General features: G+C 72.0%; 46 protein-coding genes and 1 riboswitch (2 of these 47 running past the window's edge). Of the genes, 22 read left to right on the top strand and 24 right to left on the bottom strand.

Annotated features, from left to right (window positions below):
* Together BLW85_RS36830 and BLW85_RS36825 are read right to left on the bottom strand one after the other, a co-directional pair.
* Positions 1–506, bottom strand: the 5' portion of a protein-coding gene (locus tag BLW85_RS36830) for a sugar ABC transporter ATP-binding protein (RefSeq protein ID WP_074995792.1). The gene continues 1,150 nt to the left of window position 1, outside the view; 506 of the gene's 1,656 nt are visible here — the first part of the coding sequence; it begins with the start codon at positions 504–506; the stop codon falls past the left edge of the window.
* Between the two features lie 115 nt (positions 507–621).
* Positions 622–1,737 carry an ABC transporter substrate-binding protein gene (locus tag BLW85_RS36825; protein WP_074995791.1) on the bottom strand — a complete coding sequence of 372 codons (1,116 nt, stop codon included), beginning with the start codon at positions 1,735–1,737 and terminating at the stop codon, positions 622–624.
* Positions 1,738–2,308: 571 nt separating this feature from the next.
* On the opposite strand from BLW85_RS36825, the gene BLW85_RS36820 reads away from it, so the two are divergent.
* Both BLW85_RS36820 and BLW85_RS36815 read left to right on the top strand, forming a co-directional pair.
* Positions 2,309–4,567: a glutaminase family protein gene (locus tag BLW85_RS36820; RefSeq protein ID WP_074995790.1), complete on the top strand. Its 2,259-nt coding sequence runs from the start codon at positions 2,309–2,311 to the stop codon at positions 4,565–4,567.
* A 122-nt stretch (positions 4,568–4,689) separates the two neighbouring features.
* Complete coding sequence (locus tag BLW85_RS36815; protein WP_074995789.1) at positions 4,690–5,013, top strand: putative quinol monooxygenase; 324 nt, start codon at positions 4,690–4,692, stop codon at positions 5,011–5,013.
* Positions 5,014–5,055: 42 nt separating this feature from the next.
* Here the strand turns inward: BLW85_RS36815 and BLW85_RS36810 are convergent, their stop codons facing one another.
* Together BLW85_RS36810 and BLW85_RS36805 are read right to left on the bottom strand one after the other, a co-directional pair.
* Positions 5,056–5,934, bottom strand: coding sequence for an alpha/beta fold hydrolase (locus BLW85_RS36810; protein ID WP_074995788.1), 879 nt, complete (start codon positions 5,932–5,934; stop codon positions 5,056–5,058).
* 74 nt (positions 5,935–6,008) lie between these two features.
* On the bottom strand, positions 6,009–6,587 hold the full coding sequence (locus BLW85_RS36805) for a TetR/AcrR family transcriptional regulator (protein ID WP_074995787.1): 579 nt from the start codon (positions 6,585–6,587) through the stop codon (positions 6,009–6,011).
* Positions 6,588–6,746: 159 nt separating this feature from the next.
* Between BLW85_RS36805 and BLW85_RS36800 the strand changes: the two genes are divergently transcribed.
* Positions 6,747–7,394: a hypothetical protein gene (locus BLW85_RS36800; RefSeq protein WP_143060495.1), complete on the top strand. Its 648-nt coding sequence runs from the start codon at positions 6,747–6,749 to the stop codon at positions 7,392–7,394.
* 81 nt (positions 7,395–7,475) lie between these two features.
* Here the strand turns inward: BLW85_RS36800 and BLW85_RS36795 are convergent, their stop codons facing one another.
* Positions 7,476–8,327, bottom strand: a complete 852-nt coding sequence (locus tag BLW85_RS36795; protein WP_244174991.1) for a LysR family transcriptional regulator — start codon at positions 8,325–8,327, stop codon at positions 7,476–7,478.
* Between the two features lie 81 nt (positions 8,328–8,408).
* Between BLW85_RS36795 and BLW85_RS36790 the strand changes: the two genes are divergently transcribed.
* Positions 8,409–8,903 (top strand): cupin domain-containing protein, encoded by a 495-nt coding sequence (locus tag BLW85_RS36790; protein ID WP_208624938.1) that lies wholly within the window; start codon positions 8,409–8,411, stop codon positions 8,901–8,903.
* Between the two features lie 324 nt (positions 8,904–9,227).
* On the opposite strand, the gene BLW85_RS36785 is transcribed toward BLW85_RS36790, so the two are convergent.
* A complete protein-coding gene (locus BLW85_RS36785; RefSeq protein ID WP_074995784.1) occupies positions 9,228–10,217 on the bottom strand; it encodes a bacteriocin fulvocin C-related protein in 990 nt (329 codons plus the stop codon).
* Positions 10,218–10,738: 521 nt separating this feature from the next.
* On the opposite strand from BLW85_RS36785, the gene BLW85_RS36780 reads away from it, so the two are divergent.
* From BLW85_RS36780 to nicT, 3 genes are all read left to right on the top strand, one after another.
* Positions 10,739–13,354 (top strand): WD40 repeat domain-containing protein, encoded by a 2,616-nt coding sequence (locus tag BLW85_RS36780; RefSeq protein ID WP_244174990.1) that lies wholly within the window; start codon positions 10,739–10,741, stop codon positions 13,352–13,354.
* Between the two features lie 169 nt (positions 13,355–13,523).
* On the top strand, positions 13,524–15,122 hold the full coding sequence (locus tag BLW85_RS36775; protein WP_244174989.1) for an alpha/beta hydrolase: 1,599 nt from the start codon (positions 13,524–13,526) through the stop codon (positions 15,120–15,122).
* Positions 15,123–15,433: 311 nt separating this feature from the next.
* Positions 15,434–15,622, top strand: a riboswitch (cobalamin riboswitch).
* 27 nt (positions 15,623–15,649) lie between these two features.
* Positions 15,650–16,759, top strand: a complete 1,110-nt coding sequence (gene nicT / locus BLW85_RS36770; protein WP_070025889.1) for a Nickel transporter NicT — start codon at positions 15,650–15,652, stop codon at positions 16,757–16,759.
* Positions 16,760–16,907: 148 nt separating this feature from the next.
* On the opposite strand, the gene BLW85_RS36765 is transcribed toward nicT, so the two are convergent.
* Positions 16,908–17,687, bottom strand: coding sequence for a D-Ala-D-Ala carboxypeptidase family metallohydrolase (locus BLW85_RS36765; protein WP_071828699.1), 780 nt, complete (start codon positions 17,685–17,687; stop codon positions 16,908–16,910).
* A gap of 34 nt (positions 17,688–17,721) precedes the next feature.
* Positions 17,722–19,020: a GH25 family lysozyme gene (locus BLW85_RS36760; RefSeq protein ID WP_074995782.1), complete on the bottom strand. Its 1,299-nt coding sequence runs from the start codon at positions 19,018–19,020 to the stop codon at positions 17,722–17,724.
* A gap of 372 nt (positions 19,021–19,392) precedes the next feature.
* On the opposite strand from BLW85_RS36760, the gene BLW85_RS40680 reads away from it, so the two are divergent.
* The gene (locus tag BLW85_RS40680) at positions 19,393–19,521 is read left to right on the top strand and encodes a hypothetical protein (protein WP_279628626.1); all 129 of its coding nucleotides are present in this window, start codon (positions 19,393–19,395) and stop codon (positions 19,519–19,521) included.
* Here the strand turns inward: BLW85_RS40680 and BLW85_RS36750 are convergent, their stop codons facing one another.
* Positions 19,522–21,258, bottom strand: coding sequence for a hypothetical protein (locus BLW85_RS36750; protein ID WP_074995780.1), 1,737 nt, complete (start codon positions 21,256–21,258; stop codon positions 19,522–19,524). It abuts the gene before it with no gap.
* A gap of 154 nt (positions 21,259–21,412) precedes the next feature.
* Between BLW85_RS36750 and BLW85_RS36745 the strand changes: the two genes are divergently transcribed.
* Positions 21,413–22,615: a serine/threonine-protein kinase gene (locus tag BLW85_RS36745; protein WP_074995779.1), complete on the top strand. Its 1,203-nt coding sequence runs from the start codon at positions 21,413–21,415 to the stop codon at positions 22,613–22,615.
* 182 nt (positions 22,616–22,797) lie between these two features.
* Complete coding sequence (locus BLW85_RS36735; RefSeq protein WP_074995778.1) at positions 22,798–23,547, top strand: SDR family oxidoreductase; 750 nt, start codon at positions 22,798–22,800, stop codon at positions 23,545–23,547.
* 83 nt (positions 23,548–23,630) lie between these two features.
* Here BLW85_RS36735 and BLW85_RS36730 read toward each other — a convergent pair whose 3' ends face one another.
* From BLW85_RS36730 to BLW85_RS36715, 4 genes are all read right to left on the bottom strand, one after another.
* Positions 23,631–24,389 carry an SDR family NAD(P)-dependent oxidoreductase gene (locus tag BLW85_RS36730; RefSeq protein WP_074996357.1) on the bottom strand — a complete coding sequence of 253 codons (759 nt, stop codon included), beginning with the start codon at positions 24,387–24,389 and terminating at the stop codon, positions 23,631–23,633.
* Between the two features lie 25 nt (positions 24,390–24,414).
* Positions 24,415–25,761, bottom strand: a complete 1,347-nt coding sequence (locus BLW85_RS36725; RefSeq protein WP_074995777.1) for an MFS transporter — start codon at positions 25,759–25,761, stop codon at positions 24,415–24,417.
* 31 nt (positions 25,762–25,792) lie between these two features.
* Positions 25,793–26,431, bottom strand: a complete 639-nt coding sequence (locus BLW85_RS36720; protein WP_074995776.1) for a TetR/AcrR family transcriptional regulator — start codon at positions 26,429–26,431, stop codon at positions 25,793–25,795.
* 63 nt (positions 26,432–26,494) lie between these two features.
* On the bottom strand, positions 26,495–27,376 hold the full coding sequence (locus BLW85_RS36715; RefSeq protein ID WP_074995775.1) for a LysR family transcriptional regulator: 882 nt from the start codon (positions 27,374–27,376) through the stop codon (positions 26,495–26,497).
* A gap of 60 nt (positions 27,377–27,436) precedes the next feature.
* On the opposite strand from BLW85_RS36715, the gene BLW85_RS36710 reads away from it, so the two are divergent.
* Both BLW85_RS36710 and BLW85_RS36705 read left to right on the top strand, forming a co-directional pair.
* Positions 27,437–27,799: a DoxX family protein gene (locus BLW85_RS36710; protein ID WP_074995774.1), complete on the top strand. Its 363-nt coding sequence runs from the start codon at positions 27,437–27,439 to the stop codon at positions 27,797–27,799.
* 137 nt (positions 27,800–27,936) lie between these two features.
* Entirely contained in the window at positions 27,937–29,172 is a 1,236-nt protein-coding gene (locus tag BLW85_RS36705) for a cysteine desulfurase family protein (RefSeq protein WP_244174988.1), read from the top strand.
* Positions 29,173–29,353: 181 nt separating this feature from the next.
* On the opposite strand, the gene BLW85_RS36700 is transcribed toward BLW85_RS36705, so the two are convergent.
* From BLW85_RS36700 to BLW85_RS36685, 4 genes are all read right to left on the bottom strand, one after another.
* Positions 29,354–30,253, bottom strand: coding sequence for a Vgb family protein (locus BLW85_RS36700; protein ID WP_074995772.1), 900 nt, complete (start codon positions 30,251–30,253; stop codon positions 29,354–29,356).
* Between the two features lie 208 nt (positions 30,254–30,461).
* Complete coding sequence (locus BLW85_RS36695; protein ID WP_074995771.1) at positions 30,462–32,405, bottom strand: pentapeptide repeat-containing protein; 1,944 nt, start codon at positions 32,403–32,405, stop codon at positions 30,462–30,464.
* 13 nt (positions 32,406–32,418) lie between these two features.
* The gene (locus BLW85_RS36690) at positions 32,419–33,783 is read right to left on the bottom strand and encodes an esterase/lipase family protein (protein WP_244174987.1); all 1,365 of its coding nucleotides are present in this window, start codon (positions 33,781–33,783) and stop codon (positions 32,419–32,421) included.
* Between the two features lie 15 nt (positions 33,784–33,798).
* Positions 33,799–38,304 (bottom strand): ATP-binding protein, encoded by a 4,506-nt coding sequence (locus BLW85_RS36685; protein ID WP_074995769.1) that lies wholly within the window; start codon positions 38,302–38,304, stop codon positions 33,799–33,801.
* A 58-nt stretch (positions 38,305–38,362) separates the two neighbouring features.
* Here BLW85_RS36685 and BLW85_RS36680 point away from each other — a divergent pair, with 58 nt between their 5' ends.
* Complete coding sequence (locus BLW85_RS36680; protein WP_074995768.1) at positions 38,363–39,352, top strand: nuclear FMR1 interacting 1 family protein; 990 nt, start codon at positions 38,363–38,365, stop codon at positions 39,350–39,352.
* A gap of 71 nt (positions 39,353–39,423) precedes the next feature.
* Here BLW85_RS36680 and BLW85_RS36675 read toward each other — a convergent pair whose 3' ends face one another.
* On the bottom strand, positions 39,424–39,609 hold the full coding sequence (locus BLW85_RS36675) for a peroxiredoxin family protein (RefSeq protein WP_074995767.1): 186 nt from the start codon (positions 39,607–39,609) through the stop codon (positions 39,424–39,426).
* Positions 39,610–39,749: 140 nt separating this feature from the next.
* Here BLW85_RS36675 and BLW85_RS36670 point away from each other — a divergent pair, with 140 nt between their 5' ends.
* Positions 39,750–43,370, top strand: a complete 3,621-nt coding sequence (locus tag BLW85_RS36670; protein ID WP_143060494.1) for a hypothetical protein — start codon at positions 39,750–39,752, stop codon at positions 43,368–43,370.
* Between the two features lie 87 nt (positions 43,371–43,457).
* On the opposite strand, the gene BLW85_RS36665 is transcribed toward BLW85_RS36670, so the two are convergent.
* Together BLW85_RS36665 and BLW85_RS36660 are read right to left on the bottom strand one after the other, a co-directional pair.
* Positions 43,458–44,165 carry a maleylpyruvate isomerase family mycothiol-dependent enzyme gene (locus tag BLW85_RS36665; protein WP_074995765.1) on the bottom strand — a complete coding sequence of 236 codons (708 nt, stop codon included), beginning with the start codon at positions 44,163–44,165 and terminating at the stop codon, positions 43,458–43,460.
* 106 nt (positions 44,166–44,271) lie between these two features.
* Positions 44,272–44,859 carry a TetR/AcrR family transcriptional regulator gene (locus BLW85_RS36660; protein ID WP_070025855.1) on the bottom strand — a complete coding sequence of 196 codons (588 nt, stop codon included), beginning with the start codon at positions 44,857–44,859 and terminating at the stop codon, positions 44,272–44,274.
* A 213-nt stretch (positions 44,860–45,072) separates the two neighbouring features.
* On the opposite strand from BLW85_RS36660, the gene BLW85_RS36655 reads away from it, so the two are divergent.
* Together BLW85_RS36655 and BLW85_RS36650 are read left to right on the top strand one after the other, a co-directional pair.
* Positions 45,073–46,011, top strand: coding sequence for an alpha/beta fold hydrolase (locus BLW85_RS36655; RefSeq protein ID WP_074995764.1), 939 nt, complete (start codon positions 45,073–45,075; stop codon positions 46,009–46,011).
* 283 nt (positions 46,012–46,294) lie between these two features.
* Positions 46,295–46,735: a hypothetical protein gene (locus BLW85_RS36650; RefSeq protein ID WP_079172555.1), complete on the top strand. Its 441-nt coding sequence runs from the start codon at positions 46,295–46,297 to the stop codon at positions 46,733–46,735.
* Positions 46,736–46,809: 74 nt separating this feature from the next.
* Here the strand turns inward: BLW85_RS36650 and BLW85_RS36645 are convergent, their stop codons facing one another.
* The 3 genes from BLW85_RS36645 to BLW85_RS36635 all read right to left on the bottom strand — a co-directional run bounded on the left by BLW85_RS36645 (position 46,810) and on the right by BLW85_RS36635 (position 49,778).
* Complete coding sequence (locus tag BLW85_RS36645) at positions 46,810–47,217, bottom strand: TraR/DksA family transcriptional regulator (RefSeq protein WP_070025858.1); 408 nt, start codon at positions 47,215–47,217, stop codon at positions 46,810–46,812.
* 118 nt (positions 47,218–47,335) lie between these two features.
* A complete protein-coding gene (locus BLW85_RS36640; RefSeq protein ID WP_070025859.1) occupies positions 47,336–48,466 on the bottom strand; it encodes an MFS transporter in 1,131 nt (376 codons plus the stop codon).
* Between the two features lie 418 nt (positions 48,467–48,884).
* A complete protein-coding gene (locus BLW85_RS36635; RefSeq protein ID WP_074995762.1) occupies positions 48,885–49,778 on the bottom strand; it encodes an NADP-dependent oxidoreductase in 894 nt (297 codons plus the stop codon).
* Between the two features lie 70 nt (positions 49,779–49,848).
* On the opposite strand from BLW85_RS36635, the gene BLW85_RS36630 reads away from it, so the two are divergent.
* A complete protein-coding gene (locus BLW85_RS36630) occupies positions 49,849–50,454 on the top strand; it encodes a TetR/AcrR family transcriptional regulator (protein WP_074995761.1) in 606 nt (201 codons plus the stop codon).
* A 30-nt stretch (positions 50,455–50,484) separates the two neighbouring features.
* Here BLW85_RS36630 and BLW85_RS36625 read toward each other — a convergent pair whose 3' ends face one another.
* On the bottom strand, positions 50,485–51,531 hold the full coding sequence (locus BLW85_RS36625; RefSeq protein WP_074995760.1) for a LacI family DNA-binding transcriptional regulator: 1,047 nt from the start codon (positions 51,529–51,531) through the stop codon (positions 50,485–50,487).
* A 217-nt stretch (positions 51,532–51,748) separates the two neighbouring features.
* Here BLW85_RS36625 and BLW85_RS36620 point away from each other — a divergent pair, with 217 nt between their 5' ends.
* The 5 genes from BLW85_RS36620 to BLW85_RS36600 form a co-directional block, all read left to right on the top strand.
* Positions 51,749–53,038 carry an ABC transporter substrate-binding protein gene (locus tag BLW85_RS36620; RefSeq protein ID WP_074995759.1) on the top strand — a complete coding sequence of 430 codons (1,290 nt, stop codon included), beginning with the start codon at positions 51,749–51,751 and terminating at the stop codon, positions 53,036–53,038.
* Positions 53,039–53,044: 6 nt separating this feature from the next.
* On the top strand, positions 53,045–53,989 hold the full coding sequence (locus tag BLW85_RS36615; RefSeq protein ID WP_070025864.1) for a carbohydrate ABC transporter permease: 945 nt from the start codon (positions 53,045–53,047) through the stop codon (positions 53,987–53,989).
* A complete protein-coding gene (locus tag BLW85_RS36610) occupies positions 53,986–54,894 on the top strand; it encodes a carbohydrate ABC transporter permease (RefSeq protein WP_070025865.1) in 909 nt (302 codons plus the stop codon). The genes BLW85_RS36615 and BLW85_RS36610 overlap by 4 nt, the downstream gene beginning before the upstream one ends.
* Positions 54,895–54,961: 67 nt before the next feature.
* Positions 54,962–56,218 (top strand): glycoside hydrolase 5 family protein, encoded by a 1,257-nt coding sequence (locus tag BLW85_RS36605; RefSeq protein WP_107409246.1) that lies wholly within the window; start codon positions 54,962–54,964, stop codon positions 56,216–56,218.
* Positions 56,215–57,671 carry the 5' portion of an endo-beta-N-acetylglucosaminidase gene (locus BLW85_RS36600; RefSeq protein ID WP_074995758.1) on the top strand. Its footprint extends 562 nt past the window's final position, so only the first 1,457 of its 2,019 coding nucleotides appear in the window; it begins with the start codon at positions 56,215–56,217; the stop codon falls past the right edge of the window. Before BLW85_RS36605 ends, BLW85_RS36600 begins: the two co-directional genes overlap by 4 nt.

Below are 57,671 nucleotides of genomic sequence, written 5' to 3'. Positions count from 1 at the left end.
CGTGCGTCGATCTGCACCGCACGGGCCAGCGCCACCATCTGCTGTGCGCCCAGCCCCAGGTCGCGCAGCGGGCGGGTGACGTCGACGTGCACGCCGTAGCGGCCGAGCACCTCGGCGGCCTCGCGGTTCATCCGGGCGACGTCGACGAGCCCGAAGCGGCGCGGTTCGCGGCCGAGGTGGAGGTTGCGCGCGACCGACATCAGGGGGACGAGGTTGACCTCCTGGTAGATGGTGGAGATTCCGGCCGCCTGCGCCTCCAGCGGGTTGCGGAAGTCGCGTGCGCGGCCGGTCAGCCGCACCGTGCCGGAGTCCGGTCGGTACACCCCGGTCATCACTTTGATCAGAGTGGACTTGCCCGCGCCGTTCTCGCCGATGAGCGCGTGCACCTCGGCGGGGCGCAGGGCGAACTCCACGTCGCGCAGCGCGTGCACGCCGGCGAAGCTCTTGTTCACCCCGGCGACTTCCAGGACGAAGTCGCCATGGGGGTCGAGGTCCTGCTGGACCACGTCTGCCTCCTCGTACGGGACTGCCGGGTGCGGTGAGGGCGGCGCGGCAGCCGCTGCGGCGGGTCCGGTGGCCGCGGAAGCCGAGCCTCCGCGGCCACCGGAGCCGGCGGGCCGGTCAGTACACCAGGCCCTGGGACAGAGCCTGCTTGGCGTTGTCGGGCGTGAAGTGGCCGTCCTTGATGATCACCCTGCGCTGTACGCCGGTGGTGCCGTAGAAGTCCTGCAACGACTTGAACGCCAGCGGACCGAACCGCGGGTTGGTCTCGATGTCGGCGACGGCCTGGCCGGCGGCTACGTTCTGGACCATCTGCGAGATGCCGTCGATGGTGACGATCTTGACGTCCTTGCCGGGTGTCTTGCCCGCTGACTTGATCGCCTGGATGGCACCGAGGGCCATCTCGTCGTTCTCGGCGTAGACCGCGTTGATGTCGGAGTGCGCCTGGAGCAGCTGCTCCATCACCTTCTGGCCGTCGGTCTGGGCGAAGTTGCCGGTCTGGGAGGCCACGATCTTCATGTTCGGGTATGTGGCCTTGACCTGGTCCTCGAAGCCCTTGGTCCGGTCGGTGGTGACGTTGTTGCCGGGGCTGCCGGTCAGGATCGCCACGTGCGCGCTGCCGTCGGTGGCCTTCGCCAGGTCGTCGGCTGCGATCCGGGCCTGGCCGTAGAAGTCGGAGCCGGCGAAGGCGATGAAGTCGGCGCAGGCGGTGCCGGTGACGGACCGGTCGATGGTGAGCACCGGAATCTTCTTGGCCTTGGCCTTGGCCAGCGCGGGGCCGAGGCCGTCGGAGTTCTCCGGGGCGACGATCAGGACCTTGGCGCCCTGGGCGATCATGTCTTCGATCTGCGAGTTCTGCGCGTTGACGTCGGCGTTGGCGTTGCGCTCGATGAGCTTGACGCCCAACTGCTTCGCCTGCGCCTCGATGCTCTTGGTCTCGGTGGCTCTGAAGGGGTTGCTGGTCGACTCCGACTGCGAGAAGCCGACGACGGTCTTTCCGTCGGTGATGTCGAGCTTGGGAACTCCGCCGCCGTACCTCTGGTACGTGCAGCCCGGGCCGTCGGCGGAGTCGGTGGGTGTCGCGAGCTGCTGGGCGGCCGCGGTGTCGGCGGCGCTCGCACCGGCGTCGGACTTGGGCGAGTCGTCGCCGGTCTTCGTGCAGGCGGTGGCGGCCAGGCACAGGCCGGCGGCCAGTACGGCGGCGGAAACGGCCTTGGACCGGAGGGAGGCGTACATGCGCCGATCACATCCTCGTCGAATAAGTCTGGGCATGCGGGCTCTGGCTGAAGAGCGAAGAGGAATCCGGCCGGGCGGGCTTGCGGATGACCTGGCCTGACGGTTCGTACAACGATGCAGAGGAACAGTGGACGACGGCGCCGAAAGCTGTCAAGACATCAGACCGCGTTGACATCAGTCGACTTGCGCCACCGACCCGTAGGTCCGGTGGCGAGGGAGTCGGTTACGGCTGCCAGGTCTCCCCCAGCCACTCGGCAAGACGCTCCGCCCGTCACATATATGCAGGTCAACGCAGGTATTCACCGAGTCGAACTCAGCTGTGAGGGGACCCAAACACCCGGGATTTACGTCGAGTCCGGAGGGTGGACATGACATCAGGGCTGTGCTGTCATCGTCCTGCTTCAGTTTTCCATCGTTGTAGGAACAGTCTGCGATTCCTGCCGTGTGGTCGATGCCGGACCGCCACGCGTTCCCATGGCTTCTTCCGGCGGACCGGCGCGCCCTTCCAGCTCTCGCGCGTTTTCCCTGCCCTTTCATCGCTTTCCCGAGCGGGTTCCTCCAGGAGAACCGAATGACCCCGAGACACGACAACGCCGGCCTGCCCGCCAACGAGTCGAGCACTCCCGAGTCCGGTACCGGCTCCTGCGCCTCAGCCGGCGGGCTCAGCCGACGCGGCCTGATGCGGTGGACCGGCGCGGCCGGCCTCGGCGCGGCCGGCGCCGGTCTGCTGCCGGGCTTCACACAGGACGCGCAGGCCGCTTCCGCGACGGCGCAGGAGACCGCTGCCCGCGCTTCCTCCGGTGGTCGCTCCCCCGGCCCGGCCGCCCCGTCCTTCGATCCGATCCGCCCCCCGGCCGTGCCGCTGGCCGTCCGCTCGCCCTACCTGAGCACGTGGCTGAACGCCGATCTGCCGGCCGGCCACTGGCCCGCGTTCTGGACCGGCCGCACCACGGCGATGACCGGTGTCATCCGGGTCGACGGCACCAACTACCTGTTCCTGGGCGCACCCAACGTCCCCGGCCACCCGCTCTCCCGCGGCGCCGTGCAGCGCTCGCTGACCCTCACCGCGACCCGCTCGCGGTTCGTCTTCGAGGCCGGCGGCACGGAACTGATCCTGACGTTCCTGTCCCCCGTCGAACCGGGCGACCTGCGCCGCCAGTCGATGCCGCTGTCGTACATCGCCGCGGACGTGCGCAGCCTGGACGGCAAGGCGCACGACGTCGCGCTGTACTTCGACATCTCCGGCGAGTGGGCCTCCGGCAACTCCGGCACGAGAATCCGCTGGTCCCAGGAACAGCTGTCCGGCTCGGGCGGTACGACGGCGACCGCGCTGTCCTTCACTCCCGACAGCCCCGGAGTGCTCAAGGAGAACGGCGACATGGCGTCCTGGGGCACCGTCGTGTGGAGCGCGACGAACCGCTCCGGACTGAGCTGGCAGATCGGCTCGGACACCACCGTGCGCGCCACCGCCCTGGACGGCAAGGCGCTGGCCGACTCCGCCGACACCCGCCAGCCGCGCGCCATCAACGACAGCTGGCCGGTCTTCGCCTTCCGGTTCGACCTCGGCAGCGTCCACGGCTCCACCGGCGCGCTGCTGTCCGTCGGCCACGTCCGCGACCCCGCCGTCGGCTACCTCGGCGAGCAGCTGGCACCCCTGTGGAGGTCGTACTGGCAGAGCTGGCAGGCCATGGCCGCCTTCTTCCACTCCGACGCGGCGGCGGCACAGAAGCGCACCGCGGCCCTGGACCACAAGGTGCGGAAGGAGGCGACGGCCGCGGGCGGTGCCAAGTACGCCGCGCTGTGCGCTCTTTCGCTGCGGCAGGCGTACGCGGGCACCGAACTGGCGAGCCGGAAGGGCAAGCCCTGGGCGTTCCTGAAGGAGATCTCCTCCGACGGCAACGTCTCGACCATCGACGTGACCTATCCGGCGATGCCGGTCTTCCTCTACCTGGACCCGCAGTACCTCGGCCTGCTCCTGGAGCCGCTCTTCGACTACGCGGAGAACGGCGGCTGGCCCAAGAAGTTCGCCGAACACGACCTCGGCTCCAGCTACCCCGACGCGACCGGACACAACGACGGCAACGAGGAGGACATGCCGGTCGAGGAGTCCGCCAACATGCTGCTGATGACGGCCGCCTACCTGGCGCGCAGCAGCTCCGCCACGGCCCGCTCCTTCGCGTCCGCCCACTACGCGATCCTCAAGCAGTGGGCCGACTACCTCGTGGACAACACGCTCGACCCGGGCTACCAGAACCAGACCGACGACTTCACCGGCTTCATCGCGCACAGCGCCAACCTCGCCCTGAAGGGCATCCTGGCCATCGGCGCCATGGGGAAGATCGCGACCGCGGCAGGCAACTCCTCGGACGCCGACCACTACACGCGCATCGCCCGCGACTACATCGGCCAGTGGGTGGACAAGGCCCAGGACACCGACGGGGACCACCTCAAGCTGGCCTACGACCAGCCCGGCACCTGGAGCCTGAAGTACAACGGCTACCCCGACGCGCTGCTGGGGCTGAACCTCGTGCCGCGCGAGGTGGCGCAGCGGGAGGGCGACTGGTACCTGTCGCAGGCCAACCAGTTCGGCATCCCGCTGGATGTGCGGCACAGCTACACCAAGGGCGACTGGGAGATGTGGACGGCCGCGTGGCTGCACGACCACCCGGTCAGCGACCTGCTGGTCTCCACGCTCTACCAGTTCGCGAACGCCTCCCCCTCGCGCGTGCCGTTCACCGACTGGTACGACACCACGGCGAACACGCAGAGCGGCTTCCAGGCCCGCCCGGTGGTCGGCGGCGTCTTCGCCCTGCTGAGCCTGCGCTCGTAACGGTCCACCCCTGTGTCCGGCGGTGGTCCGCCATCGCCGGACGCGGGGGTGACGATCCCGGCCGCCGCAGAAACAATGCCCCTGTTTGCGGCAAATAAGCCCGCATGACCTATCATCGGCGGATGATCTTCATCGTAGTCAAGTTCCCCGTAAAGCCCGAACACGTCGAGGAATGGCCGAAGCACGTCGAGGCCTTCACCCAGGCCACCCGCGCCGAACCCGGCAACCTGTGGTTCGAGTGGTCCCGCAGCCTGGAGGACCCCCACACCTACGTCCTCGTCGAGGCCTTCCAGGACGGCACCGGCGAGGCCCACGTCAATTCGGACCACTTCCGCGCCGGCCTGGAAGCGATGCGCCCCCTGCTGCGCCGCACCCCCGACATCGTGAGCACCACGATCGAGGGAGCGAACGGCTGGAACGCGATGGGCGAGCTCACCATCGACTGACAGGCTCACAGCTGACGGGCTCGCTTGGCCCGCCGTCGGCGACTACCGGCGTGCGGCCAGGAACGGCAGGACGACGGCGGCCATCTCGTCGGGTACTTCCTCCGCGAGGTCGTGGCCCGCGTCGAAGACGTGTCCGGTGACGTCGTGGGCCACGAACCGTGCCTGTTCCGCGTTGCGCTCGCCGATGAAGGCCGAGCCGCCGAGCGCCAGCACGGGGATGTCCAGCTTGTTCCGGGCGGCCTCCCGGTTCTGTTCGGCGTCGGTGAGCATCGCCCGGTAGACGGCGAGCATGGCGCGGATGCCGCCGGGCAGGGAGTAGCAGCGCACGTACTCCTCGACGGCGTCGGGGGTGGCGGTGTCGGGATGGCTGCGCTCATTCTTGATCATGTAGGTGATCAGCTCGCGTTCGTGTCCGGAGATCAGCATCTCGGGCACGTCGGGCTGGAAATAGAAGCCAAGGTGCCACAGGTGCATGCCGGCGGCGTTCTCGGGGGTGAGGGCCGTGTGGTCCTCGAAGCCGAAGCCGGGGAGCAGCGCCTCCGCGAAGACGAGGGAGGTGACGTGGTCGCGGTGGCGGGCGGCGAGCTGGTATCCGATCACCGCGCCCCAGTCCTCGCCGATCACGGCGTAGGTCTCGTGGCCGAGGCGGGCCATCAGCTCGGCGATGTCGTCGCTCATCGTCGCGCAGTCGTAGCCGTCCGCGGGGCGGGCGGAGTCGCCGAGACCGCGCAGGTCGGGCACGACGACGGTGTGGTGAGGCGTCAGCTTCGGGGCCAGGTGGCGCCAGTGATAGCCGGTCTTCGGCACTCCGTGCAGCAGCACGACGGCGGGGCCTGAACCGGCCGTCCGGTAGTGGAGGCTGGTTCCGTTGACGGCGGCACGGCCGGTGCGCAGGGGTGCTCCGTCATGGTCGTACATCATGGGACATCCACTTTCTTGAGCGTCCGTTACAGAATTTGGACATGGAAAGGTCCGGCCCTGGCCGGGCGAGCCGGTCAGTCGAGAGTGGTCAGCGCGACGTCGATGAGGGGGTCGAGGGCGCGCGGGTCCGGGGTGATCTTCGAGGAGACCAGCAGGCCGTTCAGGAAGGTGACGAGGAAGGCCGCGATCGTGTGCGGGTCGTGCCGTTCGGCGATCTCGCCCCGGTCCCTGGCGGCCCGCAGCACCTCGGTCAGCGCCTCCCGGGTCGCGTCCTGCATGTCGCGCACGGTGCGCCGCGTCGCCGCGTCCTGGGGCAGCCGCTCGCAGACGGCGTTGACGGCCAGACAGCCCTGACCGTCGCGCTCGACGGCGATGCGGATCCGCTCCGTCAGCAGCGTACGGATCGCCGCGCGAACGTCCGCCCCCTCCTTCAGACCACGCAGGGCGGCGGCCGCCAGGGTGGTGCGGTAGTGCTCCAGCGCGGCCCGGTACAGGCCGTCCTTGTCGCCGAACGCCGCGTACAGGGATCCCTGTCCGATCCCCAGGTGCTGGGTGAGGTCGCGCACCGAGGTCGCCTCGTAGCCGCGCGTCCAGAACAGCTCCATGGCGCGGCTCACCGCCGCCTCGGTGTCGAACTCCCGGGTCCTTGCCATGGCTCCACCGTAAACTATCTGGATCGATCGCTCAAGAAAGGGAGTGCGCGCGGGGCCTAGCGGACCTGGGCACTTCGCCGCCGGCGGTGGCCAGGCGGAACCGAGGCCGATGGATCGTGGATGATCAGGTGTCCGGTCGGGTCGGGGGAGGAGGCAGAGTTGAGCGTCACGGGTGTGTGGGTCATCGGGGCCCTGGCCGACGAGAAGATCAAGGACCTGCTGCGCACCGCGGTGCGGGCGCACCCGCCGAAGCCGGTAGCAGCGCAGGCTGGTGTGCTCGAAGGGTTGGCCTGGTGGCGGAGCAAGGCAGCGGAGTCCTTGTTCGTCATGTCCAGGACCGCTCCGGACAGTTGGGTCGCTGCTGAGGACGCCTCGCGGCTCAGCGAGTTCATCGACGGCTGCTATGACGACTCCGATCCCGTGGAGGCGCTGCGCGACGCGGTCATGGACCAGTTTCCGCCCGAGGGAGACGAGGGCCTGTTCACGGCCGTGGCGCGCAAAGCGAGCCCGTTCTCGGCCTTGGCGTACGCGCTCGGTCCCGATGCGGTGCTGCGGCTGCCGGGCTGGTTCGGGGACTTCCTGCTGGATGCCGAACAGGTCCGGGCGCGGCTCCCCGCGGCCGAGGAGGCCCTCACCCTGACCGGAGCCCGGCGGCAGCACGCCGTCGAGCGGATCCGCGCATGGATGACCGGACTGGGTGACGCTCCCGACCATGACGCGGACGAACTGATCGACGGCCCGCTGCGCGTGCTCCGGCACGCTGCCCGTAGCGGGCAGGGTGCGGCCGGCCAAGTCCGCTGGTACTGAGGCGACCGAACGCTCGGGGCAAGCGCCGCCGCGTCGGGCGGTGGCGGCTGCCGCCGGCGTGCGGGAGCCGCGAAGTCGTGATCAGTGACGGTACGCGGTTGTCGCGATCTCGATGAAGGACCGGATCAACGGGTTGGTGTCACCTTCCTTCCACACCGCCACCACTCGGCTCGGCGGCATGTCGGTCAGCGGCACCACGGCCAGCTCCGCGGGCAGATCGTGCCCGAGCGGGGCCAGGCCGACCGTGCCGTTCCACAGCACGGTCTGCAGGCACTCCTGGACGGCGCGCACCACGGGGCCCTCGCGCGGCCTGCCACCGTTCCAGTACGACTGCCAGACGGGATCGGTGCCCTGCGGGAACTGGAACCAGCGGCGGTCGTTCAGTTCGGCCAGCCGCAGCCCGTCGCGGCGGGCCAGCGGATCGTCGGCGCGCAGGACCACGCCGACCGGATCGTTCCGCAGCGCGCGCACCGTCAGGGCAGTCACGTCGAACGGTGCCCGTGTCAGCGCGACGTCGACCAGTCCGGCGCGCAGCCCGCAGGTGGGGTCGGTCAGGTCGGTGTCGCGGATGCGGATGTCGATGCCGGGGTGGTTTCGGCGGAAGGCGGCGGCCAGCCTGGCCACTCCAGGGTCGGTGCCGTCGCCCAGGATGCCGATGGTGATGGTCGCGAGGCCGGCCGCCGCGGCCACGCGTTCCCGGACGCGGTCGGCGTGGTCGAGCAGGGCCCGCGCCTCGTCGAGCAGCACGGTGCCCGCCGGCGTGAGCGTGACGCCCGCGGGTGAGCGGGCGAAGAGCAGGGCACCGACACCGGCCTCCAACTGCTTGATCGCCCGGCTCAGCGGCGGCTGACTCATGTGCAGCCGGGTGGCGGCCCGGCCGAAGTGGAGTTCCTCGGCGACCGCCACGAAGTAACGCAAGGTCCGTAGCTCCACGCTGCCACGATACCCACCAGGTATCGGCGCTGCGGAACAGGTCTTGGACAGATGCGGGGGCCCGGCGGTGGACTCGTGAGCATGACCGAAGAAGCGAAGACCAGCGAGCCGCAGCCCCGACCCGCCGTATCGGTGATCGGGCCAGGCGACGGCGAGACGATCGTTCTGGGCCCCACGCGCATGCGGGTTCTGGAGGACGGCAGCCACACCGGGCACCGCCTCGCGATCGCCGAGTCCGTTCTCGCCCCGCACACCCAAGGACCGCCGCAGCACCGCCACGCCCGACATGACGAGGGCTTCTACGTCCTGTCCGGCACCGTACGGTTCACCGTCGGGGACGAGAACTACGACGCGGTGACGGGCACGCTCGTGATGGTGCCGCCCGGTACCCCGCACACCTTCGCCAACCCGACGGACCAACCCGCCGTCATGCTCAGCACCTTCACCCCCGACCTGTACGTGCAGTACTTCCGGGACCTCCAGGAAGTACTCGCCGACGGCCGGCCGATGACGCCACAGGCCAACATCGACGCGATGAGCCGCTACGCGACCGAACCCGCCACCGATCCCGCCTGAAGCCGGGTCGAGTCAGCCGGTGTGGCCGGAGTGGCCCTGGGCCAGCAGCGTGTGCCAGGCCAGTGGCCCACGCGACCGTATCGGAGTCGTCGGGCGGGAGGAAACCTGCCCGGCGCCTGCGACGGACCTGTGAGATGCGGCGCCTCGGCTGTCGCCCGCGTGCCGGTTTCGCGGCCTTCTGTGCAGGGCCCGCCCACGCGCGGCACGACAGCGGCGGGCGAGTACCGGCCGGGGCGGGCCATCGGCCCGCCCCTGGAGCGATCCGCAGGTGTCGCGATCACGGATCGGCTCCGCCACCGGCGTCCAAGGTGGCTCGGACGACGCCTAGTTGATGCAGAGTCCGTTGCACACGTACTGCCAGAAGGCTCCGCAGCCGCGATACATCTGGCAGCCACCTTGGCCGTACTGGCAGTGGGTGGCGTTCGTGCACTGGTCGTCCTCGTCCGTGCAGGTGCAGGCCCCGCCCGCGGGGCGCGCAGCGGCCTCCGCGGCCTCGGTCGGGCCGAGGGTGCCGAGCAGTGCGCTGCGGCCGTCCGGACCGAAGGCTTCGGAGGCGGACCGGCTGAGTCGCTTCAGGGCGGGGGTGGCCGCTGTCCTGTCGTCGTCGGCGAAGTGGCTCGGTGCGGAGGCCCAGGCGACTGCCTGGTCGTAGACGGCTCGCTGTTCCGGCGTCATGTCGGGCCGGGTGGCACGGTAGTGCTCCAGGTGTTCGAGCCACATCCGGCTGCGGGTCTTCGCGGACAGTTCGCCGTAGATGGCGCGGCGGTAGACGAGCGGATAGGCCACCAGGTCGCCGTAGCGCTGCGGCAGATTGTTCTTGTTGCGCTGCGCCCAGGCCAGCGCGGTCCGGCAGGAGTCCTCCGCGAACGCCGGTGTCCGGCCGAGGAGGACGATCCCGGCCGCCACCGCCGCACCGGTCCCCAGCCGCAGGAACTGCGAGCGCCCCATGGCGTCGCCGTGTCCGGGTGCCGGCAGGGGGCGTCGGCTCTCCTGCCGGAGCCGGCCCAGTCCGCGCAGCACGGCCGTCGTCGAACGAACACCCAGGTGCCGCACGAGCGGGAGCGCCATGGCCGCCCCGGTCCACAGGCGCGCCTTGCCACCGGTGGCCTTGATCAACGTCGGCGCGGGCGGCGCTTCTTCACCCAGATGGGCCGTACGCCACTGCCGTACCTCGGTGTCGGACAGCGGCAGCACTTCGAGCTTCCCGTCGCCCGCGTGCCGCACGGTGGCGGCGATCTGGCGACACGTCGCGCACGAGGCGTCGAACGCGAGAATCCACCGCACCCGCGGCGGCGTGGCCGTGTTGTCGTTCACATTTCCTCCTTGGCTTTCCGGATTTTCCGAAGGGACTTCTTCGGGACTTCTCCGCGTGACGTCGCGTCCCGTGTGCGTGGCACCCACCCGACGTTTTCGGCGCCCGCGCTTTCGGATTCCTCGAACTCTTCGTGGACGGCCTGTGGCAGTTCCCCGGACATGTCTAGCCCTTGCGGGTTGTTCGGCTTCGGAGGACTGGTGCCGAACAAACGGATACCGAAAAATGTGGTCTTACAGCACACGTGGGGGGAGGTGCGGGCATGCCGCGAGGCGAGCGTCCGCTCGATGCGGGAGACGGTCCGTTACTGCGCTTTGCCGCCAGGCTGCGGGAACTGCGCCACAAGGCGGGCAGCCCGGCATACCGGCAGATGGCCGAACGCGCCCATTACTCGGTTTCGACGCTTTCGGAGGCGGCGGCCGGTCGTCGGCTTCCGACGCTTGCCGTAACACTCGCTTATGTGTGCGCCTGTGGCGGGGACCCGCTGGAGTGGGAGCGCATCTGGCAGGAGACGGCAGCCGATATGGACGTGCCGGAGCTGCCCGCCGCGGAGCCCGGGCAACGAGCGCCCTACGCGGGGCTTGCGGCATTCCGGACGGAGGACGCGGAGTGGTTCTTCGGCCGGGAGCGGCTGGTGGACCAGGTGCTGCGGAGGCTCCGGGGACAGCGGTTCGTCGTGGTGATCGGTGCGTCGGGATCCGGGAAGTCGTCGCTCCTGCGGGCCGGGCTCGTGCCGGCACTGGAGCAGCGGACGGTGGTGTTCACCCCCGGCCCGCGTCCTCTGGAGGAGTGCGCGATCCACATCGCGGCGATGGCGGGCGGCACCCCCGGGCGATGGTACGAGGAACTCTCCGCCGATCCCGCGAACCTGCACCGCGCGCTGCGCCGAACACTCACGGCGGAGCCACCCGGGAGTGAAGTCGTGCTCGTCGTCGACCAGTTCGAGGAGACCTTCACCCAGGGCACCGCGGAGGACGCCGTCTTCATCAGCGCGCTGGTGACCGCCGCACGGGCGCCGAACAGCCGCTGCCGGGTCGTGCTGGGAGTCCGCGCCGACTTCTACGCCCACTGCACCCGCCACCCCGACCTGGTGGAGGTGTTGCGCGACGCACAGGTGCCGGTGGGTCCGATGAGCCTGGAGGAACTGCGCTGCGCGATCGTCCGGCCCGCCGTACGATCCGGGCTCACCGTCGAGGGAGCGCTGCTCGCCACGCTGACCGCCCAGGCCCAGGGCCGGCCGGGCGTCCTTCCTCTGCTGTCGCACGCCCTGCTGGAGACCTGGCGGCGGCGGCGCGGCAACGCCCTCACCCTGGACGGCTTCCGGGCCACCGGCGGGCTGGAAGGTGCCCTGGCCCGTACCGCCGAGACCTTCTACGACGGTCTCACCGCGGCGCAGCGCGACGTGGCCAGGCAGGTCTTCACCCGGCTGACCGCGCTCGGGGAGGGCACCGAAGACACCCGCCGCAGGATGACGAAGACCGAACTCGATCCCACGCCCGACGTCCGCGTCGTCCTCGACCGCGCGGCGGCCGCGCGGCTGCTCCTGCTGGACCACGACCGGATCGAGCTGGCCCACGAGGCCCTGATCCGCTGCTGGCCCCGGCTGCACCAGTGGCTCACCCGGGACCGGGAAGCGCTGCGCATCCAGCGGCGGCTGACCGAGGCGACCGACCTCTGGGAGTCGCTGGACCGGGACCCCGGCGCCCTGTACCGGGGTGCGACCCTCGCCATGGCCCAACACGCCACTCTGACTCCGAGCCGCCGTGAGCAGGCGTTTCTACGGGCCGGCGTCGAGGCCGCGGCCATCGAGGCCGCGCGAGGACAGCGCCGGACCCGCCGTACGCGGCAGCTCGCCACACTGCTCGCCGTACTCCTGGTGGCCGCGGTCGGCGCCGTCACCGTCGCGGTACGGGCCCAGCAGCAGCTCACCCGGCAGCGCGACACGGCGCTGGCCCGGGAGTCGTCGGACCAGGCGGTGGCGCTGCGGACGACCCGGCCCGCGCTGGCGGCGCAGCTCAGCCTCGCAGCCCTGCGGCTGGTGCCGGGGGCGGCGGAGCAGGACGGACTCATCAGCACGATGTCGGTGGCCCTGCCGAACGACCCCGGGCAGGCGGGCCACACACAGGCCGTCAGCTCCGTCGCGTTCCGGCCGAACGGCGGCTGGGTGGCCACCGGCGGCTTCGACCACACGGTACGGCTGTGGGACATCACCGACCCGCTCCACCCGGTCCCGGGACCCGGTGCCCTGCCCCACCCGGACATCGTCACCGGAGTCGCCTTCGGCCCGGACGGGCGTCTCCTGGCCACCGCGGGACGCGACCGCACGGTCCGGCTGTGGGACGTCCGCGACGTACGCCGCCCGGTCCTGGTGCGGACCCTGACCGGGCACCGCGACATCGTCTTCTCGGTGGCCTTCAGTCCCGACGGGCGGATGCTCGCCTCCGGCAGCTACGACCACACCGTGCGGCTGTGGAACGTCGCCGACCCCTCCCGGGCCCGGTTGCTGTCGGCCCTGACCGGCCACCGGCTCAACGTCAAGCCGGTGGTCTTCAGTCCGGACGGCCGACTGCTCGCCTCGGGCAGCGACGACCACACGGTACGGCTGTGGAACATCGCCGACGGCCGGCGCCCCCGCCCCCTCGGTGTGCTGGAGGGCCATCGCGACTTCGTCGACGCCGTCGCGATCAGCCCGGACGGCCGGACACTGGCCTCCGGCAGCGACGACCGCACGATCCGGCTGTGGAACATCGCCGACCCACGACGTCCAGTGCCGCTGAAGGCCCTCACGGGCCACGCCGACGTGGTCACCTCCGTGGCCTTCAGCCCGGACGGACGACTGCTCCTGTCGGGCAGCAACGACCGTACGGCACGCCTGTGGGACATGACCGACCCGCGCGGGGCGCATCCGCGGCACGTCCTGACCGGCCACCTCGGCGCCGTCAACGCCGTGGCCTTCAGCCCGAACGGACGGCTGCTGTTCACCGGCAGCGCCGACCACACCGCCCAGCTCTGGCAACCGGACGTGGCACACGCGGCGGCGCTGGCGTGTTCGTTGCGGGCCCATCCCACCATCACGGAGCAGCAGTGGCGCGCTCACCTGCCAGGCGTCGCCTACCGGCCCCCATGCGAGCACGGCTGACACCGAGCCCCTGCCCTGTTCGCCCGAACGGGCCCTGCTCCGCTCAACGGGACGTGACCATCCGGTTATCGGATTGATAAAGATGGTGGTCGGGCCCTGTTCACAGCCCTCTCACAGCCGGGAGGATCCCCGCCTGACTATTCGCAGCGTTGTTCGGGGAGGGGCCCACTTGAGGGAGAACAGACCGAAGAGCCGCCTGCTGGCGCTCGGTTCGGCCGGAGCACTCGTCACCGCAAGCATGATCGCGGGTGTCGTCTCGGCGCCCGCGGCCGGCGCCGCTGGCCGGCCGAGCCAGGACCGCGCGGCGAAGGGCGTGGAGATCGCCGCCGCCCGCGCCGCCAAGGCCGGCATCGACTGGCAGGACTGCCCGGCCGACTGGGGGTTGGCCAAGCCCATCCAGTGCGGCTGGGTCAGCGTGCCCGTCGACTACGCCCACCCGGACGGCAAGCAGATCAAGCTCGCCGTCGACCGTGTCGGCAGCACCGGCACCCCGGCCGAGCGCCAGGGCGCGCTCGTCTACAACCCGGGCGGCCCCGGCGGCTCCGGGCTGCGCTTCCCGACCCGGGTGACCGGCAAGAAGCCGGTCTGGGCGAACGTCGCCAAGGCCTACGACTTCGTCGGCTTCGACCCGCGCGGCGTCGGCCACTCGGCGCCCATCTCCTGCGCGGACCCGCAGGAGTTCGTGCGGGCACCGAAGGCGGACCCGGTCCCGGACACCGAGGCGGACAAGCTCGCCCAGCGCAAGCTGGCCCGCGCGTACGCCGACGGCTGCCTGGACCGCACCGGCCGCACCATGCTCCAGCAGATGACCACGCCGAACACCGCCCGCGACCTCGACGTCATCCGCGCCGCGCTCGGCGAGCAGAAGCTCAACTACCTCGGTGTCTCCTACGGCACCTACCTCGGCGCCGTCTACGGCACCCTCTTCCCGGGCCACCTGCGCCGCATGATCGTGGACAGCGTGACCAACCCGGCCCGGGACAACATCTGGTACCAGGCGAACCTGAACCAGGACGTCGCCTTCGAGGGCCGCTGGAAGGACTGGGAGGACTGGGTCGCCGCCAACGACGCCGCCTTCCATCTCGGCACCACGCGCGCCGCCGTCCAGGACAAGTGGCTCCAGCTGCGCGCCACCGCCAAGAAGAGCCCCATCGGCGGGGTCGTCGGTCCCGCCGAGCTGATCTCCTTCTTCCAGAGCGCCCCTTACTACGACTCCTCATGGGTGCCGGTCGCCACCGTCTTCGGCAAGTACGTCGCCGGTGACACCCAGGCCCTGGTCGACGCGGCCGCCCCCGACATGTCGGACACCGCGGGCAACACCGCGTCGGAGAACTCCAACGCGGTCTACACGGCCGTCGAGTGCACCGACGCCAAGTGGCCCACCAACTGGCGCACTTGGGACCGGGACAACACCCGGCTCAACCAGGACTACCCGTTCATGACCTGGGCCAACGCCTGGATGAACCTGCCCTGCGCCACCTGGCCCGTCAAGCAGCAGAACCCGGTCGACGTCACGACCCACAAGGGTCTGCCGCGGGTGCTGATCGTGCAGTCGACCCGCGACGCCGCGACCCCCTACGAGGGGGCGGTCGAGCTGCACAAGCGCTTCGCCGGCTCCCGTCTGATCACCGAGAGGGACGCGGGTTCCCACGGGGTGACCAGCCTGGAGAACCCCTGCATCAACCAGCGCGTCGACGCCTATCTGATCGACGGCGAACTGGACGGTTCCGACGTGACCTGCGCCCCGCACGCCACGCCCAAGCCGTGACCTCGTTCACACGGTGAGGAGGGGCGGCCGCACCCCCCGGCCGCCCCTCACTCGTCCCCGGGCCCGACCGCGAGGTCAATCGAGTCGCACCCCGGCCACCCTGCGCTTCCTCTCCGCGGCCTGCTCCGCCCTCGCCACGGCCGTGTACCGGTCGCCTGGGCCGGCCGCTCCTCCCTGCTCCCCGGCCACCGATGGTGCGCCGCCCGGCGCGTTCCGCGGGGCGGGACGCATGGCCCTGCCATCGCGATGAGCGACATCCCGCCTCATCGCCTGCGCGTCCACGCTGCCTTGCAACCTCGACGTCCGGCCTTCTAGGGTGAGCGGGCCGTGGTGTTCGGGAAGACCGGTGACAGCCCTCAGGGGCTCAGTCCGGAGCGGCCCTCGCCACTGTGATCGGGAAGTTCCCGCCCCACGCATTGCCACTGGTCTCGCGGCCGGGAAGGCAGGGGCGGGCGCGATGACCCGTCAGCCAGGAGACCGGCCACGGCACCACGAATCTGATCCACGAGGTGCTGGAGCGTGACCGTATGACCATGCCCGAAGGCGTGCCCGAAACCGCCGCCTCCCCTTCCTTCCGCTGGCGGCGCGCGGACACCGTCCGAACCGCCGGCCTCTTGACCGTGATCGTCGTCCTGCACGTGATCGCCTTCGGGATCCTCTTCCTGCTCGTCACCCCACATCACTACGAGGTAGGCACCAAGGCGTTCGGGGTCGGCCTGGGCATCACGGCGTACACCCTCGGGATGCGGCACGCGTTCGACGCCGACCACATCGCCGCGATCGACAACACCACCCGCAAGCTGATGGCCGACGGGCAGCGGCCGGTCTCGGTCGGCTTCTGGTTCGCGCTCGGCCACTCCAGCGTGGTGATCGCCATGGCCGCGCTGGTCGCCGGAGGCGCACAGCTCGCCGGCACCCTGATGAACGACGGCTCGCGCACCCACCAGGTGCTCGGCACCGTCGGCACCACGGTCTCCGGCGGCTTCCTGTACCTCATCGCCGCGCTCAACCTCGTCGCCTTGGTCGGCATCGCCCGTGTCTTCAAGGCCATGCGGGCCGGACGTTACGACGAGGCCGAGTTGGAGGCGCACCTCGACTCACGCGGCTTCATGAACCGCATCCTGGGACGGCTCACGAAGTCCATCCGCCGCCCCGGCCAGATGTTCCCCCTCGGCTTCCTGTTCGGCATCGGCTTCGACACCACCACCGAGGTCCTGCTCCTCGCCCTCGCCGGCAACGGCGCCGCCGCCGGCCTCCCCTGGTACGCGATACTCTGCCTGCCCCTCCTCTTCGCCGCCGGCATGAGCCTCTTCGACACCCTCGACGGCACCTTCATGAACTTCGCCTACCAGTGGGCCTTCTCCAACCCCGTCCGCAAGGTGTTCTACAACCTCACCATCACCGGGCTGTCCATCGCCGTCGCCTTCTTCGTCGGCACCATCGAACTGGTCGGCGTCCTGCACGACAAGCTCGGCCTGAGCGACGGCGTGTCCGGCTGGATCGCGGGCCTGGACCTCGACCACGTCGGCTACGTCATCGTCGGCCTCTTCGTGGTCGTCTGGGCCCTGGCCATCGGTTACTGGCGCGTGGCCAAGGTCGAGGAGCGCTGGAACGCCCGTACCGCAGACGCGGGTTGACCCGGCGCGCCCGAGAACCGAGGCCCTGCGGCCCGGGTGAGGGCGGTCGGCCGGCCGCCCCGCTCAGCCACCTCGCGGGCCGGATCGACGGCGGGCCCGTCCGCGCCGACGACGACGCGGACGGGCCCGGTGCACCGGAGCGGGCGGATCAGGCCACGCCGCTCTCCCACCACCACGAGCCGGAGCCGTACGAGGGGTACTGGACACGGCTGTCGACGTGCTGCCACGAGTGCGTGTACGCCTCGAGGCCGGAGAAGCCGCACGTCTCGGCGATCCGGTAGGTCTGCAGGGTGCTGTAGCCGGAGACGACGATGTCCGCGGCGACGCCGTAGACGTGCATGCTGTTGGACGCGCCGCCCACCGCGGCGTTGTGCGCGATGCTGCGGAAGCCGGAGTTGACCGTGATCGGGCTGTTTCCGGCCTTCTTGCGCACGGCCTCCAGCTTGTACATCAGGCGGCGCAGGTTCTCCTTGACCGTCGCGGCGTCGACCTTTCCACCGCTGAAACCGGAGCCGTCCTGCGAGGAGAACTCGCTCCAGTCGAAGTGGGCGGTGGATCCGTCGCCGGCCTCGAGGCTGTTGAGCACGCTCTGCGTCTGCGGCCCGACGACGCCGTCCGCGCTCAACCCGTAGGCGGACTGGAAGCGTTGGACGGCAGCGGTCGTGGCCGGGCCGAAGGCGCCGTCCCAGGCGACATAGGTCTGCTGGGCGCCGGAGGCGGCCCACCCGCCGACGCGGATCTGGAGTTCGACCACGTCGGAGCCGGAGGCGCCCTGCTGGAGGGTGCGGGACCAGCCGTAGGCCGAGGCCTGGCCCGCTGCCTGGAGGCCGATGGTTGCCGCCAGGCCGAGCGTGGCCGTCAGCCCTGCCGCGCCCCGGAGCAGGGCGCGGCGGTCGATGCCGTCGGCGGAGCGTCGTACGGGTGTCATGGAAGTCCCCTCATCTGTGATGGCGTGCCGATGCTCAGGAAACGAGGCTCTGCCAGGTGTTCGAACCGACGATGCCGTCCACGGTGAGGCCGTGCGCGGACTGGAACGAGCGCACCGCCGAGTCGGTCGCGGGCCCGAACGAACCGTCCACCGTCAGCGCGGAACCGCGGGCGTCGAGCTGGCTCTGCACCGCCTGGACCGCGGGTCCCGACGATCCCTGCTGCACGGTGAGGACGAGGGCCTGCCAGGTGGCGGGGCCGACAACGCCGTCGGCGCCGAGGCCGTGCGCGGACTGGAACGAGCGCACCGCCGAGTCGGTGGCCGGCCCGAACGAACCGTCCACCGTCAGCGCGGAACCGTGGGCGTCGAGCAGGTACTGGACGGTCTTGACCCGCTCGCCGGTTGCCCCTTGCTGCACGGTGGGCCAACTCGCGGTGGGCGGCGGCGTGTAGCCGCTTCCCTTGGCGAAGGCCTGGAGGTCCGTGAGCGTGCCGTTGAAGGTGTCCTGGTCGCCGGGGAAGGTGCCCGAGTCGGCGTACTGCCAGATCGTCTGGGTGGACCAGCCGGCGGGCAGCATGCCGGGGCTGCTGGAGTAGCGGGCTATCCACAGCGGGTTGGTGCTTGCGAAGCTGCTGTTGTTGCCGGTGCAGGTGGTCCACCAGTCGGTGGTGGTGTAGATCGCCGGGTAGCGCCCGACCTTGGCCCGCACTTCGTTGCTGAAGTCCCGGATCCAGGAGACCATCGCGCTCTGGCTCAGCCCGTAGCAGGTGGCCCCGTAGGGGTTGTACTCGATGTCCAGGGCGGGCGGCAGCGTCCTGCCGTCGGCGGTCCAGCCGCCGCCGTGGGCGACGAACCAGTCGGCCTGGACGGTACCGGTCGAGTTGCCGGGGAGCGCGAAGTGGTAGGCGCCGCGGATCAGTCCGGCGTTGTACGCGCCGTTGTACTGCTGGGAGAAGGACGGGTCCGTGTAATCGGTGCCTTCGGTGGCCTTGACGTAGGCGAAGGCGGCGCCGTTGTTCTTGACGGACGTCCAGTCGACGTTGGTCTGGTAGTGGCTGACGTCGAGGCCGGCCGGTCCCGTGCCGACGGCGGCCGACGCGGTCATCGCCGAAGACGCCGCGCCCAGACGCTGGAGCCCGGATCCGGCATGGTCCTGGTCCGGGTGCGTCATGCGCACGCGAATCCCGTGGTCCCCGGCGGCCGCCGAGGCGGTGCCGGGCAGGACCGGCACGCTGAGGACCGCGGCCAGCAGCCCGCCCGCTCGGAGGAGGGCCCGGCGAGGACCGCGACCGCTGTTGCCGGATCTGAACCGCGAGAGGGCGGCTGCGAACATGGTGCTCCTAGGAGTGTGCAGGGATACCGCGAAGTGCTCGGGCCGGGGCGGCCGTGGTGCCGTCGGCGGTCGGTGGTGGAGCTGGCGGGACGTGAACGCTTGCGATGGGATCGGCAGGGTGTGCCATCAATGCCCCGTGACCGAGGCCGAGTTGACGCGCGTAAAGGTAAGCGCAGTATTGACATGCACGCAACACATTCCTGGGCGCATCGCCGCCCGCGGCCGTCGACGAGCGGTGTGGCCGCCGCGTCCGGCCGAGCACGTCGACTCCGACGGGGGCAGGCCGGGCCCTCGGATGTGCTGCGCACGTGGGCGTTCCCCAGGCGCACCCGCCGGACTCCGGGCGAGCTGCGCGCGACGCACATCCCGAACGTGTCGACCTCGCCGCCGCGCACCCCGACCGCCCACCACGTCACCGGGCGCACCGCCGATGGTCCGACCGCCGCGCAGGAGGGAACGGAACTCGGCGACGGCAGCCGGGGGGCGCCGCACGCGCAGTGATCAGCCCGCGTCGTCCCCGTCGCGGGGGTGCTCTGCCGCACGCCGCTCCTCGTCCGCCACGAGGGCCGCGCAACGGTCGGCCGGCTCGGTGTCCGCGCAGGCGAGGGCCGCGGAGTGGGCCGCGCGCAGCAGGGCCGGGGGCAGCGGGCGGGCGAGCGCGGCGAGGAGTGCCGAGGCCGTCGCGAGGGACTGGCGGCCCAGTGCCCCGTGGCCGGTCTCGGCGGCCGTCCGGGCGAGCCGGAAGTGCTCCAGGGTGAGGTCGAGGACGTTGCCCCGGTCCGGCCGGTGCGGACGGGTCTGCGCTCGGGCCGCCTCTACCTCGAAGAGGGCCGGCTGGCCGACGGCATCCGCAGGGGCCGTCGCGACGCCGAGCGCTTCGAGCGCTTCGAGCGCGGCCCGGAGGGAGGCCGAGGCCCCTTCGAGATCCCCGTACTGCCGCTCCAGGGAGGCGAGTCGGGTGTACCCGGCGGCACGGCCCTCGGCGGTGCCCTGGAGCCGCGTGTGGAGACGTTGGGCGCGGGCGGCCTGGCGCAGGTCGCCCAGCGCCTCGAACTCGGCTGAAATCCAAAGGAGTTCGGCGGTGTCGGCGGGACCGATGTCGTCCAGGGCGCGGATCAGGGCGACGCGGGCGAGTTCCGTACGTCCCCGGCGACGCGCGAGGGTCACCCAGGTCTCGTCCGGCTCCCGTCCGGGGTCGTCACCGAACCACTCGGGGGTGTCGAGGGCCTCCACCCACCGTCGCAGCGCCTCGGGTTCCCAACTGGGCTTCTCCTCCGCGCCCTTGCCCGGGAGTCCCAGCGGCAGGTCCGACAACGCGCACCAGGTGTCGAAGTTGGCGGCGCGGGCGGCGTACAAGAGGGGCAGGTCCTCCTCTCGCAGCAGGCGGGCCACCAGGAAGACGGCGAGGTGCAGTTCCTCGCCCATGCCGCCGAAGGGGGCCTCGCGGCGGCAACGGGCCTCCTGTTCGAGGAGGTGCCGCAGCAGGGGCAGGTCGGCGGGCCTGCGGTCGTACCGCGCCGCGTGCAGGACAGCGGCGCGCAGGGCGGCGTGGGCGTCGTGCTCCGGGTCCTCGCCGCCCGGCACCGGGCAGAAGGCGGCCTCCTGCCAGGCGGCGGGGTCGGCCCTGAGCCGGTCCAGGTCGAGGCGGCAGGCGGTGAGCACGGCCTCGGCCAACGGGGGCCCGGGGTGCCCGCCGAGCAACTCGTAGGCCGTGCCCTCCTCGGTGAGCAGCAGCACGTGCTCGGGCTCCGTGTCGCGCAGGGCTTGGCGCATGCGGGCGAAGAGTTCGGTGGGCGGGCGCCGCGTCAGCCCGAGTCCGGTGAGGAGTTCGGTACGCCGGGCGTCGAGGTCGGGGGCGTAGGAGGCGCGCAGATCGGCCTCGTGCGCGCGGGCCGCCGCGGTCACCTCGTCGTCTCCGGTCCCGGGCGGGAGTTCCAGGTGGTCGCGCCAGCCGGGCAGGCCCGTCACCAGTTCCAGTACGTCGGCGACGCTGCGCCCGATCAGCGCGGCGCGGCCGTCCGAGTCCGCGTAGAGCACTGCGCCGTCGGAGCAAAGGAAGTAGGTGCCGCCGGTGTCGTCGCCCGCGATGCCGGTCAGCGGGGCGCCCGAGGCCAGGGCGACCTCTTCGCCGTGCTCCGCCCGCTCCAGGTCGAAGTCGAAGGGGAACGCCGCCAGTTGGGCCAAGCGCGGGTTTCGGCGGAGCAGGTCGAGGGCGGAGGGGGTACGGCAGCCGGGCATGCGGCCGACCCTACAGCTCGTCGTGGCTGGTCGGACGGGCGCCCCGGGCCCGCCGCGCGCCCTATGATCGACCGTACATCGGCCGGCGCGACCCTCCGTGTACCCGCACGGGCAGGCGAGAGGTCGCGGGGGGCCGGGAAGGGGGAGTTGCGTCGTGGAGGAGACCGAACCGCACGCGGTCACCCATGTGGGTCCGTACACGGTCGAACGGGTGCTGGGCGAGGGCGGCATGGGGGTCGTCCATCTGGCCAGATCCCGGGGCGGCCGGCAGGTCGCGGTGAAGGTGGCGCGCTCCGAACTGGCCCGTGACCCCGGTTTCCGCGAGCGGTTCCGCGCCGAGGTGGAGGCGGCCCGGCGGGTCGGCGGCTTCCACACGGCGCCGGTGGTGGACGCCGATCCGGACGCGGCCACCCCTTGGCTCGCCACCGCCTACATCGCCGGACCCACCCTGGCCGAGCTGCTCACCACGCACGGCCCCATGGACGAGGCACGGCTGCGTGCCCTGGGCGCGGCCCTCGCGGAGGCCCTGGGAGCCATCCACGCCTGCGGGTTGGTGCACCGGGACCTGAAGCCCGGCAACATCATCATGGCCGCCGACGGCCCCCGCGTCCTGGACTTCGGCATCGCCCGCGCCGTCGAGAACTCCCGTCTGACGATGACCGGCACCGGCATGGGGACGCCGGGCTTCCTCGCCCCGGAGCAGGCGGAGGGGCTCGATGTCACCGGGGCCGCCGACGTGTTCGCCCTCGGGGCCGTGCTGGTCGCCGCGGCGGGCGGCAAGCCCTTCGGCGACGGCACGCCCATGGCGCTGATGTACCGCTCGGTGCACCACGAAGCCGACGTCACCGCGGTTCCCGGGCCCTTGCGGCCGATCGTCCGGTCCTGCCTCGCCAAGGACCCCGGCCTGCGCCCCAGTCCCGCGCTGCTCCTCGACGCCCTGACCGCGACCCCGCCACCGCTCCCCGCGCCCCCTCCCCCGGCCTCTTGCGTCCCCGCCGCCGTACCCCCGCCACCGCCCTACGCCCCGCACACCCCGACCGCCTGCTCCCCGCAGTCGGCCGCCGGTCCGCAGGAGACCGAGTTCCTGGCGATGGACCGCAAGAACGCCGTCCTCGCGGACGCCCGGGGCATCTCCCTCGGCATCAACGGCACCATGATCGACCTGCCGTGGCCGTACATCGCCCGGGTCGGCTACGAACAGAGCGTCCGCACCCGCGGGTTCGCGCTCACGGTGGCCGTCGACACGTACGCCGGTCAGCGGTACTTCTGCGCGGTGCGCACCCGCGAGGGCGAACAGATCGAGTCGTGGATCGACGGCCTCGAAGCCATGCTCGACCGCTATCGGCCCGGCAGCTGACAAGGCGGGCACCCCGAACTCCGGTGACCGTTCGAGAAGTTCGCCTGCCCCGCCGCGTTCGTCGTCGTGGATCCGCTGACGACTGGCGTCCGGCACTCTGTCGCGTCCCGGAACCCGGCCGCGTCGAGGACGGCGTCCGTTGCCCGCCGGTGTCACCGGCCCGCGTCGGGTGGGATGAGGCCATGACGTCGAAAGAGCGGTTGAACGGCAGGACGGCACTGGTCACGGGCGGCAGCCGGGGCATCGGCGCGGCGACGGCGCTGCGGCTGGCCCGGGAAGGCGCGGACGTGGCCCTGACCTACGTGAACGGCAAGGAGGCGGCCGAGGCCGTCGTACGGGATGTCGAGGCGCTGGGCCGCCGGGCGGTGGCCCTGCGGGCGGACGCCGCCGACGCGGCGGAGACCGCGGACGCGGTGCGGCGCGCTGCCGGAGAACTCGGCCGCCTGGACGTGCTGGTGAACAACGCGGGCGCCGGGGTGCTGGGACCACTGGAGAGTCTGTCCCTCGCCGACGTCGACCGGGTCCTCGCCGTGAACGTGCGCGGCGCGTTCCTGGCCGCCCGGTCCGCCGCCGCGGTCATGGGCGCCGGCGGACGGATCATCACCATCGGCAGCTGTGTCACCGCGCGGGTGCCGGGGCCCGGGGCCACGCTGTACACGATGAGCAAGTCCGCCCTGATCGGGCTGACGAAGGCACTGGCCCGGGAGCTGGCCGGGCGCGGTGTCACGGCGAACATCGTGCATCCGGGCCCGACGGACACCGACATGAACCCGGCGGACGGCCCGTACGCCGCGGATCAGGCGGCCATGACGGCACTGGGCCGCTACGGCACGGCCGACGAGGTCGCGTCCATGGTGACGTTCCTCGCCGGGCCGGAGGCCGCCTACGTCACGGGCGCCGAGTTCTCGGTGGACGGCGGCCATGCCGCATGACCCAGGGGGCGTGTCCGCCGGACCCCGGCCGGGCGGCGCGCGTCCTCCGCATCCCAGGACCCGTCAGGACCCGCCAGGACCCGTCAGGCCGAGGCTCCGCTGTCGATGACCAGGTCGGTGCCGACCACCGCGCCGGCCTCGGGTGAGGCGAGGTAGAGCACCGCGGCCGCCACTTCCTCGGCCTTCGCGACCCGGCCGAGCGGGTTCTCCGACTTCACCCGCTCGGCACGGTCGGCCTCGGTCTCGCCGGGCCGCAGCGACATGGGGGCGGCGGAGGCCCCGGGGCTGACCGCGTTGATGCGGATGCCCTGGTGGATGTGGTCGAGTGCGGCGGCGCGGGTCAGCGCGGAGACCGCCGCCTTCGAGGTGATGTACGCGGCGGCGTTCGGGATCCGCAGGTGGGCGCCCAGGTTGGAGGAGATGTTGACGATGGCGCCGCCGCCGTTCTCCCTCATGTGCGCGATCTCGTGCTTCATGGCCAGCCAGACGCCGGTGACGTTGGTCCGCAGCACCGCGTCCCAGTCCTCCTCGCTCACCTCGCCGACCGGTACGGTGCCGCGGAGTATCCCGGCGTTGTTGACCGCGATGTCGAGTCCGCCGAAGCGGGCGACACTCTCGCGCACGAGGTCGTGGACCTGGCCGGAGTCGGTGACATCGGCGGTGACGGCGGCAGCGGTGCCGCCGGCGGCCTCGATGAGGCCGACCGTCTCGTCCAGGGAGGCCGCGGTGCGGCCCGCGCCGACCACGGTCGCACCCTCGGCGGCGAAGGCGAGCGCGATGGCACGGCCGAGGCCGGAGCCCGCGCCGGTGACGAGCACGGTCTTGCCGGTGAAACGGTTCATCTCGGTGACTCCCATGAGTGGTGGACTACTTGGCACGCTGGTTCAGGAGGGCGACGACGCCGAGGACGGCCGCCGTCGCGGCGAGGGACCGGGCGTCGCTGCCGAGCGTGAGCAGGACGGCGAACAGCACGGTCGGCCCGAACTCCATCGCGGTGTTCAGCACACCGGCCGCGAGCCCGACGTGCTGCTGTGGCACGCCCTCGGTGGCGAGCACGGCGGCTCCCGCGAAGGAGGCGGCGGCGCCGGCCGGCAGGAGCACGAGGCCCGGCAGCAGCCCGTAGGCGTACGAGGCGTGTGCGTGGATGCCGGTCAAGCCGAGGAGGGCGAGACCGGCCCCGGCGGTGCCGAGCCCGGCGGTCGTGACGGCCTGTGCCCCGTAGCGCCTGACGAGCGGTCCTGCGGTACGACCCGAGGCGATCAGCGCGACGGCGAACGGTACGAACGCCGCCGACGTCCGCATCGGTGACCAGCCGCGGGCCTCCTGGAGGTGGAGCGAGAGCACCACGAAGGTCAGCGAGGTCCCGCAAGCGCCCAGTGCGATGGCCGCGAGGGCGAGGGCCCGGCGTCGGTCACGCAGGAAGCGGGGCGGCAGCAGCGGATCGCGGGCGCGGTGCTCGGCGTACCCGAACACGGCGAGCAGCGCGGCTCCGGCGAGCAGCGGCACGAGCACACCGACCGGCGACCGAGGCCGGTCGCCGAGGGCGACGAGACCGTAACCGGCGAGGATGATCCCGCCGGTGGCGAGCACGGCGCCCGGCAGGTCGAGCGCCCTGCCCCGGCTCGGCGGGGTGTCCGGCAGCAGCCGGGGCGTGAGGGCGAGGGCCCCGAGGGCCACGACGGGCGGTACCGCGAACGTCCAACGCCAGGACAGCAGCGTCGAGATGACGCCGGAGAGCAGGTTTCCGGCGGTCGCGCCGAGTACCGACAGCCCGCCCCAGGTCGCCATCGCCCTGCCGTAGGCGGTCGGGCAGGGGAAGGCCGCGCGCAGCACTGCCATGGCGGCGGGTGCGATGACAGCCGCGCCCGCGCCCTGCGCGAAGCGTGCCGCGAGCAGCGTCCCGATGCCGGGGGCGAGCAGCGCGGCGGCCGAGGCGACGGCGAAGAGGGCGAGGCCCGCGGTGAGGGCGCATCGTCCGCCGTGGCGGTCGGTGAGGCGTCCGCCGAAGAGGAGCAGTCCGGCGAACGTGAGCCCGTAGGCGCTGCTGAGCAGGATCAGGTCGGCGCGCCGCAGGTCGAACGCGCGCCCGATGAGGGGCAGCGGTACGGCGATCGCGGCAAGGGTGAAGATCAGCGTGCCCTGGACGCTGCCGAGGAGGACGAAGGCCCGTCGCCGCTGGACGGCGGTGACGCGGGCGGCGTCGGTGACGGTCATGCCCTCCTCCTGTTTTTCTTGACCGATCGGTTCAGTATTCGGGCATGCCGGAACGGCGCCCCAGTGGCCACGGCGGGCGGGGTTCCCCGTCCAGCAGGGCCAGTGCCTGCTCGGCCGCGTCCCGCACCCGGGCGGGGTCGTCCGACGCCTTGCCGACGACCCGGATGCCCTGCAGCAGGACGAGGAGCATGCGGGCCAGTGCGCGCGGGTCGCGGTCCTCGGGCAGTTCGCCCTGGGCCTGCGCCCGCACGAGCGCGGAGTGCAGCAGGGTCTCGACGTGCCCCCAGCTGATCTCGACCCGGCGGGCCGCCGCGGGGTCGTGCGGGGCGAGTTCGGCCGCGGTGTTGGTGACGAGGCAGCCGTTCAGCCGTCCGTCCGGGGAGGATGCCTCCGCGGCGAAGCGGCGCACCACCGCCCGTACGGCGGGCAGTGCGGGCCCCGGCTGGGACAGCTCGGCGAGGAGGGCCGGGTCGCGCGTCTCGGTGTACCGGTCCACGGCCCTCAGGTACAGCTCGCGTTTGCTGCCGAAGGTCGCGTAGACGCTGGCGCGGCCGATGCCGAGGTGCTCGACGATGTCGGCCATCGACGTCGCTTCGTAACCGCGTCGCCAGAACAGCTCGAGAGCCGACTGCAGCGCGGCGTCCGGATCGAATTCCTTGGTCCTGCCCACGCCGGAGACCGTAGACGAAACGAGAACGATCAGTCAATTAACCGGCGTCCGCCGGTCCCGGCGTCATCGCCGGCTCAGCCTCCGCGTGATGGCCCGGAGCAGTTCGTCCAGCGCCGCCTCGTGCGTTCGTCGCCGAGGCCGGGCCAGTGCCACCCGGCTCGGTGAGACCCCGCGGACCGGGCGGAACACCACACCCGGGTGGGAGTGGAAACGGGCCGCCGATGCCGGGGCCAGCGCCACGCAGCCGCCGGCCACCGCGCCGAGCCACTCGTCGGGGCGGCTGGTGACGGCGCCGACCCGGACGGGGTGCCCGTCCCGCTCCCCCGCCGCGAGCCAGTGTTCCCTCCAGGCTCCGGTCTCGGCTCCGGCCGCGACGAACGGCTCGTCCCACAGTTCCCGGAAGTCCACCGTCTCGCTGCTCGCCAGCGGATGCCGAGCCGGCAGCAGCACTCCACGCTCCTCGGCGAACAACTCCCGCACGGCGAAGTCGTCCTGGCCCGGAAACGGCAACCGCACCACTGCCGCGTCCACCTCCCCGCGGGCCAGTCCTGCGCTCGGCTCCGACCAGTCGAACTGCCGCAGTTCCACCCGCCACTCCGGCCGCGCCCGGCGGAACTCGGCGATGACCTCGGGGACGGCACCCACCGCGCCCGCGTCGAGGAAGCCCAGCCGCAGTACCCGCGCCGCCCGGCCGGTCGCCCGCACCGCATCGTCCCAGCCGTCCAGGAGCGCCGGCACCCGCGAGGCGAGCTCACGACCGGCCTCGGTCAGCGCCATCCCCGATCGCGAACGCGCGAAGAGCCGTACCCCGAGATCGTCCTCCAGTCGCCGGATCTGCTTGGTCAGCGCGGGCTGCGAGACGAACAGCCGCTCCGCCGCCCCGGTCAGGCTGCCCTCCTCCGCCACTGCGGCGAAGTACCGGAGCAGGCGCGTGTCCACGTCCATGCCACCAGGTTATAGAAGCAGGTATTGGACGGTGCGGAAGCGCACGCAGACCCTGTAGGCATGACCGTTGCCCAGCTCACGCTCCTCATCCCCCTGCTCACCGCCGCCGTCAACGTCGCCATCGCCGCCGCGGACCTCGCCGGGGCGCGCTTCGTGCTGGCCAACTCGGCGGAGGTGGGCGTCCCCCGGTCCTGGCTGCCCCGGCTGGCCGCCCTCAAGCTGGCTGGTGCGGCGGGCCTCCTCCTCGGCCTCGTCACCCCCGCGCTGCGCCCCCTCGGTGCCGCCGCGGCCTGCGGTCTCGTCCTGCTCTACGCGGGCGCCATCGCCTTCCACCTGCGCGCCCGCGTCCTGTACAACCTCGCGTTTCCCGGCTTCTACCTCGCCACCGCCGTCGCCTCGCTGGCCTTGACCGTGGCCGGTTGACGGCGGCGCCACTCCGTGATCGACGCGCGCACTCGGCCTTCGCCGCGACCGACCACGGCGCCCAGCACCCCGGACACGGCGTGCTCCGTCTCGGTCCGGGGACCAAACCGCCGTGGACCAGCGCTTAGCATGCCCTCGTGACACGGCCCTGGACGATGCGCGAGACCGCGGACGAGTACACCGAGCTGCTCGAAGGCCCCCATACCGGCGATCGGCCACCGCATCCCGGGCTCGCCGACGGTCCGGTCTACCTGGACTACAACGCCACCACCCCGGTCGATCCCCGCGTCGCCGAGGCGATGCTGCCCCATCTGACCGATTTCTTCGGCAATCCGTCCAGCGGCCATCCCCACGCCGTGGAACCCCGGCGGGCGCTCGCCGAGGCCCGCGGACAGGTCGCGGACCTGATCGGCGCCGAGCCCGGTGAGATCGTGTTCACCGGCTCCGGCTCCGAGGCCGACCTGCTCGCCCTGCGCGGCGCCGTCCTGGCCTCCGGCCGGTCCCGTCCCCACGTGATCACTCAGGCCACCGAGCATCCGGCCGTCCTGGAGACCTGCCGCGCCCTGCAGCGGCTGCACGGCACACGGGTGACCGTGCTGCCGGTCGACGGCGACGGCCTCGTCGACCCCGAAGCCCTGGCCGCGACGCTGGACGAGGACACGGTGCTGGTCTCCGTGATGGCGGCGAACAACGAGACCGGTGCCCTCCAGCCGATCGGCGACCTCGCCGCCCTGGCGCACGACCGCGGGGCACTGTTCCACTGCGACGCCGCCCAAGCGGCCGGGAAGATCCCCCTCGCCGTCGAAGCCCTGGGCGTCGATCTGCTCACCATGGTCGGACACAAGATGTACGCGCCCAAGGGCGCCGCGGCCCTGTACGTACGCGACGGCGTCCGGCTGGAGCCTGTCGTCTACGGCGGCGGTCAAGAACGCGGCCTGCGCGCCGGCACCGAGAACGTCGCCCTGGCCGTCGCCCTCGGCACCGCCGCCCGGATCGCGGCCGTCGAGCTCGCCGACGGCGCCCCGGCCCGCGTCGCCGCCCTGCGCGATGGTCTCCAGCGACGGCTCACCGACGGACTGCCCGGTCGTGTGCGCCTCAACGGGCCGACGACCAGCCGCTTGCCGAACACCCTGAACGTCAGCATCGACGGCGCCCTCGGTCACGAACTCCTTGCCGCGGCCCCGCAGATCGCGGCGTCCACCGGCTCCGCCTGCCACAGCGGCGACCACACCCCCTCCCCGGTGCTGACCGCCATGGGCCTCGACCCGGCCCGCGCGCTCGGCGCGCTGCGGTTGTCCCTGGGCCGTTGGACCACCCCGGGCGACATCGAGACTGCCGCAACGGCCCTCATTCGAGCGGCCACCAGACAGTGACCGGAACGGGCAGCCGGCACGACGAGGGCCGGGCAAGGCGCCGCTGGACCGCGATGACGCCCATGGATCGGCACGGCCGCACCAGCGCGTAGCCCAACGGGGCCGGAGCGACTGGCAGTTCGTGAGGAGGCGGGCAGGTGCCGAGGGGCGCGTCGAGCTGCCGTCCCTGCGGGGTTCCGTCTCAGCTGGTGGTGAGGCGCGCGATCGTTCCGATCTCCAGGGCGGTCCACATCGCGCCGTCCAGCCCTTGGGCTATGCCGTGGGGTTCGGAGGCCGGGCTGGGGAGGTCGTGTTCGTCGATACGGCCGTCGGGGGTGATCCGGCCGATGCGGTTGGCTCCCCATTCGGTGAACCAGCAGTTTCCGTCGGCGCCGGCGGCGATGGCGTGCGGGCGTGACGCAGGGTCGGGCAGGGCGAATTCGTCGACCTTCCCGTCCGGGGTGATCCGTCCGATCCGACCGGAGCCGATCTCGACGAACCACATGCAGCCGTCGGCACCGGCCGTGATGCCGACCGGGGCGCCGGCCGGTGTGGGCAACGGGTGCACGGTGACGTCACCGTCGCATCCGATGGTGCCGATGGCGTTCGCCTGGTTCATCGTGAACCACAGCCGGTCGTCCGGGCCCGCGGCGACGGCTGACGGGAAGGCACCCGAAAGCGGGAGGGGGAACTCGGTGACCTGCCCGTCGGGGGTGATGCGGCCGATGCGGTCGGCGTTGGCCTCGGTGAACCACAGCGCGTCGTCGGGACCCACGGTGATGCCGAACGGCCCGGCGTCCGGTGTCGGCAGCGGGAACGACGTGACGCTCCCGCTCGTGGTGATGCGGCCGATGCGGTGGCTGCGGAACTCGGTGAACCACAGGGCGTCATCGGGTCCTGCCGTGATGATCGACGGTCCGCCGGAAGCCGGTTCGAGCTGGTGGACGGTGACTTCGCCGTCGGGCGTGATGCGGCCGATCCGTCCGTGGTGGACCATGGTGAACCACAGTGCGCCGTCTGGTCCGGCAGTGATTCCGTAGGGCCCGGCCTCAGGGCCGGAGACGGAGAACTCTGCGATCGCGACGGGGGGACGGCTCGGCATCGGTTAATTCCTTGATCGGCGAACGGTGGAAGTACGACTGCGGATGTTATCCGTGCCCTCGGCCTTCGGCGGCCGGCCGCAGGGTGAGGTCGGCCCGGGTGACGCCGTTGCCGGTCTCGTAGCAGCGCCAGAACACCGGATTGACGGTACCGGAACCGAGGAATTGCCGTCCGTGAGCGCTCTCCGCCCTGCCGCTGGACAGCGCACCTCATCGCTTCACACGGTTGCGCACCGCGAGGAGGGCAAGACCGAGCAGGGCCGGCTCGACGAGACGGGCGGTCATCTCGACGTACGTTCCGGTGGTGGTCAGGTCCTGTCCGGAGGTTCGGAAGATCACCGAGTTGGTCACCACCCTCACGGACTTCTCGAACCGCACCGTCGACAGGCGCGTTGTGTACGGCCCTTGCGGGTTGGCGGGTGTCGGCTTCCTGGTCGTCAGGGTTACCCGGCGGCCGTCGGTGGTGCCCTCGCTGACGGGATCCGGGTCGGCCTGCGGCAGTCCCCACAGCATCATCGCGAGCACGGTGGTGGTCATCGCCAGGGCCAGCCAGGCCAGGGCCCGCAGGGCGCGCAGGCCGTAGCCGGAGAGTGCCCAGTACAGCCGCAGCAGCGTCCGCTCACCTCGGGACGCCGTGGCATCGTGGCGACGCATCTCCATCTCGCCGTAGTAGAAGTCGGCGGCGCCCGGCTCGTTGCGGCCGTCCTCGAGCGCCTTGCGGAGCTGCCGGTAGACGGGGGCGAGCACAGCGGGTTGGTGCGTCTCGACGCCCGGTGGCGCGGGCGTCCAGCCGTCGCCGTACCCGGTCGCCCGCCAGTGGTGCTCCTCGGCGAGGGTCCGGCGGCGGATCCAGCGCAGCCCTCCTGGTGGACACGACAGGGTGCAACGGCCTTCGAGCCGCAACTGGTCCAGGTGGACCGCCTCCACGAAGAGGCAGCCGGTCAGGTCCACGCCCGCCAGCACCAGGTACGCGGCGTCCACGCCCTTGACCGAGGTGACACGCACCCGCGCATCGGTGAGCCCCGGTTCGGCGATCGCCTCGCCCTCCGGCGAGACGAACCGGCGGGTGCGGCCGACGACGGTCACCGGGAACTCCAGCACGGCGTCGCTCAGATCCACCTCGGCGTACCGCAGCCGCAGCGCGGCGGTGGACGCCCACCGTGTCCGTCGGCAGCGCACCTCTTGCGCGGCGGCCTCCAGCGTCACCGCGGCCTCGAACACGGCGTCGGAGAAGTCCACCGTCCCCGGGCAGACCAGGGGGCCGATCCGGGCGGTGCGCCGGAACACCGCCCGCCGGAAACTCACGTCGGCTTCCAGCCGGGCCCCGGAGAATGACAGGTCACCGCCGAGCGCGGCTCCGTCGAACGTGGCTCGCGTCGCGAAGTGGGCGTCAGCGAACTGCAGTTCGCCACCGATGTCCGCGCCGTCGAAGCAGGCTCTGCCGCGGTGGAAGCGCGTGCCGTCGAAGCAGGCCCGGCCGGCGACGCGGATCTTCTCGAAGTCGGCACCGTCCTCGAAGACCGCGCCGTCGAAGGCGGCTTCGCCGTCGATGACCGCACCGCCGAAGGAGGCGACGCCACGCACCCGGACACCGGAGAAATAGGCGTCCCCGCATGTCATGCCCTTGAACATCGCACTGCGGCCGACCTCGAGGACGCAGAACCGCAAGGTGCCTTTGATCCTTGTCTCGTAGAACCAGGCATCGCCGCGCACTTCGGTGTCATCGAGCCACACGTCTCCCGCGACCCTCGCCGCACCGAGGCGGAAATCGTCCCCGGCATGCACCTCACGGACGTACACGCCCCCGTCGAACACGGCCGACGCGAAGGAGCAGAAACCGCCGAAGTCGATCCCTTCCAGCTCAGCGTCTCCGGCGAACCGCACCTCGTCGAACAACGCCTCCCCCACCCGCGCCCGCCCGCTCACCGGATCCCTGAGCGGTGCGAGGAGTTCGTCGAACAGGCTCTGGGTGAAGGGTGTGCCCCGGTGGTCGAGGTCGGCGCCGGGGATCAGCGAGGCCAGATGGGCTGCCCGTTCGGCGCTGTCGAGATGCGCCAGGCAGGCCGTGTACGAGCCCACGCTGCGCCCCTGGCAGCGTTCCCCGGAGCCGAGGCGTCCGCATTGCGGCCACGCGGGGGCTTCGATCCCGGTCATCTCTGCTCCCGTCTCATGACGCCACGACCGTCACGATCCTCCGGTCACGCCCCTTGGGCCGGTCGACCAGCGCCTCGACCACCCAGCGTCCGGGGGCGGCTTCCATTTCCGCCCGATAGCGGTCGGGCTGGTACTGCCGGAAGACGACGGGGTGTCGGTCGGTACGGCCCGAACGCCACATGACCGTGCGCAGGTTGCGCCGCGGCAGGTCGTGCCCGAGCAGGTCGATCACGAACGGATGGCCGGCGGCGACCGGGTCCCGGGGCAGGTGCAGGGCGATGCCCTCCTCACCGGCGAGGGTGCCGCCGGGCGGGCGTCCCGCGCGGATCGCGAGCATCGCGTCCCGCAGGGCGGGGCCGCTCGCCAGGTCCGTGTCCCGGAAGCCGGTCCAGAGCATGGGGTCCGTGCCGGTCCAGTCCGCGACGGCCGACCGGCGCGGCACCGTTCCGTCGCCGGGCCCCGGCAGGCTGTCGGTGATCCGCGACCCGTCAAAGGAGAGCACGAGCGCTTCGGGGCTCGGGAAGTCGACGCTGCCGAGGCAGTGCACGGTGTACGGGAGGGGGCCGACGCGCCGGTTCTCGTCACATGCCGCGCGGAACTCCTCCCGGAAGGCCAACGCCTCGCGGACGGCCTCTCCCGGCAGCCCGGGAACGGGGTAGCGGTTGTCGGTGATCCCCCGCTCGCGGCTCTTTCCCTCGACCCGCACGGCGTAGTACCACGGCAGCATCTCGACGACCGCGGGCAGGTTGAGCGCCCAGTCGCGCAGCGTCTCGTTCAGTCGGGCGACCCCGTCCGCGCCGGGGCCCGCGTCGCCGGGGATCGCATGGCCGGCCAGCAACCGGGCGGCCTGGACCAGCCCCTGCTGCGGGGTGCCGAGGGTGACCAGGGTCCGGGCGGTCTCCCGGCCGTCCTCGCGCTCCAGATAGTGCCGCCCGATCAGACCGCCCGTCCCGTGGCAGACCAGGATGACGCGCGGATCGTCGGTCCGGTCCGGGTAGTACGCATCGACCTCCGCACGCCACCGGTCGAGCTCGCGCGCCACCCGCGCCTTCAGCTGCCGGGCCACCAGCCGGTGCGACAGCCGCCAGTCGTAGCCGAACGGCACGAACTGTGCTTCGAGCGGGTCGGCCAGGGCGGCGCGGATATCGGGATACCCCATGCAGGACAGCAGCCCGGGCACGGAGTCCGGGACCTCCAGCAGCGCGTCGGCGGCCAGCCGGAACGGGCCCTCCGGCGCCGCGTCCCCCAGCCCCGGCGGGAGCGCCACCTCGGTGAGCGCCGCGGCTGCCGAGCCGATCAGCTGTTCACCGCATCGCGCCCAGACGTCCCGGCCGTTGCGGCGCAGCCGGCTGCCAAGGAAGCCTGGGACGAAAACCACCAGATCGTGTTCCATTCATTCCCCCCGTGTCCCGGTGCCGAAGAACGTGCGCGGCAGCCGGATCAGATCGCAGCGGTCCTCCCCCTGCAACGCCATCACCAGTCCCTCCGGGTCCATCGCGGTACGGACGGCGTGCACGTCGTACCCCCGGGTGGGAATCTCCGGCCCGTGCAGCCATTCCCGGGTCCAGACGTCCCATGCGCGTGACACCGTCTCCGGACTGCAGAGCAGCAGCACGGGCCGTTCCACGGGGCCGGCGAACACCAGGGACGTCACATCGGGGAAGTCCCCCGGCAGCCGCTCCGGGGGGTGGATGCTCTGGTCGCCGGAGCAGTCCTTCACGTACACGCTGCCGTGGTCCGCCCAGGCCAGCATGGGCATCGAGGCGTCGTCCTCGTCGTCGTACAGCTCTCCGAGGGCGAGGCAGGACGGGCCCGCCGTCAGCAGGACGCGCTGCTCGACGCCGTGTGCGCCCTCGGTCCAGACCCGCAGTTGGTCGCTCAGGTCACCGGCCATCCAGTACGAACCGTCCCGCAGGATCCTCGTGTCGATCCCGCAGAACCCGCGGTCGGTCCGGATCTCGCGCTCCGCGGTCCCGGCGGACGAGACATCGGCCGGGACCTCGTGGCGTACCAGCCGCCGACCGTCCGCAACGCTCAGCCGCAGCGCGCCGACGGCCGGATCGGCGACCAGGCTCAGTGCGCGGGCGGGCTGGCCGGCGTCCCCGCCGAGGGGGATGTCCCGGTGGGTGACGACCGACAGGCCGTCGTCGAGGCGCCACAGCCGTACGGTCCGGCCGGCCGCGGCGGCCACCGTCCAGCCGTGTGCCGCCCGCACCGCGGCCACCGCCGTCACCGTGCGCCCCTCGTGGGCGAGTTCCGTCGCCGGACGGGCGGCCGGTTCCCCTTGCCTGGGCCGGGAGACCCGGATCCGGTCGCGCCAGGCCCGACACAGCAGCGGCGGACCGTCCGGTGCGTCGGCCAGGGCGAGGACCGGGCGTTCGTTGCTCGGCCGCCGCTGGATCCCGTAGCCGGCGTCCAGCGCGGGGACCACGTCCACCACCCGGATGTAGGGGCCGTCGGCGACCGCGAGCAGTCCCTGACCGCCCGGTTCGAACGCCATGGCGCCTTCCCTGGGGGCGTTCAGAGCGAGCGTGGCCTCGCGTCCGGGCCGCCCGACGGACCAGATCCGGACGGCCACTTCCTCGTATCCGGCGAGCAGCAGTTCATCGGCGGACCGCCCGAAGGCCAGCCCGCGCGCGTTCGAGGGGTACGTCGCCACCTTTTCCACGACCGGTTCGGGGCCGGATGCGGTCTCGCACCGCCAGACGTGGACAGCGGTCCCGTCGGCCACGGCGAGGAAACCCTCCCGGGGCGAGACCGCGAACGCCGCGGCCGCCATCGCGGGAGCGGCCAGGGTCACGCCGGGATCGGTCCGGCACGCGCGCAGACCGTCGCCCCCGCTGCGGGACCGGGCCACTTCGAACAACTCCACCCGCTCGGCGCCCGCCGCCAGGACGAACATCCGCGTGCCCAGGGTGAGGGCCGCCAGCTGCCGCACATCCGCCGCACGGACGTCCTTCAGCCGCGTGTCCAGGTGCGTGCCGCTCTTCCAGACCCATACCCAGACCCGGTCCCCGTCGGCCGCCAGGACCACGTTCTCGCCCTCCGCCTCGGCCACCGACAGGGCGCGCACACTGCCGCCCCACCGGTACTCCTGGTCGGGCAGCCGAGCACCCGCGCGCCAGAAGTACACGGCCTGATCGTCCCGGGCGACGGTGGCCCAGCGGGTCCCCGCGCCGACCTCACGCACCTCGCTGAGCGGGCGTCCGCGGTTCCCTCCGGTCCGGTGCAGCCGACGGGTCATCGGACGGGCGCCGGACTCCGGGTGCATGACGTGGATCTCCCCCAGGCCGCCGGCGGTCAGGGTGTCCGTAGGGGTCGGCCCTACCGCCCCGGCCCCGGCGCGCCAACTCAGAGCCCGCGCGCCCCCCGAAGGCGCCGCGCGCCGCCACTCGGGGGGATCCGGCGGGGCGTCGGTCCAGTACTCCTGCCAGGGCAGGAAACCGTCGGTGAGCCGCAGCGCCCGGTACGTCGCGTCGCGGTGGCTGACGAAGGCGGTCGCGCTGAACAGGGCCTTGCGCTGCAACAGGACCCACGCGGGCAGCGGGCCGGAGGCACGGGGGAACGAACCCGCGACCCTGCCGTACAAGGCGGCGCCGTCGCAGTCCCGGGCCAGGCCGGCCGCGAGTGGCAGCATGACGTCGGGGTTCGTACGCAGCAGGAAGCCCACGTCCGCGAAGAGCTCCCGCAGGGCGTCCGGCCCCACCTGGGCGGCGTGCGCGCCCAGGTATTCGAGGGTGTACTCGTCGGCGTCGCTCCAGTCTTCGCCGGCGCGGGCGCGCAGCGCGTCGAGAACCTTGCGGTGTGCGTCGCGGGTGGTCAGTCCCGCGTCGGAGAGGAAGATCTCGCCGTAACTCGGATGGGCCAGCTGGTGGCGGATGCGCCGGGCCGGCTGCCGCGCGCCGTCCTTCCGGGTGGCGACGATGCCGCCGTCGGCGCTCCGGCACACCTGCTGCAGGTCCTCCGGCGTCAGCTCCGGTGAGCCGGCGTCGCGCAGCGCGTTCGCGAGCGTCAGCCAGGCCGCGCCCGGGGCCAGCCCGGGGCCCTGGATCACCGCCAGCGCCCGCAGCACCTCGTGGGCTCGCTCCGCGCCGGGCTGCTCGCTGAGGTGGCGCGTCTCTTCAGCCAGGCGGGTGTGCAGGCCCATGCCGCCGTCACGCAGCCACGCCAGCAGCTCGGCCTCGTCGGCGACCGTGGTCCGCCGGGCGAGCCCGGTCGCGGCCAGCCGGGCCACCAGGAACGAGCCGTGGCTGCGCGCCGCGACGATCTCCGCCGTCCAGTCGCGGTCTTCCTGCCGCGCGTCACCCCGATACGGCGAGTGCTCGGTGTCCAGTACGGACAGCACCATGCCCGTGATGCTCGCTCGGGCTTCCTCGTCGTCCCCGAGGACCACTGGTTCGACGCTGAGTTCCAGGGTGTCCAGGAGGGACTCCTCCTCCGCGGGCGCGGTGGTACGCCGACGGGGCTGCGTCCGGGTACCGACGATCACCCGGACGCCGGGCGTGTTCGCCAGTGGGCTCAGGACGTGCCGGGCGATCGCGTGCGCTTGGTCCGGGAGGGCCTCGTCGAGCGCGTCGAAGAGCAGGTTCACCGAACCCGCCCGACCGACCAGCTCCGCGAACGCGTCGGTGAACCTCTCCGACGTCACCGGCTCCTCCGGCAGCGGCGGCGCCCCGTCGATCCCCGCCAGCACCTCCCGCAGATGCGCGGCCAGCGAATGGGCGGACTGCCCCCGGCAGCTCAGCGCCGCGTGAACGGTCCCCGCCCGGGGCAGCGTCGCGGGGTCGAGGTCGAGGCCGTGGGTCTCCCGCCAGCTCGGCAGGGAGGAGAGGGCCAGCCGGCCGAGCAGCGCGGTCTTCCCCGTGCCGGCCAGGCCCGTCACCGCGAGCAGCCCCCTCGGGTGGGTGTCCATCCAGCGCACGATCCGGCTCAACGCGTCCCGCCGGCCCGCGAAGTGGCGGCTGAGATGGCTGTTCTCCTCCAGGCCGAACTGCTCGGCCTCGATCCAGGGCTTCCGCCGCGTCAGCACGGCCGGCGTGTACACCGGCCGGTCGGACTGGTGATAGTAGGGATTGTCGAGGAAGTTGTTGGGGAGTGCCCGCACCTCCCAGCAGTCGGGCCGTTGCGCGGGTTCGTCCAGACCGTCGTCCGCGGCCCGCGCGTCCACGGCACGGCAGAGGTACGGCAGCGGCAGATACAGCGCGGACGGCTCGAAGGGGCGGGCCTGGTCGTCCGCCACGAAGTCCTGTTTGGCCAGCGCTTCTTCCAGCCACGTCACCCAGCGGCCCGCGGGCACCTGCGCGTCCGCTCCCGAGGTGCCGATGACGGCGAAACCCTTCCGCCGGCTCTCCCGCGCCCGGATCACCGCCGAGTCCCGCTCCAGCTCCACGGCGTGCCGCACCGCCTCGCTCAGGGAGTTGTAGCTCTGTGAGGAGCAGGCGTCGATGATCAGCAGGGTGTCCGCCTCGTACTCCGGCCGCAGCAGGAATCCCACCAGCTCCAGCAGGGGGACGGCCCGGGCGGGGTCGAACGCGCCCGACTGCCACGAGTCGGCGCAGGCGAGGAAGTAGCCCTCGTCGCCACGCTGGACGCCGTGTCCCGTCCAGTAGAGGATCTTGCGCTGGGCGCCGTCGGCCAGGAACTCCTCCAACCCGGCCCACAGCTGCCGCCGGGTCGCTCCGCTGCGGTCGGCCCGCAGGGCCTCCCCGAACCCGAGCTTCTCCTGCACGGTGTCGGTGAAGCGGTCACGGACCTCGGCCAGTTGCGGGCGGCTCAGCCGCTGCCGCTCCTCCGCGTCCGGATGGAGGTACTCCGGTACGGCGATCGTGCCCACCAGGGAAGAGGATCGCCGCTCGGCCTTCAGTAACGCCAGCCGGTTGTCCGTGTCGCTTCGTACCATGAGACCGACAGCACCCCCGAGAGTGTCCACCACAGCTTGTTTACCAGTGGAGTTGGCGATGCGAGACAGATTCACCGTGGTTGGCCGGGCGACAGGCTGTCATCTCTTCGAGGGTGACGGAACCCGGCCCATCGACGAGGAGAACGTCCACGTCAAGTACACACCGAAGCGGGTGCAGTTCCCGGAGGAGATCGCCGCGTGGCGGCGGTCCATCGAGGCGGAGGAGGAGCGCAAGGAGGCCAGCGGACTGCCGCATCGGTGGAACAACGCACGTTTCGCGGTCGAGCGGGTGGTGGTCACCCGTACGCATCTGGCCGAGGAGCCCGTGGTGTCCCTCGCCCTGCGGGACGCCGACTACTTCGACTTCCTCACCACCTCGCTCAACCTGGACCGGCGGCAGAAGAACGGCCTCACGCTGCGCGAGCAGTATCTGGAGGGCAGCGATCCGGCCGACGCGCCCTCCTGGATGAACTGCAGCTTCGGCGTCAACGTGGCCCTGGAGACCGGCAGGGACGGCAAGATGCTGTTCTCCCGGCGCAGTGCCCAGGTCGCGGGGCCGAACAGCGCACGGTGGAACTCCTCCGCCAACGAGGGTCTGGCCCAGCAGCACGACCTGCCCCGGGACGGCAGTCCGGTCAGTCTGCACGCGGTGGCGCGCCGCGCCATCTTCGAGGAACTCGCCGTGCACGACGGGGACAGGACCAGGGTGGAACTGCTCGGATTCGGGCTCGACCTGGTCAACCACCAGTGGGCTGCGTTCTTCCGCGCGGTGGCCCCCGAGCTCGACGAGCCGGCGCTGCGTCTTCGCTGGACGCGCGGGGTCACCGACAAGTGGGAGCACGACCGGTTCGAGTTCGTGGACGCGGACCCGGAGTCGGTGTTCGGCTTCATCGCCAACGAGCCGGAAGAGCGGTGGACACCCTGCGCCCCGGCGCTCTTCTATCTCGCCCTGGTACGCGGTGCCGTGGAGCGCGCCGGCGGCGATCCGGCCGGCCGGTTCTCCGTGGAACAGGCCGAGCAGAGGGTGATGTCGGCCCGCGGTCTGTGAGCCGGGGGCGGGGCCCGGGGACTGGGGAGAGACATCTCAGAACGTCGTCTCCTCCACGCCGTGCCGGACCCTCAGACCGCTACGAAGTCCTTCGTTTCGGCGCGGCATGTCGGACACCATGAGCCCCAGGCATTGATCACCACGACTTTTCCCCTGTAGTCGGCCGGGTGCTCGCCGAGAAGTGAGGTGGCCGCGCTCGCCGCATCGGCCACAGGGGTCTTACCGTCAACGGTCGTGCCCGACAGCTCCGGGGCCATGACACGCCGGCTCGCGGGAGCGCTGTCGATACCGCTCCTTCCAGCGACGAAGGTGGCTTCGCTGTCGGCGCCCGGCGCAAGCCGCAACGCACATGGACACCCGCGAGGGGTCGTCAAGTGCCCTGTCTACCATGGCGATCATGGCGAATACGCAGACGGGGGCGGCCGGGCGGCTACTGCGCGAGATGGTCGCCGCCGGTCGAGACACGAAGGACGCGAGCCCGAGGAGTGGTGCCGCGCTGCGGGCGGTGCGGCAGGCGCGGCCCGCGCGCTCGGTGGCGGCCAAGGTCGCCGCGGCGGGTGGCGTGGACGACGAGACGGCCGCCTACCTTGGCGAGTTGACGGGTCATCACCTTGGTGCGGACACGAACAGCTGGTGCAGGCTGCACGACACGCTGGCCGGATACGGCGGCAGTCTGCCCGAGCTGCTGGCCGCGCCGCCGGTGCCGCCGATGTCCGACGACACGCTTCGCCCTCCCGTGCCCCGCAGTGTCCACCGCACGCTCGGCCTGCTCCTCGAACACGCGGAGCCGCAGCATGCCGCTGCCGCCCTCGCCGCGCTGCCCGAGCAGGTGACGACGGAGCTGCTGGCCGGCGGGACTGCGCCGGGCCACGCCCTCCTCACCGCCGTCGTCGACCACGGTGACACCCGCGCCCGGGCGGCCCTGGCCCGCCACCCCCGGCTCGACACCCGGGTCCTCGCCCGGCTGGTCGCGGTCGGCGACGCCCAGGTCGCCGCGGCGGTCTACCGCAACCCGCGCACCACCCAGTCCCTGCGCCGCACCATCGTGGAGCGGCTCGACACCGTGCCGCTGGACGACGCGTTGCGCGCCGAGCTGACGGCTCCGGGCGGCCAGGCCCCGCGCACCTGGCTCGTCCCGCTGCTCGGCTCGGGCGACCCTCGGCTCGTCGTGCCGGCGCTTCGGTGCGGCGTGCGCCAAGTCGCCCAGCAGTACGCCCTGTTGCGAATCTGGGAGCGGACCGGTCCGGACGCCGTACACGCCCTGCTCGACGACCCCGTCGCGGCCCCCTGGCTCAGCCGGTCCGTCGTGGACGCGGTCACCACGGCCCTGGCCCGCCCGGACGGCGAAGGGCTGCACCAGCTGCGCGCCCAGGGCGAGCCGTACGACGACCCTGCCCGGCTGCCCGCGCTGCTCGCCGCCACCCGGGGCACCAGCACTTTGCGACACCTGCTGTCCGAGCCGTACGCCCATGACCTCGACGCCCTCACCGCGGCCCATGCGGCGACCCCGTTCATGCCCAAGGCCTGCGAGGAGTTCGCTCGCCACGAGGCGGCGTCCGATGCGCAGCGCCACGCGTTCCGGCTGAGCGTTCTCAACGAGCCGTGGCGAGCCGGGGGCAGGCGCGCGGGGAACACCACTGCGCCCGCGGTGCGCCTCGCGGAGGAGGAACTCGACGAGAGTGCCGCCGTCTGGGCGGAGGGCATGGCGGCCGCGGGGCTCCTCGACCCGGTCGAGCTGATCGGCGTCGCGCGCCCCGCCGCCTGTGCCCTGGCCGCGCTCGCTCGCCTCGCCGAGCGGGATCTGCTCGGCGAGGCGGCGACCGCCGAACTGCGCGCGCTGACGGAGGCCCATCTGGACGGGCAAGGGCGAGCCTGGGCGGCGCTCGACAACCTGCTGCCCGGACACGAGGGAACGGTCGCGGAGCTGATAGCCGAGGCGGGCAAAGCCACGGCTGAGGCTGTCGCCGACTCCGAACCGCCGGCTGAGACCATCGCCGAGCCCGAGCCCTCGACGGAGACCGTCACCGAGCCCGAACTCTCGCCCGGCTCCGTCGCCGAACCCGAGCCCTCGGCCGAGACCGTCGCCGGGTCCGAACCGTCGGGCGAACCCGTAACACCCGCCTCGAAACCCGTGTCCCGCGGGGCCGTCCACCGGCGGGACCATGTGCACGCTCTGGCCGCGCTCGACCTGCTGTACTCCCTCGCCCCGGACGGTGCGCCCCGGCCGAAGGACCCCGCGGTGCTGTGCGCGCTGACCGAGTACGAGCCGGCGACCGCGCCCGGCCTCGCCGTCCCTCGCTGGTTCGCCGTCGCCTGCGCCCTTCAGGGCATCCCCGCGTCGCGGAACGGCGTCGGGTACGAGGCGCCCAGCCTCGCGCAGGTGCGCGCACGACTCCCCGAGACGTACGGATCCGGCGCGCAGCACACCGAACGCGCCTACGTACAGGGCGTGTTGCCCGCCGACGAACTGCTCGCCCTGCTGCCCGCGCGGCGCCTTCTGCTGCTGCCTCACGACTGGAACCGACTCGCGTTCGCCGACGCCTGGCGGGCCGCGCTCGCCCGTCGGCTGCGCGCCGAACTCGGCACCGCCCCCGACGCCTGGCTCCGCCTGGCCGCGACCGTGACGGCATCCGAGGCCGCCTCGGAGGGGCTGACCTGGGCGGAGTTGCTGGAGCGCGCGCAGTGCGGAGCGGTCCCGGCGACGACCGCGGCGACGTCCATCGGCCGCGCCAGGCCGGGCACCCCCGACGAGGCGATCAAGCTTCTGGAGCGTGGTGACCATCTGTGGGCCTGGCCGGCAGGCACCCTGCTCTGCCTCGCCGACCCGGAGGTGGTCGACGCCGTACTGCCCCGGCTCGGCCCCGACGGGCCCTGGCTGCTCGCCGCGTACCTGCTGCGCTACGACCGTACTCCGCGCGTCGTCCTCGACCGGCTGCTCGCGGACCGCGACCAGGACGCGCTGCGCGTCCTCGCCGCCCAGTCCCGCTGGATGGGGCGGAGCGGCGCCGTGGAGCGCCTCGTCGACCTCGACGACCCCGAGGTCGACCTCGCCCTGCTGCGGCACTGGAACCCCAGGTCCACCGTCCACCGGATCGTGACCCGGTCGCGGCCCGGCACCGGGCGGCCGTCCCTGGGCGCCCGGGTGCTGGCCGACTGGCGCGCCGGGGGCTCGGTCTGGCCGGCCGGCGGTCTGATGTGGCTGTGCTCCGCCGAGCCCGACCTCGTGGAGGAGTTGCTCGAAAAGGAGGGCCGGCGGCTCGGCCTCGGTCATCAACTCCTGGGCTGTCTACGGCTGTTCGAGCACGGCGGTGCCGACCGGCTGGCGCGGCTCGCGGGGCGGAACGCGCTGGGACCCTCCGCGGCCACCGTATGCGCGAAGGCACTCGCGTCCACGGACCCCGCCGCCGTCATCCGCGCCCGGCTCGACCGCGAGACGGCACCGGACAAGCTCGTACGGAGACTGCGGCGTGCCCGGAGCGCCCCGCGCGCACGTGACCTCGTCGAATCCCTCCCGCCGGGCGAGCCCGTGGACTGGTCCGCTCTCGAAGCCGCCCACGCCCAGGAGGCGCTCCCCTACTGGCAGGACATCGTCCGCCTGGACGGCGTCCCCGAGGACGTGCGGCTGCGGCATGCGGCGCTGCTGCCCGAGCCGGGACCCGACGGGCTGCTCGGCAGCGCGCGGCTCACCCGGGAGCGGGCCAGGCACCGTCTCGGCGGCCTGTTCCACTGCGCGCCGTCCACCCAGTTGGACGGGCTGCTCACGGCGGGACTCCTCGACGGCGCCGACCTTTTGCGCCTTGCGACCCCGGCCGCGTGGCTGCTCGCCTACCTGGGCAGCGCCACCCGCCGCACGGACGCCCCATCGGAGGCCGCCGAGGCTCGTACTCTCCTCGCCGGCCTCGTGCGCACCTGCCTCGGCACGGACCCGGCGGCCTGGCACCGGGTCGCCGTACGACTGACCGGCCTGGACCCCGAGTGGGATCCGTGCTCGACGGTGGAGGCGCTGCTCGCCCGCTGACAACGCTTCGTCCGTATGCCGGCGGTTGCCACGCCGGTCCTCGGTCCTCGCCTGAAGCGGGGTATCCGGGGCGGCCAGGGGCGCCGTTCAGATCCAGAAGGGCGCTGCGGGGACCTTGTCGGCGCCGGAGGCGGTGAGCCGCGTGCCGGGGGAACGGCCGCTGAGCCAGGCGAGGATGTCGGCCTGCCGTCCTGTGACAACGGGGCCACCGGTACCCAGGACGTGGACGAGGCCGGTGTCGGTTGCCTCCAGACGCAGCGGAGGGGTCTGCGGCCGCCGGGTGAGGGCCTCGACGATGTCGTCGATGATCCACCGGGCGGCGTCGGCCGGTATGTCGCAGAAGCCGTACCCGGCGCACAGGTCGGCGTGGTGGATCTCCAGTTCGCGCAGCCGGGTGGAGATCAGGGCCGTCGGCGTGCGCAGTTCTCCGGTGCGCATCCGGACCTCGGTGCGCCAGGCCGCCGGGGGCAGGGCACGCACCGCCGCCTCGAAGCGGGCGGCGGTGGAGCGGACGTCGGCGACCAGGTCGGCGACCGAACGCCCGGCTCCGGCCTCGATCTCGGCGGCGCGGGCGTCCATGCTCGCGTACTGCGGCGTTTCCACGCCGGTACGCGCCCAGGTGAGCAGTCGGCAGAGACTGTCCGTGGCGCGCGCGACATGGGTGATGACGTGACCGCGAGTCCACGGCGGGATCAGCGTGCCGTCGCGGACCTGGGCGTCGGTGAGGGAGGCGACGGTGGCGACGAACCGGTTCGTGGACGCGGTGATCGGAGCCAGGGTCCCGAGGTCTTGCATGGTGCCCCCCTCACACACGCTCACTTAATGGAAAACATTATTCGCCATACGGAAGTCGATTGACTGTACGTGCGGCGCCGCTACGACGTCAACCAGCTCGGATCCGTTACGCGCGCGACGCCTGCGACAGCGCGTCAACGGTCACGCCCACGATGGCCAGGAGCTGCTCCGGCGTCGCTCCGGCCCTGCTCATGACGGCGAGCGACTGGTTCACCGCCGCCACGTGCACGGCGAAGGCCTCGACGTCCTGGTCGGCCAGTCGGCGGCCGGCCTCCAGCGCGGCGCGCAGGCGCAGGCGCTGGGAACCGAGCGCCTGCTTGGCGCGCGCCGCGACGGCCGGGCTCAGCGCTGGAATCGCCATGGCCGACTGGGCGATCAGACATCCATCAGGCACTCCTGGATCGGCGATGCGCTCCAGGGTGACGTCGAAGAACGCACGGACAGCGGCAACGGGGTCCGAGGCCGCGCCCGACAGGGCGGCGTCGTACTTCTCTCCGTAGCGCGCGGCATAGAGATCCAGGCAGCGCAGGAAGAGCGTGTCCTTGTCACCGAGGGAGGAGTAGATGGAACTGCGATTCAGGCCGGTCGCCCGAGACAAATCGTCCAACGAGGTGTCGGCGTAGCCCTCCCGCCAGAACTGGATCATCGCGGCGTCGAGCGCCGCGTCCATGTCGAACTGCTTCTTGCCTGCCACGCGGCACTTCCTTGCCGATACGTCGTTGGTGCGGACGGTTCCGCCCACCATCTTATCTTGAACCGATCAGTTCAAGATGTGTTAGCGTTCGAGCATGGCCATGGCCAGGCACGCCGCGCACTCCGCGACCACGCGAGACACACCACGCGCTCCCGGCCCCCGCCGTCATCCACACCGCCCCAACCGCACAGCCGACACCGCCGGAGGATCCCCATGACGGGCCCAGCAACCAGCACTCCGCATGTCTCCGAAAGCAACCCCATCCGCGACCTGCCCCTGCGGCACCTGGCCGGATTCACTCACCGCTGGATCGACGCGGACGGCATCCGCCTTCATGCCGTCGAGGGCGGGCTGCCGAGCGGACCGGCCGTCGTCCTGCTCGCCGGCTTCCCGCAGACCTGGTGGGCCTGGCGAAAGGTGATGCCCGACCTCGCCCACCGGTTCCGCGTCATCGCCATCGACCTGCCGGGCCAGGGCCACTCCGAACGTCCGGAGCGCGGCTACGACACGCACGCGGTCGCCGCGCACGTCCACACCGCCGTGAGGGCCCTCGGAGTGTCGGCCTACTCCCTGGTCGCCCACGACATCGGCGCCTGGGTCGCGTTCTCCCTCGCCCTCGGCTTCGAGAGCCATCTGCGCAAGGTCGCTCTGCTCGACGCCGGGATCCCCGGTATCACTCTCCCGGAGGCGATTCCCACCGATTCTGAACGTGCGTGGAAAACCTGGCACTTCGCGTTCCACATCGTGCCCGACCTGCCCGAGACGCTCCTCACCGGCCGCGAACGCGAGTACGTCGGCTGGTTCCTGAGGATGAAGGCCCTGTCGCCCGACACGTTCGACGACGCCGAGGTCGACCACTACGCGGCGGCCATCGCCGTCGACGGCGGCCTGCGCGCTTCCCTCGCGTACTACCGGGACGCCGCGGAGTCAGCGCGCAAGAACCGCGAGGCACTCGAACGGCGGCACCTGACCGTGCCCGTCCTCGGGATCTCCAGCAGCAACGGCTCCGTTCCGGACATGGCCGCCTCCATCAGCCCCTGGGCCGACAACACCACCGGAATCGTCGTGCCCGACGCCGGACACTTCATCCCCGACGAGCAGCCCGGAGCGGTCGCGGCCGCGCTGGCAGACTTTATCGGCGACGACGACTGACACCGGCCGAACCCGCGGCTTTGCGCGGCCCTGTCGCCGACGCTCCCGGCACTGCGGCCCTTCTGAGTACGAGAACTGAGTAGGGCGACGGTGCCGGCGGCCCGGGCGGCGGCGTTTGGATGGCTTCATGACACCGATTGCTTCCGCCGCTCCCGATCCCCGCCGCCGGTCCAGGGCCCTGGTGCTGTCCGTTGCCGGAGGCGTTTCGGTGTTCCTGCTCCTGGAGCTCGCAGCGAGTTGCTCCGCCATGAAAGGCGGTCCAGTCCGTTCCGAGGAGCAGTTCTTGGCGCACGTCCGCGACACGCAGGCCGCCGGTGAGGACACGGTTCGCTTCCTGGGCTCCGATCCGGACTCCGTGATCCTCCAGAAGTCCAGCGTCGGTGTGTCCTGCGCGGACGACTTCGGTGTCGACGAGGATGACGTCAGCCGGGACCAGCCGTCCATCGCCTGGGCGCCGGATCTCAAGGACGGCGACGCCGGGTATCGCGTGGCTGTCGGGAGTCTGCGCACGCGGTGGTCGGAGCGGGGCTGGAAGGTGACGGAGGAGCCGGTGACCGACCCGGTCACCGGCAAGGCGACCGGGCTGCGGGAGATCCACACCACCGACGACCACGGCGTCACGCTGTCACTGAGTCCCGGCCGGCACAGCGGTGAGGGACGGATCGTCGCCGACGGCGGCTGCGTCCGCCACGACGGGTACTGGCACTGGGATACAGACGACTGAAGACTCACCTGACGGGTCCGACCGTGGCGCTCGGTCACGATGGGCCGGGCGATGCGCCGGAGGTACGACCGGCGTCAGGACGACGGCCGGCGCGGGTCCGACCGCGCGCAGCGCACACAGGTGGTGGCCGCCGGTCGGACCTCCAGGCGTTCGGGAGGAATCGTCCCGCCGCAGCCTTCGCACTGTCCGTAGTGCCCGCGTTCGATTCGCTCCAGTGCTCGGTCCAGTTCTTCCAGGTGTTCGCGTGCCCGCGCCATCAGGGCGGCCACATGAGCCCGCTCGAAGGCGGTGCTGCCCCCGTCGGGGTCGTGCTCGTCATCGACCGCGACCAGGGCGTTCGCCGCGACGATCCCGTCGAATTCGCGGCCCAGCGCGGCCGCCCGCGCAAGTGTTTCGGCACGATCGGCCGCGAGACGTGCCCGGGTCTCCGAGACGTTGGAGGGGACACGCACATCACGACCGTACGGGGATGCGTCGTCCATGCCCTTGACAACGCCGCTCGCCGGTGCGCGATTCCCCGGCCACCCACACCCCGCTGCTCCCCCGGCACGGGTGGCCTGCACGGCCGACGCCCCCGGCACAGAGAACGAGCGGCGCGCGTCAGCGAGAGGCGCGGCGGGCGGCCAGGACGGGCAGCAGCAGCGCGGTCAGCAACGCGAGTACGGCGTAGCCCCAGCCGAGGGTGACGGCGGTGGCGACCGAGGCGACGAGCAGCGGGCCCCCGGCGTCACCGAGCTCGCGACCGAGTTCGGCCGCGCCCATGGTCTGGCCGATCCGTTCCTCGGGGGTGGCAGCGGCGAGCGCGGCGAACCCCAGTGGGGTGATCACCCCGGTTCCCGCGCCGATCAGGACGGCCGCCGGCAGCAGGCCCGCCACACCGGGCAGCACGGCGGCGGCCAAGCCGCACGCGGTCACGGCAAGCCCCGCGGTCAGACCGGTTCGGGTGTTCAGCCGGCCCTCGTCCAGGGCGCGCCCGGCCCACGGCTGGACGAGGGCCGCGCAGGCCGCAAGGGCGGACACGGCCGCTCCGGTGGCGACGGGAGGCAGACCGTCGGCCCTGCCGGACAGGGGGAGGAATCCGACGCCGACGGACAGGGCGGCCGTGGCCGCGGCCAGGGCCGCGACCGGCCGCACGAACGTCCCGTCCGCCAGCCGTCGCACGAGGTCCGCGAGCGTCTGGCGTGTCTTCGGCAGCGGCGGCACGGCCGGTACCGCCAGCGCGGCCCAGAGGGCGACCGCCGCGGCCAGCGCCATCAGGACGGCGAACAGCAGCGTCAGCCCGCCGGCCCACACCAGCACGCCGCCGAGCAGCGGGCCCGCGGTGTAGCCGATGCTCTTGTAGAAGCCGTAGGAACCGAACGCGCGGCCGTGCTTGGCCTGCGGGTTGAGACGGGCGACCAGGGCGGAGGCGGCCGGCGAGAACGCGGAGGCCGCCGCCCCCTGGCCCAGCCGAGCCGCCCACAGCCAGCCCGGGTCCCGTACGGCGACGAACACGGCCGAGGAAGCGGCGAAGGCGACCAGGCCCGCGAGCAGCACCGGGCGGGCACCCACGCGGTCGGCGACGGTGCCGAACACCGGCTTGAGGACGACTTCCGCGCCGTCGTACAGCGCGAGCAGCACCCCCAGGTACAGCACCGAACGCACCAGATGCGCGTCGCCGGCGCCGAGGTTGGCCGCGATGCCGTGCGCGCCGAAGGCGGTGGTGAACCCGGCCGCGTACAGCGGCCACATCCGCCGCCTGCCCCCGGGCGCCGTCACGTCGGCACCACCAACCGTCGGTCCGGTCACCGTGCACCTCCGTCGCCGCCGTCGGAAGTACGGCCGGGGTGAACGTGCCCTCCGCGGTGAACTCCGCCCGCTCCTCCTCGCGGACGGCGGTGAACATCGCGTCGAACCGGGTCGCACCCTGCGGCGCGGGTTCCCACCACACCGCCCCCCGGTGCCGCGACGGCTGCGCCGGCAGTCGCACGATCAGGACCACCCTGCATCACCGCATCTTCGCCCACCACGGGAACCTACCGCGCGTCGCATTCATCAGAGGTACGAGCGTCACGGGAAACCGCACCCGCCATCGGCGGAGTCGGCCGGTCGGCGGGGAGGATGGGGCCTTGCCCCGCCGACCGAGGCTGGAGCGTGCGGACGCGCGCGGTCAGACGACGATGACCCGGCGCCCGCGCGAGTGCCCCGCCTGGCTGTCGATGTGCGCCGCCGCGGCCTCGGCGAGCGTGTACGACTTCTCGACCGGGATGTGGAGCTTCCCCCGCGAGATGAGGTCGACGGCCGTGGCGAGCGCCGCCGGCACGCTTCCGGCGACCCCGGAGAATCGGACGCCGAGCTCCGGCGCGCCGAGGTCGGCGATGGAGACCACCTTCTCCGGGCTCCCGGTCAGATCGATCAGTTCACGGATCACGCCCGAGCCGGCCAGATCGAGGGCCGCGTCGACCCGGCCGAGCCGCCGCACCCGCTCGACCCAGCCCTCGCCGTACGTGGTGGCGAGGGCACCCAGGCTGCGCAGATAGTCCTGGTTCGCGGCGCCGGCCGTGCCGATCACCGTGATGCCGCGGTCGCGGGCGATCTGCAACACGGCCGAGCCGACTCCCCCGGACGCGCCGCTGACCAGCAGCGTCTGCCCGGGCTGCACACCGACCTCGCGGATGACGCGCAGCGCGGTCTCCACCACGGAGGGGTATCCGGCCGCCTCTTCGAACGTCAGGCCCTCGGGCATCCGGGCCCAGGCCGACAGCACGGCCAACTCGGCGTAGGTGCTGGAGCCTTCGCCGAACACGCGGTCACCGACTTCGACTCCTTCGACACCCTCGCCGACCTCGTCCACCACACCGGCGGCGTCCAGACCGACCCCGGAGGGCAACTCGACCGGATGGGCCCCCAGTTTCTGGCCCTCGCGGATTCTCCAGTCGACGGGATTCACGCCCGCCGCACGCACGGCGATGCGTATCCGGCCAGGACCCGCGTGGGGCTTCTCGGCGTCCACGAGGTGGAGGACGCCCGGACCGCCGAACTCGGCGAAGCTCACTTTCTTCATGCCACGACCGTAACACTAACGGTTAGTGTTTTGAAACAGGTACGGATTTGCATTTGATAGTGTCAGCTGCATGACCGTGCCGCCCGGACGTCGCGAGCGCAAGAAGGCCGCGACCCGCCAGAAGATCGCCGACACCGCCCTGCGGCTCTTCCTGGAACGCGGGTACGAGGCGGTGGGTATCCGAGACGTGGCCGCCGAGGCCGACGTGGCCGTCACCACGCTCTTCTCCCACTTCGCCTCGAAAGAGGCCCTGGTGTTCGAGCAGGACGACAACTTCGAGCAGCGGCTCATCCAGGCGGTCACCCGGCGGGCACCGCACGAGCCGCTCGTCCCCGCGCTACGCCGCGAGGTGGAGGCCATGGTCCGGCACTGCACGGCGGACGGCGCCGCCCCGATCTGGCGCATGATCGACGAATCCCCCGCCCTGCGGGAGTACGAGGAGTCGATGCGGCTGCGCCACGCGGAGTCGCTGGCAACGGCCATCGCCGCCGATCCCGAGCTGTCACGGACCCCGACGGCGAGCCGGGCGATCGCGAGGTTCGTGATCGACGCCTACTCGCTGGCCCGCCAGGCCCCCAGTCCGGACGCCGCGCTGGACGAGATCTTCCACATGATCGAAGCGGCCTGGGCCGTCACCGGCGCCTCCGCGGACTCCACCGGCACGACCGGACCCTAGTGGGGCCCTGCATGAGGGCCCCCGTGGCCGTCACGCCCCCCGTGCCCGGCCCGTGCTCTCCCGTTCGATCAGCCGGGGCACCGGCACCCTGACCGTCCCGGCCGGGCCGCCGTCGAGCAGCGCGGTCAGTTCGCGGGCCGCCGTACGGCCGAACTCCATGCTGTCCCGGGACAGGGCGGACAGCCACGGTTTCACCATGCGGCACAGGGCCGAGTCCTCCCAGGCCACCACCGACACGTCGGCCGGCACGGAGAAGCCGAGTTCGGTGGCGGTGGCGACGCCCGCGAGGGCCATCACGTCGTTGTCGTAGATCAGGGCGGTCGGCGGGGCGGCCGAGTCCAGGACGCGGCGGGTGACGGCGGCGCCCTCCGCGTCCGAGTAGTCGGTGGTGATCGACTCCACCCCGGTGAGCCCGCGCCGCCGGGCCTCGGCCCGCAGGGTCCGGATCCGCCGCTCGGTGTGGGCCAGGCCGGCCAGCCCGGCGATGTGCACGATCCGCCGGTGCCCGAGGGCGAAGAGCCCGTCCACCACCGACGCCATCGCACCCGCGTCGTCGGCCCACACCGTGGACAGCCCGGGGTGCCGCTCGTCCGGCGCGCCGCCGATCACCACGGCGGGCAGGCCGAGTTCGTCGAGCAGGTCCGGACGCGGGTCGTCGGTGCGCGGGTCCACCACCAGGACGCCGTCCACCCGGTGCTCGGCCCACCACCTGCGGTAGACCGCGCACTCGTCCGGCACGTCCTCCACCACCTGGAACAGCAGCCCGAGGTGACGCTCCGCCAGCACTTCCTGGATGCCGGAGACGAGCTGGAGGAAGAAGGAGTCGACGCCGAGGGTGTCCGCGGGCCGGGCCAGCACCAGGCCGACCGTGGCCGCACCCTCGCCCGACAGCGCGCGGGCCGCCGTACTGGGCCGCCAGCCCAGCTGCTCGGCGACCCGGCGCACCCGCTCGCGGGTGACGTCGGAGACGCCCGGCCTGCCGTTGAGGGCGAAGGAGACGGCGCTCTCCGAGACACCGGCACGGCGCGCGATGTCCTTCATCGTCGGCCGGCGCGCCGGGGACCGCTTGGCCGGCATGTTCCCTCTTTTCTCGGCGGTGATCGCTAAAGCGCTTGAGTGGATGCAGCCTAAAGCGCTTTAGTCTCTCTGGCAAGTCTCCTCAGTTACCCGTCTGACCTGCACTAATGCTGGGTTCGCGGCTTTAGCGGCTACGAATCCATTGACTTTTCCCGAACGCGGCGTGCATGGTCCTTGCCGACACCAGCCGCAGACGCCGCAAGGGAGCCGTGTCACCGTGCCCATATCCCGCAGAGCACTCGCCGCCGCCGTCACCGCCCTCGTCCTGCCGCTGAGCGCGTGCGGCTCCGGCGGTGGTGACGGCGGCTCGACGGACGCCTCCGGCAAGGTCGAGGGCGACATCACCTTCCAGACCTGGAACCTGCGCGCCAACTTCAAGGGCTACTTCGACGGCCTGATCGCCGACTTCGAGAAGAAGTACCCGGGCACCCACGTCAAGTGGGTCGACCAGCCCGCCGAGGGCTACGCCGAAAAGATCAGCGCCGACGCGGCCGGCGGCACCCTGCCGGACGTCGTCAACGTCTCCCCGGACCTGGTGGCGCCGCTCGTCAAGGCGGGACTGGCCATGGACCTCGACAAGGCCGCCGCGAAGTACCGGAGCGAGTACCTGCCCGGCGCCTGGGCCAGCCACCAAGTGCCCGGCGTGGCCGGCACCTACGCCTTCCCCTGGTACCTGAACACCGGCCCGATGTTCTACAACAAGGCACTGTTCAAGGAGGCCGGGCTGGACCCGGAGAAGCCACCGAAGACGTACGACGAACTCTTCACCGACGCGCGGCAGATGGCACAGAAGTCGGACGGCAAGGTGGCCACCCTCGCCAACATCCCCGCGATCGAGGACTTTGGCCGCTACGGCGCCTCCCTCATGAACAAGGACGGCACCGGCTTCGCCTTCAACGACGCCAAGGGTGTCGAACTCCTCACGAAGTACAAGCAGTTGTACGACGCCAAGGGCCTGGACCCGCAGGCACTGAACGCCACGCCGGAGTCGGCCGGCAAGAAGTTCCTCACCCAGGCCGTCGCCATGAACCCCGGCAACGCCCTGGACCTGGAGAACTTCAAGACGCAGGCGCCGAGCCTCTACAAGAACATCGGCATCACCGACCAGATCACCAACACCGGCCACGCCAACATGTACGTGATGGGCCTGATGGTGAACTCAAGGACCAAGAACACGCCCACGGCCGTCGCCTTCGCCCACTACGTCACCGACGCCGAGCACCAGATGTCCTTCGCGAGGAAGGTCGCCATCTTCCCGTCCACCGCCGGTTCCCTCGACGACCCGTACTTCACCAAGGAGGACGGCACCGACGCGACCCGGGTGCGCATCGCCGCCGCCAAGTCGCTGAAGAACGCGGTCAACTACACGCCCGTACTGTTCAGCGAGCAGATGAAGACCGCGCTGCGCAACGAGGTCGGCAAGGCGATGCAGGGCAAGCAGAGCCCCAAGGCCGCGCTCGACAACGCTGTCAAGGCGTGTGACCGGCTTCTGCAGCAGCAGGGATAGCGCACCATGGCCACCTCCACCGTCTCCCGGACGCGCCCGTCGCGTCCGGCGGGGCGCCCCGAGCGGCGCCCGGCGTTCCGGATCAGGCGCCAACTGCCCACCAGTCCTTGGCTGTTCGCCGCCCCGGGACTGGTGATCACCGGCACCTTCATCCTCTACCCGTTCGTCTCCACGGTGATCAACGCCTTCACCGACCGCCGCACCCTGATCCCGGGCCGGTTCGTCGGCCTCGCCAACTTCCGCGAGCTGCTGCACGACGACATGTTCTGGATCGGCCTGCGCAACAGCGCGCTGTACGTCGTCGGCGTCGTCCCGGCGCTGGTGCTGCTGCCGCTGCTGCTCGCCCTGCTGGTGCAGAAGAACATCCCCGGCATCACCTTCTTCCGGTCCGCCTTCTACACCCCGGTCGTCGCCTCGATCGTCGTGGTCGGTCTGATCTGGGTGTGGCTGCTGGACGAGCGCGGTCTGGTGAACTCGCTCCTGGAAGCGGTCGGGGTGGGCAAGGTCGGCTTCCTCAGCGACCAGTGGCTGCTCCTGCTGAGCGCCATGGCCGTCACGGTCTGGAAGGGCCTCGGCTACTACATGATCATCTATCTGGCGGCGCTCGCCAATGTGCCACGCGAGCTGCACGAGGCCGCCGCGGTGGACGGCGCGGGCCCGGTCCGCCGCTTCCTCACGGTCACCGTGCCGGCCATCCGCTCCACCATGGTCCTGGTCGCCGCGCTCTCCTCGGTCTCCGCCTTCAAGGTGTTCTCCGAGGTGTATCTGCTGGCCTCGCCGAGCGGCGGACCGGCGGGCGAGGACACCACCCTGGTGATGCTCGTCCAGCGCACCGGCACCGGCCTGACCGGCCGCGTCGGCTACGCCTCCGCGATCTCCCTGGTCGTCTTCGCCGTCACCGTCGTCCTGATGCTGCTCGTCCTGCGCGCCGACCGGAGGGAGGACTCGTGAGCGTCGCCGAGAAGGCACCGGAGACCGGCGCGCGGCCGGCCCGTGCCCGCACGCCCCGCTTCACCGACGACAACGGCCGCCGCATCCGGGCGTGGGAGCTGATCCTGCGCTACGTGCTGCTGATCGTCGTACTCGCCCTGACCGTCGGCCCGTTCGTGTGGCAGCTGTCCACCTCGCTCAAGGGCCCCACCGAGGACATCTTCAGCTCCCCGCCGAAGTTCCTGCCCAGCCACCCCACCCTGCACAACTACGAGCGGGTGTCCGCGACCATCCCGGTCTGGGACTACGCCCTCAACTCCCTGAAGGTCGCCGCCGCCAACGTCGTCACCAACTGCGTCGGCTCCGCCCTCGCCGGGTACGCGCTGGCCCGGCTGCGCTACCGGGGGCGCCGCGTGGCCGCCCTGGTCTTCGTCCTCGCGATGCTCGTGCCCGCGGAGGGCATCGTCATCGCCCAGTTCACGACCATGCGGGAACTCGGCCTGAACAACACGCTCGTCGGTGTCCTCCTGCCCGGTTCCATCGCCGCGATGAACGTCCTGCTGATGCGCAACGCCTTCCTCAACCTGCCCTACGAGATCGAGGAGGCCGCCTACGTCGACGGCGCCAACGTCTGGCAGCGGTTCCTGCGGATCGCGCTGCCCTCGGTCAAGGGCACCCTCGCCGTCGTGGCGATCTTCGCCTTCATGGGCGCCTGGGACGACTTCCTCTGGCCGCTCATCGTGCTCAGCGACCCGTCCAAGTTCACCCTGACCATCGGCCTCAACTACCTCCACGGCACCTTCGCCAACGACGAACGCCTCGTCGCCGCGGGCACGATCATCGCCGTGGCACCGCTGATCGCCCTCTTCGCCTGCCTCCAGCGGTACTTCTTCCGCGGGGTCGGCGAAGGCGCCGTCAAGGGCTGACCGAAGGACCGGCCGGCACCGCCGGTCCCAGGGCCGACCCCGTACCCCACTTCCGCGAGGACCCCGTATGCCTTCTGCCGTGCGCTTCGGCGTCAACTACACCCCGAGCCAGGGGTGGTTCCACCACTGGCTCGACTTCGACCTCGACGCCGTACGCGCCGACCTGGACTCCATCTCCGCGCTCGGCCTGGACCACATCCGGGTCTTCCCGCTGTGGCCGTACTTCCAGCCCGACCGCGCCCTGATCCGCCCCCGCGCCGTGGAGCACCTGGTGCAGCTGGTCGACGCCGCCGCCGAACGGGGGCTCGACGTCAACGTGGACGGCCTGCAAGGGCACCTGTCCAGCTTCGACTTCCTGCCCGCCTGGACCCGCACCTGGCACCGGCGCAACCTCTTCACCGACCCCGAGGTGCTCGACGGCCAGGCCGCCTACCTGCACACCCTCGCCGCCGCCCTCGCCGACCGGCCGAACTTCCTCGGCATGACCCTCGGCAACGAGGTCAACCAGTTCTCCGCCGGCCCCCACCCCGACCCCGACCGGGCCACCGCCGACCAGATCGACGCCTGGCTGGAGCGCATGCTCGCCGCCTGTGAGAGGGGCGCCCCCGGCAGACTGCATCTGCACGCCGAGTACGACGCCACCTGGTACCAGGACGACATGCCCTTCACCCCGGCCCAGGCGGCCCGGCGCGGCGCCCTCACCGCCGTACACTCCTGGGTCTTCAACGGCACCGCCCAGCGGTACGGCCGCACCTCCGTGGCCACCGAGCACCACGCCGCGTACCTGATCGAACTCGGCAAGGCCTGGGCCGACGATCCGCACCGGCCCGTCTGGCTCCAGGAGGTCGGCGCCCCCGCCCCCCTCGTCCCCGCCGAGCACGCCGCCGCCTTCACCGAGGCCACCGTCGCGAACGCGCTGGACTGCCCCGACCTGTGGGGCATCACCTGGTGGTGCTCCCACGACGTCTCCCGCGACCTCGCCGACTTCCCCGAACTCGAGTACACCCTCGGCCTGCTGACCAACGACCGGCGCCCCAAGGACCTCGCCCGCTCCCTGTCCCGCGCGGCCCGTGAGCACACCGCCGCGCCGGCCCCGCGCACCACCGCCCTCACCGTCCCCGCCGACCCGGCCGCCCGCTCCCGCTGCGCCCCCGGCGGCGACGTCTTCGAGGCGTTCTTCCGGCTGACCGCCGACGGCGCCCGCCCCACCACCGTCCTCGACACCCGGGCGGCCGACCAGGGACACCTGGCCGCCCGCGGCCTCACCGAGATCGTCACGCCCGACCAGGTACTCCACACCCCCCGAGGAGGCACCCGCTCGTGAATCCCACCAGACGCACCGTCCTGCTCGCCGGCGCCGCCGCCGCGTTCCTGCCCGCGCTGCCCGCCGGCACCGCCCAGGCCGCCCCGAAGGCGACGGCCGCGCTCCAGCCGTACGCCTCCTACTGGTACCCGGACTCCCTGCCCTCCGGCAGCCCCGGCCCCGGCATCACCTGGCGCAGCCTGAAGACCTGGCGCGCCGCCACCGACACCGACCTGCCCTTCAACGCCGCCTCCGTCCCGCTCGCGCCCCGCTTCACCCCGACCCCGGCGAACACCACCGCCCGCGCCGGGCAGGCCCGCGTCCAGTCCCTGGTCTCGTTCGGGCCCACCTCATCCAACCCCTCCCAGGGCTCCGCCACCGCCGACTACTACGCGCTCACCCACTGGGCGTACGTCGACGAGCTGGTGTTCTGGGGCGGCTCGTCCGGGGAGGGCCTGATCCTCGCCCCGAACGCCCCCGTCGTGGACGCCGCCCACCGGCACGGCGTCCCCGTCCTCGGCAACGTCTTCCTGCCGCCCGCCGCCTACGGCGGACAGCTCCGGTGGACCCGCGACCTGGTGCAGAAGGACGCCGTCGGCCACTACCCGCTCGCCGCCCAACTCGTCGCGGTGGCGTCGGCCCACGGCTTCGACGGCTGGTTCGTCAACGCCGAGACGGGCGGCGGCGACAGCGCCCTCGGCGCCGACATGCTCGGTTTCATCAAGGAGTTGAAGCGGCTCGCCATGGCCGCGGGCCAGCGGATCACCTGGTACGACGCGATGACCGTGAACGGCTCGGTGAGTTGGCAGGGCGCGCTGAACGCACAGAACCAGGCCCTCTTCCAGGCCGCCGACGACATGTTCGTCGACTTCCGCTGGAGCGCGTCCTCGCTCGCCTCCTCCGGTCAGAAGGCCCTCCAACTCGGGCGGAGTCGCTACGAGTTGTGGGCCGGTGTCGACGTGGAGTCGGGCGGCTGGAACTCCTTCGTGGACTGGGACGCGATCGTGCCCGCCGACCGCGCGCACGTCGCCTCCCTCGGCCTCTACCGGCCCGAGTGGACCCGCAACCACCTGCCCGCCGGCCACAGCCCGGAGGACTTCCACACCGCCGACGACCGGTTCTGGACCGGCCGCTCCCTCGACCCGTCCCGTCCCGACACCACCGACAGCTGGCGGGCCCCGGCCGTGTCCGTCGCCGACCGCTCGACCGTCGCCTCGCTGCCGTTCGCGAGCGTCTTCAACACCGGCCACGGACTGCGCTGGTACGAGAACGGGGAGGTCGCCTCCGACGCCCCCTGGAACCACCTCGGCCTCCAGGACCGGCTGCCCTCCCGGCGCTGGGTGGTGCGCACCGACGGGCAGCGGCCCGCCGTCGCCTTCGACTTCGCGGCCGCCTGGCGCGGCGGCAGCAGCGTCCTCGTGGACGGCGCGCTCGACCGTCCCGCCGTGCTGGACCTGTACGCGACCCGGCTGCC

The organism is Streptomyces misionensis (assembly GCF_900104815.1).
Classification (GTDB): Bacteria; Actinomycetota; Actinomycetes; order Streptomycetales; family Streptomycetaceae; genus Streptomyces; species Streptomyces misionensis.
Note: the sequence above shows the minus strand (reverse complement) of the source record. Positions and strands in the feature narration are given on the sequence as shown.

Excerpts from the sequence above, each read along its gene's own strand:
- nicT (WP_070025889.1), top strand. The coding sequence starts at position 15,650 with ATGACCATGCCCGAAGGCGTGCCCGAAACCGCCGCCTCCCCTTCCTTC.
- BLW85_RS36625 (WP_074995760.1), bottom strand. The coding sequence starts at position 51,531 with ATGCCGGCCAAGCGGTCCCCGGCGCGCCGGCCGACGATGAAGGACATC.
- BLW85_RS36735 (WP_074995778.1), top strand. The coding sequence starts at position 22,798 with ATGACGTCGAAAGAGCGGTTGAACGGCAGGACGGCACTGGTCACGGGC.
- BLW85_RS36820 (WP_074995790.1), top strand. The coding sequence starts at position 2,309 with ATGACCCCGAGACACGACAACGCCGGCCTGCCCGCCAACGAGTCGAGC.
- BLW85_RS36640 (WP_070025859.1), bottom strand. The coding sequence starts at position 48,466 with ATGTGGCCGCTGTACGCGGCCGGGTTCACCACCGCCTTCGGCGCGCAC.
- BLW85_RS36730 (WP_074996357.1), bottom strand. The coding sequence starts at position 24,389 with ATGAACCGTTTCACCGGCAAGACCGTGCTCGTCACCGGCGCGGGCTCC.
- BLW85_RS36665 (WP_074995765.1), bottom strand. The coding sequence starts at position 44,165 with ATGCAAGACCTCGGGACCCTGGCTCCGATCACCGCGTCCACGAACCGG.
- BLW85_RS36760 (WP_074995782.1), bottom strand. The coding sequence starts at position 19,020 with ATGTTCGCAGCCGCCCTCTCGCGGTTCAGATCCGGCAACAGCGGTCGC.
- BLW85_RS36655 (WP_074995764.1), top strand. The coding sequence starts at position 45,073 with ATGACGGGCCCAGCAACCAGCACTCCGCATGTCTCCGAAAGCAACCCC.
- BLW85_RS36645 (WP_070025858.1), bottom strand. The coding sequence starts at position 47,217 with ATGGACGACGCATCCCCGTACGGTCGTGATGTGCGTGTCCCCTCCAAC.
- BLW85_RS36635 (WP_074995762.1), bottom strand. The coding sequence starts at position 49,778 with ATGAAGAAAGTGAGCTTCGCCGAGTTCGGCGGTCCGGGCGTCCTCCAC.
- BLW85_RS36695 (WP_074995771.1), bottom strand. The coding sequence starts at position 32,405 with ATGACCGGGATCGAAGCCCCCGCGTGGCCGCAATGCGGACGCCTCGGC.
- BLW85_RS36680 (WP_074995768.1), top strand. The coding sequence starts at position 38,363 with ATGCGAGACAGATTCACCGTGGTTGGCCGGGCGACAGGCTGTCATCTC.
- BLW85_RS36765 (WP_071828699.1), bottom strand. The coding sequence starts at position 17,687 with ATGACACCCGTACGACGCTCCGCCGACGGCATCGACCGCCGCGCCCTG.
- BLW85_RS36615 (WP_070025864.1), top strand. The coding sequence starts at position 53,045 with ATGGCCACCTCCACCGTCTCCCGGACGCGCCCGTCGCGTCCGGCGGGG.
- BLW85_RS36700 (WP_074995772.1), bottom strand. The coding sequence starts at position 30,253 with ATGCCGAGCCGTCCCCCCGTCGCGATCGCAGAGTTCTCCGTCTCCGGC.
- BLW85_RS36685 (WP_074995769.1), bottom strand. The coding sequence starts at position 38,304 with ATGGTACGAAGCGACACGGACAACCGGCTGGCGTTACTGAAGGCCGAG.
- BLW85_RS36750 (WP_074995780.1), bottom strand. The coding sequence starts at position 21,258 with ATGCCCGGCTGCCGTACCCCCTCCGCCCTCGACCTGCTCCGCCGAAAC.
- BLW85_RS36725 (WP_074995777.1), bottom strand. The coding sequence starts at position 25,761 with ATGACCGTCACCGACGCCGCCCGCGTCACCGCCGTCCAGCGGCGACGG.
- BLW85_RS36675 (WP_074995767.1), bottom strand. The coding sequence starts at position 39,609 with ATGGCCCCGGAGCTGTCGGGCACGACCGTTGACGGTAAGACCCCTGTG.
- BLW85_RS36715 (WP_074995775.1), bottom strand. The coding sequence starts at position 27,376 with ATGGACGTGGACACGCGCCTGCTCCGGTACTTCGCCGCAGTGGCGGAG.
- BLW85_RS36810 (WP_074995788.1), bottom strand. The coding sequence starts at position 5,934 with ATGATGTACGACCATGACGGAGCACCCCTGCGCACCGGCCGTGCCGCC.
- BLW85_RS36805 (WP_074995787.1), bottom strand. The coding sequence starts at position 6,587 with ATGGCAAGGACCCGGGAGTTCGACACCGAGGCGGCGGTGAGCCGCGCC.
- BLW85_RS36670 (WP_143060494.1), top strand. The coding sequence starts at position 39,750 with ATGGCGAATACGCAGACGGGGGCGGCCGGGCGGCTACTGCGCGAGATG.
- BLW85_RS36630 (WP_074995761.1), top strand. The coding sequence starts at position 49,849 with ATGACCGTGCCGCCCGGACGTCGCGAGCGCAAGAAGGCCGCGACCCGC.
- BLW85_RS36825 (WP_074995791.1), bottom strand. The coding sequence starts at position 1,737 with ATGTACGCCTCCCTCCGGTCCAAGGCCGTTTCCGCCGCCGTACTGGCC.
- BLW85_RS36710 (WP_074995774.1), top strand. The coding sequence starts at position 27,437 with ATGACCGTTGCCCAGCTCACGCTCCTCATCCCCCTGCTCACCGCCGCC.
- BLW85_RS36815 (WP_074995789.1), top strand. The coding sequence starts at position 4,690 with ATGATCTTCATCGTAGTCAAGTTCCCCGTAAAGCCCGAACACGTCGAG.
- BLW85_RS36780 (WP_244174990.1), top strand. The coding sequence starts at position 10,739 with ATGGACGTGCCGGAGCTGCCCGCCGCGGAGCCCGGGCAACGAGCGCCC.
- BLW85_RS36790 (WP_208624938.1), top strand. The coding sequence starts at position 8,409 with ATGACCGAAGAAGCGAAGACCAGCGAGCCGCAGCCCCGACCCGCCGTA.
- BLW85_RS36605 (WP_107409246.1), top strand. The coding sequence starts at position 54,962 with ATGCCTTCTGCCGTGCGCTTCGGCGTCAACTACACCCCGAGCCAGGGG.